The sequence below is a fragment of the Psychromonas aquimarina ATCC BAA-1526 genome, from assembly GCF_000428725.1.
GTDB lineage: Bacteria > Pseudomonadota > Gammaproteobacteria > Enterobacterales > Psychromonadaceae > Psychromonas > Psychromonas aquimarina.
The window spans coordinates 1-57671 of sequence record NZ_AUAM01000007.1; the positions used below are offsets into that span (position 1 = coordinate 1).

Sequence of the window (57671 nt, forward strand, 5' to 3'; positions counted from 1 at the left end):
ACTTTGGCCAAAAAATCATTTTCCATCGTCAATTGCCCAATTTTAGCGTGCAGTTTGTCGACCTCGGCACTGTCATCTTTAGCGACTGAAGACTTCCCATCAAAAATTGAAGAGGCATTATTAAGTAACTCCTGCTTCCAGGTGGTAATTTGATTGGTGTGAAGATTAAATTGCTGTGCTAACTCAGATAAAGTTTTATCTCCCTTAGCAGCCGCTAATGCAACCTTAGCTTTAAATTCTGGTGAGTGGTTTCTACGTTTTCTAGTCATAATCTGCTCCAGCTGTGATGCTAGTTATTAAAACAGATTAATCACTTAAGATCGTGTCCGATTTTTGGGGACCATTTCTGTATTCATTCCCTGTGAATTTAGCTGTACCCGGTTTACTGCTTAGGCATAGCGGCTAAGATAACTTCGAATGCTTTAAGCGATATGGCATCATCTTCAGTACTGACCATCAGCTTTTTACCGCTCACCTTGCTATCCATAATCACCTTACAGTATGCCTGTCCCATCAACTTAGACAGGAACCCGACATTGTAGCCGTCCGAGAGCATGCCCTCAGCACCAAATACTTTACCAAGCGCAGCTCTGCCCGCAAAAGTGTGATAATTAATACGATAGTTTTAAGCTTCATTGATGCTCCCTGTTCAATAGACAGCATATTTAAAGCTGAGTATAGGAAGAGCAAAAACCCTTTACCGAAAAATGCTGGCGCTGTTTGTAATTTTATCAGAGCGGCAGCACCACAGCCGCTTGATCACTACACAACCTCTCCTAAACTCATGGTAGGGATTATATCTTTAATAAAACTGATTACATGAAAACTCATAGATACTTTTATCCTTTCTGAAAGCAGCTTTATGCAGATGGGCATTTAAGGAAGATTATGATGATCTTTAAAGAGCAGCAGGTATATCGAAAAAGCTTTATTAGAAAACTTGCAAAAGTAGCCTTTCTTGCTGCTTTATGGATGCAGCCTGTTAACTTATCTGAAGCTAAAGATATAAAGCTGTATACACATAATTTTTCGGGTCAAGTTAAATGTATTGACTGCATCTGTGAAGGAATTCCCCATAAAGGTAAAAGAGCCTTTTACGTTGAACTAGTCAATGCCATGATGAACCACCTAGATTATGACAAGACACTAAGGGAGGTTCATTTTCAAAGTGGATTGAAGGCGGTTCAATCCAAAGATAATATCGCTTTTTTTGCTGTTCAACGGACCCCGGAAAGAGAAGAAACGGTTCAGTGGGTGGGGCCTATATCGTCTGGTGAAGAATATTTTTATGAGTGGGCAGACCGACCTACCGGCATAAAGAAATTCGATGATGCAAAAAATCTGAAAGTGTGTGTCCTCACCGGGTCAGTTCATGACACACTGCTATCTAAAAAAGGTTTTACCCGGCTTAGCAGAAATCAACATTACTCAAAGTGCTTTAAGATGTTAAAGCGGGGGCGGGTAGACTTAGCTATTACATCTGATGATACAGTTGAAGATAAACTAATAGAGTTGAATATCCCATCAGGGGAAATTCGTCAAACGCCAGTCGCCGTTATTTCTGGGAATTACTATATCGCATTGTCCAATAATATAAAAAGCAGTGAGTTAAAAAAGTGGAACGATGCGCTGTATGAACTCAAGCAGTCTGGTGAATTTAATAAATTAGTAAAGCGCTATGTTCATAAGTAGGTTTACCCGGTAATGCCCCCTGACTTTCAGCTAGCTCCTGCGCGGTGCACTGCTGCAGATAATACCTTACCCTTACGGCGTATTTATGATACTGTTTTGTGAGATTTTCTTATCTTCAAAAAGGTGATCATCATGGGTACAGTTGCAGGTATATTAATCTTGGCATTCATCGCGTATTTGATAAAAAAGAACACCGGACTGCCATTACATCAGTGGCTTTCTAAGAAATATCAAGCGCACTTAGATGCGAAAAACAAGCGCAAAAACTAGAGCCAGCCGCGTTGATAATGCGCCGTTCACCTAGTTCCTACAGATCTTTATGTGCCAGAACTCTTTCGGAAAAAGTAAGTAAATATATGAAATCAGATATGTATTCAAAGCATGCGGAAAAATACGATTTAGCCGTGCAAGATAATATTTACAATGCTCATCTAGAAAGACCTTCATTACAGGCTATGCTGGATGATCTTAGCGGGCTTAATGTGCTGGATTTAGGGTGCGGAACAGGAATTTATGCTGAGTTCTTAATTGAACAGGGCGCAGCTGAAATAACCTGTCTCGATGCATCACAGCAGATGATAGAGATAGTTAACAGTAAGTTTGCTGACAGAGTATCGGCCTACCCGCAGGACTTATCAACCGGCCTTCCACGTGAAAAGTCGAATAGTGCTGATGTTATTATCTGCCCGCTGGTTGTTCATTATATTGAAGATCTGTCCGCGTTGTTCAAAGAAGTAAATCGGGTTCTGAAAGCGGGAGGATACATTGTATTTTCTACTCATCATCCATTCGCTGATTTTGAATGCTCACGTTCAGGTAACTACTTTGAACGTGAACTGGTAAATGAGGTGTGGGATACCGTTGGCGAGCCGGTTGAAGTTGTGTTTTACCGCCGCTCTTTAACTGAAATCATGGATGCGCTTACAACAAATGGTCTCGCGGTAACTCAATTATCTGAAGGCAGGGTTTCAGATAAAGTGCAGGAAATATCAATGGAACGCTACGATTATTTATCTAACAACCCTAATTTTATCTTTATTAAATGTCAGAAACTTTCTTAACAATCAAAACTTCAGGAACATAATAAATTATCACCTCTTTCCGACGCTCTGCGTTGGAAGGCATGTTTTCTACAGCGGCAGCTGCCTTACTTCACACAATCCCCTTCCAGCCAAGTCAAAATATGTATTCTATGATTAAAGCCAAACTTATTACGATCAGGAGTTCGTTATGAAATACTTATTCATTTTGGCTTCCATCTTTTTTTCATTTAACCTCTATGCCGACAACATATCTAAACTTTATGAAGATAAAGAAAAACTGCAGTACGACGATTTAGTGGTTGATATCAAAGGTTATAAAGTACCTACTCGCGCAGCCTTTAAAGGCTGGGTTTTATTAAATCACGCCGAAGATAAAGTTAAAGGAATTGCTGATTATTTTCGTGCGGAAGGTATTGAAGTAAGCATGCCCCTGTATTTAATTTTACTGCAGGGGACAGACTGGGTAATGAATAACACCTCATTATTTACCCTGCCGAACAAGAAACACTTACCCGATATGGTTAATACCATAAAATTTATACAGCAGTATATTGAGCCGGAAATCGGTATTGTTATTCCTGTTTCCGGTGAGCGCAGCTCTGCTTTCAATAAAAGTGCAGGAGGAGCCACACTTAGTAAACACCTCACTTTTTGTGCGTTAGATATGGTGCCGCTGCAGGATGTCAGCCGCCCGGAATTACATAAAAAACTCAAAGCAATACATAAAAAATACGGTGCTGAATATAAGGTCGGGCTGGGGTTATATTCTGGAGTGCGTTTTCATATTGATACCTGCGGGTATCGCGCCTGGTAGCTGCTCCGATTTATTATAACAAACAACCGGACTGCAAAATCAGCCTCCGACTCTGCCGGAGGCCGGTTAACTAATCTTTAAAAATTCGTTTTCTGCGTAAAGAAACAACTGCGAATAAAGCCAGCATGCCGGCAGTACTCATTGCCCCCGCAAAAAGCTTGATGCCTCCTTCGTCCTCATCCTCGTCTTCACCATCGCTTCCGCCTTTATTAATGGTGATAAACTCGTCATCAGAAAGGTGTAAAGTCCCCTCTTCACCTGTACTGGTTATTGAATAGGTGCAAGTATCAAACCCATCAAGCGAACCGTCATCACAAGTGCTTGATTCTAAATTAATCTCGGCATCCCCGCTGGTATAAGCCTCGGCGGTTACGCCATTTAAATGCAGGCTCTGCAGAGTGATCACCGTAGAACTGCTGGTATTAACCAGCGTGGGGTAATGCCAGCCGTCTATCGTTTCCAGTATCCAGCTCTGTGTGTCAGTATGATCAATACGTCCGCTCATAGAGCCGCTCACTGAGCCGCTGTCGCACTCATAGCTATTAGCATTGTTCTCACTATATACAGCTACAATCTGGTTACTGCTGTTTAAGCTGGCAGCTCCCTTATCACCGGAGGTAGTTGTTCCGTCACAGGTATTTTTCAAATCAAGACGCTGCTCGAAACCACTTTCAATATCCAAGGCTTCAAAACCACCGGATACCAGCTCTTCAGAGCCGTATCCCCAGATACTTATCCGGTCTGACAGCTCAACAGTGTCTAGTGAAAAGAGAGAAATTTCATTAATCTGCGGTACACTCTCTAATTCCCAAAGTGCCATATCAAATCCGTCACTATTATGCAGAGGGTGATTAACAAAACGGCTCCTTTTGATCTCCTGCTCATCCCAGGTTTCGATGCTGCCGTTGGAACTGCTGCTGGAAGTGCATTGCTCTGCAGTTAAAACCCAGCGTCCGCCAATAATAGTGCTGGAACAGGTGCCTTGATCTGCCGTTGCTTTTACAAACTGCGGGTAGTCCTGTTCAGATTTAGCTTCTCCGTCTTCAACAGCTAAAACAGGCTGAGCTATTAACAAAGCGCTTAATAATAATTTTTTCTGCATGATACCTCACTTACTTAAAGAAAAGGCCTCCTGCCTAAAACAATTATGATCACTTTATTTTTAATAAAGTGTTTTATTAGAGCATATTCAGGTGAATATGAACAACTGAATTTCACATAAGCCGTCTGCAGACAGACCAGGGCAAAACACACAGAAACATAACCAACATGGTAATAACAGCAGATTAACAAAAACAACACAACAACAACAAACAATAGCGCACCGAAACAGTGCGTTATAACAAAACAAAAGCACCGATTTCCCCTGGTCAAAATTAATTGAGATCAATTACTTAAGAACAAATAAGAACATCAGCCCTTTATCTGCATGCAATTAATCTGCTATAGAAATCCAATAATCCATTGAATCTCGAGCAAAGATAAATTAGTGTGTGGTTTTTAAAAAAGCCGGCTGAAAATAAGCAGTTTGACAGCCTAGTTATATGTAAGGAAAATTTATGTACACAATAATGTATCAGTGGGAAGTTCACTCTCATAAATGCGATGATTTTTTAAATGCATGGGAAGTTGTAACCGAACATTATATGGAAAATCATAATGCTTTGGGCTCTAGGCTGCATAAAGCCGGTGAAAATTATTTTGTTGCCTATTCACAGTGGCAGAATAAAGAAGCGAGAGACTCTGCTTTTTCTAAAGAGGACGCGCCGCAGGAAGCAATAACAGCAATGGAAGAGTCAATAATAAAAACGCATCGCGCCATTGAAATGGATGTTCTATCCGACAAGTTAGTGAACACTTAGTATCAACTTACAGCGCAAAACTGTAATCTCAAACAATAACAGCACTGCTCTGCAATTCGAGCGATTATTATCTCTTATTCAGCTTTCAGCCAATCGCATTTCACAGCAGCCACACCTAAAGGAAAAGGCAGGAATAACATCTTGCCTTTGACTATATAATACCAATCTAAATAAATAGCTATTCAGCCTTTTCATTTTTACTACATTACCAGCACAGTAAAACAGCCTCGAAATTATCAATTCCAATTTTTCAGCACTCAAAATAACAACATGAACTTTTGGTAATGTTTTGTCCATCTTCCGGCTAAGGTGCTTTGCTAAACTTCCCCCATCATTTAAACACAGGGGCACCAGTATGAAATTTATTAAGCGCATTATTTTTTCCAGCAGCTTAACGCTTATCTCTTTTATGACAACAGCAAATAATGACGGACTGTCTGAATTAGCTTTAAAACGGGCCGATTTTTCACTAGAGCAGACGGTGGAAAAAGTAACAAATAGTTTTCCAGGTAAAATAACAGAACTGAAACTGGATGATTACAATCATCAATCTGTCTTTGAAGTTGAAGTCATTAATGAGCAGGAACAGATAAAACATGAACTTAAGTTTAGTACTGCTGACGGACGCTTGTTAAAGGATGAAAGAACCAGTTTAACTACTGCAGGTTTCAGTTCGTTAGATGATAAAGATCATCTTATGCTTAGCCAGTTAGATAACTCTAAATTTAATCTGCAGGCAAGTATTAACAGTGTGCAGAAAAAATACGGCTCCAGCATCATTGAACTGGAATTAGAAAATAAAAAAGGCATAACTTTTTACCAAGTCGAACTTTTGAATGATAAAGAACTGATTATTGATGTTGTTACCGGTGAAACCGTTTTGCTCTCAAACAATTACCGCGATTAACGAAGCCCTTAAACAGCGAGTCTAACTCGGTTAATTCAGCTATTTTGTATGGTCTGCAGCGGGATTTATAAGGACATTTTCAGACCATATAAAAAGTGTATTTTAAACGACAGTTACATGGAAAAAATTATGAAATATAAAAAATCAGCATCAAATGTACTTTGGGGTGTTTTGGCTTTAATGCGTTTAATGGTTTTTAGCTTTATTACTTTTATCTCTTTTATTTTTATCAGCTTAATGTCTTTTGTTTTAATGGGTCTAATGCTTGTTACTGCATGTTTCCAAAAAATTGAAAGCTTTAATAAAACAAAAAAGAGGCACCAGCAAAAAACTGAAACCAAGTTATTAGAGTTAAAAGATGATAAACCATAAGCAGGCAGACCGAAACTATTAGCTGCAGGGTGAATTTTGTTTTTATTCAACAATAAAATTGTTGTCAGAGGTAAAATCATCCATTGTATACTTTGATAGTATTTTATTTATATAACCCTTGTTTTTAATTTCAGATACAGCTTTTATAAACCGGACTGCAGTCTTTTCATCGGTAAACTGCTTTGATAAGCCGATATAATAGTTAATACTCTTGTGTGTGCTGGTGTACTTTATATTGGACAGCCCAAGCTTATAAATCAGAGCTTGACCAACAATTCTATTGGAATAAACCGCATCAAGTTTTCCTGCAGCCAGCTCTAAAAATGAGAACTCATCATGCGGGAACATCACAACGGTAAATCTATTGCTTTTATTAAGCCCCATTAGAGATTTTGCGGTATTCGACGGTCCGTATACACCAATACGAAGTCCGTCGATATCAGACTCGTAGCTGAATGAAGATCGCTTATCTCCCTTTACAAAAAAACCATACTCCGACTTCATAACAGGCGCTGAAAAATGCAGAAGCTTTTCTCTCTGGCTGTTTCTTCCTATAAGAAATAAACCGTCAGTCAAACCAGAGTAAACTCGACTCTGAGCTTTAGGCCAGTCAAGGACATAGATTTCACACTTAATATTCGCCTGATCACAGGCGGCATTCACAACTTCAACTGCCGGCCCTGCGGGTTTGTGGCCGATTTCATAACTGAATGGAGCAAAATGTTGTGTCACAAAGGTTAACTTATCACCGTATACGGCAAAAGAAAAAAACCAAGCGACCAGATAATAGTATGTTGTTTTCAATTTCATTATTACTCATCCTTTAACCTTATTAACATCCCGCGCACTTAACTAGTTGTTGTCCGGTTCGCGATCAAATATCGTGTAGCTGGACAGTATATTGTCAATAATACCTTCATTGAGCATATGTGAAATTGTATCCATGTAATCAGCTGCCGCATCCGGCGTGGTGTTAACCTTAGATAACCCTATATAATATTTGACGTCTAAGTGCTTCCTGTAATAGTTAATATTAGTTAAGCCCAGTTTTGCTATCAGCGCTTTACCAACAAGTCGATTGGAATACACCGCATCTACCCTGCCTGCTGACAATTTTTTAAATGGAAACTCATCATGCGGCGTAATATCCAGTTTAACTCCACTTACGCCTCTTGTTAGTTCCCTTAATGTTCTAGAGGTGTTTGAGGGGCCGTAAACAGCAATAACAAGTCCGGTTAAATCCTGTCTGTCAGCAAAATTGAAACTACTGCTGTCACGGGCAAAGAATCCATACTCGGTATGCATTACCGGTTCGGAGAAATAGAGCTGCGTCTCTCTTTCTTTACTCCAGCCTATAGGGAAAAAGCCGTTAATAACTCCCTGACTTACATATTTCTGTGCCCGGGGCCAGGGTAAAACGGTTACGCTGCACTTAATGCCGGCAAGCTCACATGCGGACTTCACAATTTCAACCGCAGGACCATGAGCCGCACCACCTACTTCATAGGAGAACGGGGAAAATTCCTGCGTTGCAAAGCTTAACTCTTTAATATCAGCAGCTGAAGAAGGAAGCGATAATGCACCGGCTAAGAGGCATACAGCGGCTCTGAACATATTTAACCTCCTCTATTAGTGCTGCATCTATTTTACTTAGCACTGCTTTTAAACGGTTTGTATTAAAGTATAGGAAGAATAAAAGCCCTTTACCCCAAAAAATTTATTTGAACAGGATGCTTCATCTCATTATGCTCCGGCTGCGCAGCTACGTTTATTCACAGTAAGAAGGCTTGCCCCCCAGATTTCATAACTCTTATCAATTTTCCTGCTTGACTAAATGCACAGTGTAACTAAAGAGCCAGCAAGAATGGAAATATACGTTAACAGCACGCAGACAGGATATAAATATGGAATATACACAAGGTGGCCGGTTTGGCAGAATAACAAAACATAAAGCCAAGTGAGTTGGTTGATGGATGACTCCCATGGGGGCATATATACCCGTTACCAATCAAAATGCATTTATCAGGGCAATACTTGCAAGAATACCCTGCTGAATTTTGTTATCGCTTCAATCGAAGAAAAGTGGAAAGAGAAATCCCTCCGCCCTCTTTGTTTTTGAGGTATAATCCAATCAAGGTTTTCCTCCCAGTAGCGAGCCTAATTTAACGATACCTGAATTTATTGTTAAGTAAAAACGAGTCTGACACAGGGGGGCTGAACAATTTATTACTTCTTGCGGTTCTAGCAACTTTTTCAATATGGCTATGCGTTTAATGGTTTCTTTATTATTTTTTAACGCGATTACCAGCTCTTTCTCCATAATTACTTTAACGATTTCAATGTTGGATATGCCCTCATCTTCTGCTAAGTAGAACATTACATCGGGGTCTGTTATTGCAGCATCAGTACGTCCTTTAGCGAGCTTTCTCAATAGTAATAATTCATTCATTGCCATTTCCACATTCTCAGAGTGTTTTATCGACATATCAAAAACCGCCTTAGGATAGGTATAAGTACTCACAAGACCAATCCTATTTTTTTCAAAAAGTTTATCAATACTATCAAACGTTATGTTCCCTTCCGTTCTCTTCATCACGGCGATTTGAGACAAATCAATTGGTGGTGATGCAGTAAAACCATCATATACCTCTTCAGGCCAAGCCGGAAAATAGCCTACATACCCCTTTTCTTGTGCTTTTGCTTGAGCTCTTTTCCAGGGATAGAACTCAACAATAAGTCTAATATCAGCTTTCTTTAGAAGCTCCCTTAGCTTTTGAATGGAGTTGCCTTGATGTACCATTTCAGCTCCTGAATATGGCACCCAGTTTAATGACGTGATTTTCCATGTTTCATTTGCTTCTACCTGTACTAACAGCGTAAACGCAATGATTACCGTTATAATAAAACATTTTATAGTGACCATACATATATCTCACTATTTTAAAAGTGAGATATAAGTATGGTATTACCTATCATTTTTTCAAGGCCACTATTTAATCTTAATCCGGTTTTTAAATGATATGCGGCTTGCCCTACGGGGGCTCACTCGGGGTAAAAATCACCCCACATTGGCAAGGGAGAAACATGAAGATAGACTAGCTTAATAAATTTACTATAGTGGTATTACCATCGTTATTAAACATAGGAGGTAACCATGGCAATTCTATCCTCTAATATTAAATTATTATCTATCTGTTTATGCTCTTTTCTCCTGTTGCCTCTGGCGGCTAATGCTGAACTCACGTTAAGAATGTTAACTTGGGAAGGCTATTCTCCAGAGCCCCAGGTTAAAGTATTTGAACAAGCAATGACCGACAAATACGGTGAAAAAGTCAGTCTAAAAATCACCTATATCTCTTCTGCCGACGAGTACTTTACAAATTTAAGGAAAGGCAAAGTAGATATTATTGTACCCAGCCATAATATTATCCTTGATGAGCGTTATAAGCTGGTTAGCAAGAAACTGTTAATCCCTATTGATTTAAAAAATATCCCCAATTACAGTAAAATTATTCCCAGCTTACAAAAGGCTGATTATGCAGTCAAAGACGGCAAGCTTTATTCTGTACCACTAGTGCACGGGCCTTACGGACTTGCTTATAACTCAGAAAAAGTGTCGCCTCCTGACTCATGGAATGTATTGTGGGATAAGCAATATAAAGGAAAGTACACACTTAGCTCCGACTACACGGAAGTGAATATTTATGTGGCGGCACTTTCTCTAGGCATAGACAAAAATGATATTGCTAATGTCAAACGCCTAAGCCAGCCGGATGTACAACAGAAGCTCAACCAGTTAGTCGCCAATGCCAGCCATATGTGGGAAGGTGTCGATGCGGCTGAGGATTTAGAAAATAACCTGCTCGGTGCTGCCTGGGGGTTTTCCTTTCCCGATCTAGCCCAAAAAGGTCAGCGCTGGGTAATGGCTGAACCAAAAGAAGGGACTACAGGCTGGGTTGACGGACATTCATTAAGCAAAACGCTTAGCAGTAAACCTAAGCTGAAAGAGATTGCAGAAGCCTGGATAAATTACAGTATTAGTGACGATTTTCAACTTGATGTTATTGTTCATGGAATCGGCAGTGCGCCAGTTAATACTGCGGTAAAAAAACTTATGACGAAAGAAGAAATCGCCGCCTTTCATATGGATGATCCTGATTATTTCAAAAATAACCGTATTCTATGGCCGACACTAGAAGTGCGGCAGAGAAACTTATTGAACCAGCTATGGGAAAAAGCGTTAAAAGCAAGCAAATAGAAAAGACTGGGTCAGCCAAGTACAACTTGGCTGACACCGCCTTTCATATCCCATCAACATAAAACAGCTACTTTGCGTCTAACGACTCATTTCTTAACAGACCATTGCCTGCACACAAAACACAACTACAGACAGCAAATAAAAATCACACACAGAGCATTTCCATTCATCTTCTCTCCTCATATTTGCTCAATAAACATACACACAAGGCAGACCATTACTGACCTCCATCTTGTTTTTATGTTTAATTTACAATTCTTATAAAATAGTTGAAGCTCATCACTGAGCTTATTGTGAAAATATTATAAAACACAAAACACATTAGCATTGAGATACAGGGAAAATTAATCATGAAATCACTCGGATTTAAAAAAACAATAATTATCTCCATCATCGCATTAGTGACACTGTGTTTATTAACCTCCAACTGGATTGCATATGTCAATCTCAGGGACAACACTATTGAGAATGTTAGAGAACACTCAAAAACGATTGTTAATTTTGAAGCAGGTAGAATTGAAACATGGTTTCAAAGTAAAGTTACTGTTATAGACTCCCTGGCCGAGCGTTACCAGGGCCGAACATATAATACTGATTATGTAGAAATTGCTCGATTGTCCAAAAGTATTGGTGAAATCAGCGCGGTCTATTTTGGTCTTAAAGACGGCAGTATGCATGGAACAGCAGCGGGAGATATCTGGACAAACGGTGTTGCGGATCCTGATAAATATGATCCGCGCACTCGTCCCTGGTACCAGATGGCAAAAGCAGCAGATACGCCGATTGTTACCGATGCTTATATAGACTCTGTAACTAAACAGCCGGTTGTCTCTGTAGCAAAAAGCTTCGGTGAGGGGGTCGCACTAGCAGATGTGTCATTATCAATTTTATCGCAGACTGTAAAAAATATTGATTTTCCAGGTGCTGCAGCTGTCATTACCGACGGAGCAGGAAAATCATTAGCTTCCAACTCAAGCGCACTGAAGGTAGGCACTAAACTGACAGATATCGGTATGATCGATATACAGAATGCAATGATCTCCCAGGACGAAAGCTCAATAGCCTACGCAATTAACGGCGTTGAAAAACTTGCATTCACTAAAGCAATACCATTGATTAACGGCAAGAAGTGGTACTTGGTTATCGGAATTAATAAATCCATTGCTTATGCGGAAGTTGACCAGGCGTTAACGGATGCAGTTATCGCCTCCCTGGTTATGCTGGTCATTGCGGCAGCTCTTGTTATTGCCGTCTTAAATATTCTGTATCGTCCAATACTTACACTGAAAGCAATGATAGTGGATTTATCCAAAGGCCACGGCGATCTCACTCGTCGGCTGCCTGTGACCAGCAATGATGACTTGGGGCAGATATCAGAAGGTATAAACCGCTTTATCGAGAATCTGCAGTCTTTGATGCAGGAAGTCTCGCAGACCTCAGGGGACATCTCCAGCAGTGTTGATCAGCTTAAGCAGCAGACAGATGCAAATAACCAGGTATTAACAGCTCACTCAATGGAAACAGAACAGGTTGTTTCTGCTATTGAGGAGATGAGTGCTACCGCAAGCGATGTCGCCGGTAATGCCTCTGAAGCATCCCGATATACTCACGATACCAACTCACAGGTGAGCGACTCGCGTAATGTTGTTACGGAAGCAACAACTACAGTATCTCAACTCGCAGATGATGTTGAGAATACAGCTGTCAGTATTGAAGATATCGGCAAAGATTCTCAAGAGATCACCAGTGTACTCAATGTGATTGGTTCAATTGCAGAACAGACCAATCTACTGGCATTAAATGCCGCCATAGAAGCGGCCCGGGCTGGAGAGCAGGGACGAGGGTTTGCAGTCGTTGCCGATGAAGTAAGAGCGCTGGCCGCCAGAACACAGAGCAGCACGGCAGAAATTGAACAAACACTGAATAAACTGCTTAGCGGTTCAAAAACGGCAATTGATGCCATGAATGCCACAAAATCAACCTGTGAGAGAACCACTCAAAACACTTCACTGGTAGCAGCAGATCTGGATAATATTGCGATTTCAGTCACTAATATTAACGATTTAAATACCTTGATTGCCACAGCCGCAGAACAGCAGAGTTCTGTTGCTGAAGATATTACCCGTAATATGAGCGCAATTCGAGATATTGTCGGTGAATTAACCATTAACGGACAGTCTACCGCCACCGAGACTATTAACCTTTCAGCTGCTAACAGCCAGCTAAAATCAGTGGTTAGTAAATTTAAACTGCATTAATCAAAAACATGGAATCAGGTTTTGTCTTTTGCTCTTTTGAGCACAGGACAAGACCGGATAACCAGTATCTCTTTCTTTCCTCCGGCGGCCAAGCATCACAACACTCTTATCATATCTATTAATAAATATTTCTCTTTTAAGCAGCATTGCCTCTCCCGTTATATATAAACAGCCTCATCAGGATGCAAAATTAAACCTTTTTAATCTGATGCATCAGCCACAAGTTGTCAGCTTTTTTTACACTTTGAATTAATGTCATAAGAAAATTGATTTAAAGTTCTTTAAAAACAACAACATAACGTTGTGGAATAAAAAATGCAATAGATAGTCATAAGTATGTGTTTTTTTTAGAGAAAGGAGGCAAAAATGAAAAAAATTATTTTAGCAGCCGTACTTGCAGCGGCATCCCTTAATCTGCAGGCAGTCCCTCTTTTTGTAGGCTCTTATCAAGTTAACGACGGTCCTTGGTGGACTACCAATCCGGATGTCTACTCAGCAACTGAAGCTGCGGCACTTATTTTTGGAGGATCTGATACTGATTACTTTATCTCTATCATTGACTCACTTGATTATACCACTATCACTCATACCGGCTGGTATGACGGCTGGGGTGAACATTCAGGCATGGAGTTTGATGAAAACTACTCTCTCGATGTCGGCAATGACGGCTATCAATTTCCGAGTGCTACAAATAGTGCACGTTCTGCCTATGTTCATGATGGATTAAATGACAGTTTTGTAAACTACGTTTGGACTTCTGATGTGAATGTGCCGGAGCCTGCAGGCATTGCACTACTTGGTCTAGGTTTGCTGGGAGTTGGGTTTTCAATAAGAAAAAGAAAAGCATAAATAACAACTTTTATGCTTAGCAAAAGCCTCTGTTCAATAAATATCCCTAACCCTGTTTAAGGTTAGGGATTTTTTGCTTCATAAAAAGACTACTGGTTTGACTATATATAGCGGCAAGATTATATGCTGTCGATTTGTTTTACAAAGAAATAGGATAAATATACATAGCGCCCCCTCTCGCCTGCACTAGCACAAAAATATTTCAATAAACCTAAAGTTCATAAGAATTTAATCAGCGGCCTCAGTTACATTTGTCGATTCACGATTCTGCTATAAATATTCACAATCTATTGAGTGGATTTAGTATTCTTATTATTGTATTGCTTACATGTAAGCAGGAAATTGTGTCTCTGCAGCGCGTATCAGCGGCTGCGTTTCAGGAGAGAATCATGAGTAAATCAGTAGTTGCGGCAAAGTTTTCATTTCCTCTTGATGCAAACATTGCAAAAGCAAATTTAGAGAGTGCCGGCATTCCTTCATTCATTGCTGATGAGCACACTGTAAACATGCAGTGGTTATATTCAGATGCAATGGGGGGAGTGAGATTATTTGTCCCTGAAGAATATCTGCAGGACGCAAGAAAAATTCTAAGTGAAGACTTTTCTGCTGCTGTTGATTCTCTATGTCACTCTCAACCAGAAAGCTGCCCTCATTGTGGTTCTCAAAACGTAGAGCCCCATACCAAAGGGAAAAGACCGGCATTTTTAATTTTTATCCTTGCCGGGTTTCCATTGTTTTTTTATCAGCATGGACTTAAGTGTTCGCAGTGCGGGTACTTCTGGAAAACATAAAAACGCCAATGAGGCCCTATCTCAGTGCATTACACATAGTCAAATCACCCCATTCTCCCGAAAGAATAAGATACACAAAATCACTCTTATCAATACAAAAGTATTATCAAATGACTCAGCCTAAAGGCTTTACCCCTGCAGACTGCGGATATCCGCTCCGGTTGGTCTTTGATACACTTTTAAGCCGAACGTAGGCAGAACAGCAAAGATATGATCGAAAATATCGGCCTGAATATCTTCATAAAATGCCCAGCGCGTATCATTGGCAAAGATATAAATCTCAATCGGCACGCCTGACTCTGTCGGCGCTAACTGACGCACCATTAATGTCATCTCTTTATGGAGCTTATCGTGCTGACGCAGATACTCCAGCATATAAGCTCTAAACGTGCCGATATTAGTAAGGTTACGGCTGTTAACCAGCATATCAGCGTCGCTCACCTGCGCATTAAACAGATCGATTTCCTGTGACTTTTCAGCAAAATAAGCTTTAAGGTAATTGATCTTGCTTAAGCGCTCTTGATCCTCTGCAGTTAAAAAACCTATTGTTTGAATATCAATCTGTACCGAGCGTTTAATACGGCGCCCGCCTGATTCCGACATGCCCCGCCAGTTTTTAAAGGCATCTGACACTAATGCGTATGCGGGGATCATGGTAATGGTTTTATCCCAGTTCCGCACCTTAACCGTAGTCAACGACACCTCTTCCACGGTGCCGTCTGCACCGTATTTATCCATCTGAATCCAGTCATCCGTGCTCACCATGCGGTTTGCAGCTAGTTGAATACCAGCCACAAAACCAAGGATCGTGTCTCTAAATACCAGCATAACCAAACCGGTCGCGACACCCAAACCACTCAGGAAATACACAGGAGACTGATCGGCAAGTACTGAAATCGAGATAATGATAGCGACAAAGAACATAAACAGCTTAAACAACTGTACGAAGCTCTTAATCGGCAGACGGCGGCTTACCAGGTTGACATCAGCAATTTCATTGGCGGCATCAAGCGCGCTGTATACTGCTCGCACAAACAGAACAATAATACTCACATCCAGCACGCGATCCGCCAGGCTGCTGGTTAACGGGTGCTCTGTTAATGCTAAAGGAACAAGGATGTTGAGAATCAAAGCCGGCACTAACTTAGCAAACTTCTCCAGCACCCGATAGCGCATAAATATGTCGTCCCAGGTCACTTTAGAACGCAGGATAACAATATTCATGGTGCTGACCACACCGCGTTTAACCAGATAATGACCGATAAAAGCAACGATAAAACAAGCCAAAACCATTACACTGGTCGACACACCATCGGCAGGCTGACTGTCAATACCGACACCAGCCAGCCATTGTGAAATAAATGCGCGTAATTCTTGATCCAAAATATTTATCTCCAGATATTCAAAACGGATTTAATGCCGGGCTCGGCTTTAAAAGCTAGTCATTCGCTAACCATATATTGTTATCATAAAACAAATCAAGATAAGAACATGTTATTAGAAGATGTTTATCATCTGTGTCTATTGCAGAACAAGTGAACATGACAAAGGTCCCTGGATAATGGATATCCCGAACTATTTACCTGGATAATTACTGCGGCTGGCTATTTGATTAATTGAGATCGCGAGCTGTCACTGCATGATTTTCCCGCATCCCTATTGCTGTTAATATAGGTGCATAACTAGGAGATAAAATGAATAACAAAGCAAACATATTAGCCAAAGATCTGATCACTTTTATAGACAGCAGCCCAGTGTCATACTTTGCAGCATCCAATATTATCAAAGAGCTGGAAAACAGTGGCTACCGCAGCCTTAATGAAGGTGATAAGTGGAAGCTTGAGGCAGGTCAGAAATATTACCTGCAGAGAAACAACAGCGCTGTTATCGCTTTTCAGCTCGGCAGTGAAAAACCATGGCAGAGCGGATTTAATATCGCCGGTGCGCATACCGACAGCCCGCATTTAAAACTTAAAAACGAGTCTCTGACTAAATCAGCGGGATGCTTAAAGGTCAGTGTTGAAACTTACGGTGGCGGCATTAACAGTACCTGGCTTGACAGGGATCTCTCCTTAGCCGGCCGGATCTCAATTAACACAGAAAACGGGGTACAGAACCGCTTAGTTGACTTTAAAAGAGCGGTCGGTTTTATACCCAATCTGGCTATTCACCTTAACCGAGAAGCAAACGCCGGTTTTGAATACAACAAACAGACCCACCTGCCGGTTATCCTTTTCGGCAGCGATAAAGAGATAGACGAAAAAAACTATTTAAAAGAGCTTGTCGCAGTGGAAGCCGGTGTAAATGCTGACTCTATACTGGAAATGGATCTGTTTTTCTATGATACCCAGAAAGGCGCAGTTATCGGCCTGGATCAGGATATGATCGCCGTCGGCCGTTTGGATAATCTGGCCATGTGCCACTGTATTTATAAAAGTCTGACCGCAGCAGATAATCCGCAGCAGACCAATATCGGCGTATTTTTTGACAATGAAGAGATCGGCAGCCGAACCATGATGGGCGCAGATTCAAACTTCTTAAACTCATTATTAGAGCGCATAATTTTCGCGCTGGGCGGCGACTTAGAAGACAGCCTAAGAGCAAAACATCACAGCTTCTTAATAAGTGCAGACGGTGCACACGCCCTGCATCCTAACTTTACCGACAAACATGATAAATCCTATGCACCGCTGCTGAACCAGGGACCGGTTATTAAAATGAGCGCTAACTTCAGATATGCCACAACAGCAGAAACTGCCGGCCGGTTTATTAACTTATGTAATAAAGCAGATGTGCCCTACCAGAAAATGGCCAACCGCTCAGATCTACCGTCGGGCAGTACTATAGGACCAACATCCTCTGCATCTCTAGGCATAAATACGATTGATGTCGGTAACCCTATGTTTGCCATGCACAGTATTCGTGAAAGTCAGGGCACCTTGGATCACTACTACATGACCAAAGTTATCAGCGAGTTTTATAAGTAATATAAAAGCGCGGACTTAAACAAACAGTTCGCGCTTCCTGTGCATGGTTTAAGTAATAAGAAGTTATTTTCTAATAATGAATTATTTTAGATTTACCGCAGCTAACGAACCATCACTTTGATACCCGTTACTTGTGCTGATATAAAGCACGCCGTTATTTGATAACGCTAATTCACCAGGCTTACTATAAGCCCATACTTCATTATGCGTATTGATATCAACCGCATAGACCTGCTTATTGGTACTGACAAAAACCATATTATCCGTTGCAATAATATTACCATAGAAGCCTGTTTCATCAGAATCCGGCGCTGACCATGTCCACAAAACAGCACCGCTTAATTCATCGCGGGCTTCTAACTGAAGTGTTGCTCGGTTTGCCGTATAGATAACCTCGTTTGCAAGTGTAGGATTTAATTGAAAAATCCCAGGAACCGACCAGTTAATACTCAAACTTTGTGTATTGAAGCTGACAAGGTGATTAGTAGACTCGGATTTACTAACCTGATTAACGGCATAAACTGTATTATTAGCTCCAATAACAGGCGCACCGTAAATGCTCCAGCCAGACCAGTTATGCTGCGGATCGACAATCGTATTAATCACTTCTCCAGTGTTTTTATTTATAATATTCAAACCGGCATCATTACAACCGCCGCAGTTATTCCCCTGATAGACATAGGCATAATCAGCGTCAACAGCCGGTGTCCATTGATCATATCCGCTTAAATCTGTAAAAAACAGCCCAGCCCCATCCGAAACATTAAAGCTGTTCAGGCCGCCATAGTACCCGCCGTTTGTATAAATAACACCGTTATCTACCGTTGGCGCATAATACTCTGGCCATTGGGACTGAAATGCGCTGCTGAACAGCTTAGATCCCGTATCTGCATTAAACCCCCACATAAAAGTATCATCATGGCCGCTGGTCGCCGCAAAAACTTTGCCGTTAGATACAGCCGGCGCATTCAATAGGTAAACGTTTCCGAAATCATGCTGCCACTGCACACTGCTGTCTTCTTCATTGAGAGCATACAATACAGAGCTCTCAGCCCCTTCCGCAGAACTAGAAACATACACGATGCCGTCTGCGACCACTGTCGGGCTCACTTGGTTATTTTCCTGCGGCGGATTCCATCGCCAGCGGGCAGAAAATTTATTTACATCAAGCGTAACCGGCACATAACCTGTGTGTGCCGCATTGCCCTGAAATGTCTCCCAGTTATCGACATTGTCCCAGGAAACAAGAGGAGTTAAATTCGTTGATGAAGTATCTTCTATATCAGAATCAATATCTGATGAAGTATCTTCTATATCAGAATCAATATCTGATGAAGTATCTTCTATATCTGAATCAATATCTGATGAAGTGTCTTCTACATTAGAATCAACAGTTGATGAGGCAACTTCTATATTAAAATCAAGATACGAAGGTGATCCCGCAATTTGTGATTCACATTTAATATCATTACACAGCTTAACTTCAATACGTCCTTTATAGTCACCCACCGTTAATGTCGATGAGACACTCATTGCAGCCGTATAGGATCCGTCAAAGTTATTGATGACTTGAATGTAAGGGTCAATAGTTCCTGTGCTTTCAGTAACATAAATATAACCGCTAAATACTGCACTGGACCTTACATTAACTGAAAAAGATGCTGTTTCTCCTGCATACGCCTTTTCGCTAACTGCTGCAGGTGAAAACGTTAAAACAGAAGCGGACGAAGTACTTCCACCACTATCGCCGCCGCTATCACTACCGCAGGCTGTTAGATTTAACAGCATAAAAAATAACATAAAATATTTCTTCATTACTCTATCCCTAATTGATTCAATTTTTCCAAGTTCAGCCGCCTGTAAGCAAATCCGGGCAGCTGTTATATGTTTTTTTTGACTAAATAAAGGCAGAATTCAAAATGCTGTTGAAGTTGTACTGGCAGGTAAACTATCTTTAAAAACAAATTTATTCATATTTAGATAAGAATATTCAACAGACACTAAAACTATATTTCAGGTATATTTTTTATACTTAAATTTCAAAAAAAACACCATACTTATACGGATAAATGAATTCAATTCGTGAGGGTTTATTTATAGTAAAAATGTGACTGTATAGATACTTTCGAAGCTTCATAACAGCTAATAGTAAAAGAATTAAAACTAGTCATAGGCAGCCGTAGTTTATGCGGACAGATCTAGTTCCCACTCAGCATTAAGAACCTCAATTTTTAGCGGTGTTTGCAGCCTCTGTTTAAGACTAAGATCATGATTAAACAAGGCCAGAAACTACCCGATGCTGTCCTGAGCCAGTTAACACCAGAGGGCATGAATAATCACCGAGAGAGAAAATTTTCTGCAGGTAAAAAGTAATGCTGTCTGCGCACTGCAGAACAAAAAAGCCTTCAATATATATCGAAGGCTTTGTAATTAAAACAAACTTAAGGTTAAGTTTTCCCCGTTACTCTGCTTTAAGCAACCGATGTTGTTAATACAGGTAATACAACCTGCCCGCTGTCCTTAACCGCAGAGCCGACTCCAGAACCGTCGGCATCAAAAGCAGCCATTGCTCCAGAAAGCACCGCCAGACGCTGACTGCTGAGAACTTCTTCAGCAGCTGCCGTCTCAAGCGGTGTATCTGAAGTTGCAAACTTAATCTGCAGACCTTCCATACGTGCGCCCCAGTGACCAGCCCAGTACTCGTTGTCTTTACCGGCATCGGTTACTTCAACATAATGTACCTGACTGCTGTAACCTTCCAGCTTATGGCTGACTTCAGCTGTGCCCTGCACTTTCTGCTCGCCGGTTGTCCAGCTTGAAAGTTCATTTCCTGCACTGTCCAGCAGCTTAACCGACAATTTATAGCTGTCTTCGGTATAACCAACCTGATGAAAGTTTTCACTGATGGTTATCGGGTTAGCACCATAGGTACTGATTAAACCGGAAACATCAAAGCGGCGGGTACGACTGCTCCAGTCATAGGACGAAGTTAAACCGTTATCAGCTTCGGCAAAACCATTACCGCCCTTTGTAACATCCCATCCACTCAGTGTATTTGGTGTTTCAACAAGTTCGATAAAGCTCGGCACAGGGGCGACCTCCGGAGCCTGCAGACCGGCAGTACCACTTGCCTCTACAGCCGTATTAACAAATGCGCCTAAAGCAGCGCCTTCAAGCAGTTGATCTGCAAAACGAATAGCTTTGATACGGCTCATCAGAAGATCACCTAGACTTGCCCCTTCAGGTGTTTCAGCAGGTACTTCTTGACTCAGTAAAACCCTGTCTCCCTGTTTAATACGCACAGTCAGTTTTCCGCCGACCACTTCCTGAGAGACTGTCGTCCCGGTAGAATTCAGATCAGGCAGATTCATCAGTACGCGTCCGTCAGGCATCAGTTCCCAGCTGTGCTGGTAACTACCGCCACCGTTTATCTGCGTATAATAATCGGCAACATCTTTGACTAACACCTGCTTAGATGCGCCGTCAAAAATAATGCTTAACGGCTGCTCTGCCATCTCAATTAAACCACCGTCGGTATGCTGTAAAGAGATACCGTCCGCAGCCAGGCTCCAGTCATTTAACTCGCCCTTTAATACCAGGCTATAGCTTGCATCATCTGCACTGACCAGTTTGACTTTATTACTGCCGCCCGCTTCCAGCGTGGCAAACTGATCCACATAAACAACCGACTGAGCAGTATTACTGTTCTGTGAAATATCAATATAGTCACGGCCTGCTCCGGTATGCACATCGGCACGCCCTGCTGTCAGATGAATAAGATCATCACCGGCACCGGCATGAATTGTTCCGTCACTCATATTGGACTCAATATAGTTAGACAGCTGATTCATCTGCACAGCAGTATCATCGGCAGCACCTGTAAACTGCCAGATAGAACCACCGATTAAATTCATAATAGAGTTCTGCTCTAATACTGAATTACCGATACGAATGGTTGAAAAGCGTGACACAAAGCTTTTTGATAACGCCAGAGTCTGCGCATCATCAGCCTGCCCTTTCCACTGTGCTAACTGCCGTCCTGATTCAACATCTTCAAACAATACTGCACCGTTATCTTTACGTACAAACTGTATGCGTCCGCTTTGCGCATCAACAATCACCTTAATCTGCGCCAATGTGACACCGTCAAATGCTAAGGCATTATCTAAATCAGTATCATCAACAACGCCATGACCGTCAGCTTTGATCTGATAAAAATCTTTACCAGCCCCGCCTTCAAGAGAATCAGTTCCGCCGTCGGCAACCAGTACATCGTTACCGCCTAACCCCTGCAGCGTATCGTTTCCTGCCCCACCGGTCAGCTGATTATTCTGCGAATTACCAGTCAGGGTGTCGTTACCGTCACCGCCGACAAGTCCCTCAATATCAGTCATCTTATCGATAATATGACCTGTTTGTTTATCTCTAGCAAAGGTTGTCATACCGTTATCATTAAGCTGAATATTCAAATGCCGTTTTCTGTCTGAATCACTCAGGCTGTAGTCAACAATATCAAAACCGGCTCCGCCGTGCAGTTCATCAATATCATCGCCGCCGGACAGCCGATCATTACCGCTGCCGCCGAATATTTTATCAAAACCACTGCCGCCCATCAGGGTATCATTACCGTCAACACCGTAGAGATTATCATCTCTTTTACCGCCGAATAATACGTTGTTATTGTTATCACCGGTCAAGCTGTCATCACCGTCACTGCCGACAATATTTTCAAAGTTACTAAAGGTGGTTTTTGTCAGCGGATCAGCAAGACTGTAACCTTCTCCCTGCAACATACTTACTATCACACCGTTAAACTGGGTAAATGCAACGCTGTCCGTACCAGCACCGCCGTTGAGGGTATTAGTGCCTTTTCCGCCGTCAACATAATCGTCACCCGCACCGGCGTTCACCTCATCGTTACCGCCACCCGCAACAATCTGGTTGGCCTGTTCATTACCCGTGATAATATCGCGGTGTTTAGAGCCACTGACATTTTCAATGCTGACTAAAGTATCTGTCTGGCCGCCTTCAAGCGCCGTACCGCTAGTTAAGTTAACAGTAACGCCTGCGGTACTCTTGGCATAGCTGACCGTATCGTCTCCCTCGCCTCCGTCTACGGTTTTAATACCCTGTCCGCTTGCATCAAGTACATCATTACCGCCTTTACCCTGTAAGGTATCATTACCGTCTTTGGCAATCAGTACATTCGCTTTGTCGTCCCCCTTAAGCAGATCATCAAACTGTGAACCGACCACATTCTCAATATCTTTCAGTGAAGCTGAAGCACCGATTTTATCCACCAGATACAGGTAGAAACCGGCCGCTGATTTGAGATTGGCATTTTCACCGCCGGCCATGGATATCAGGGTTTCTTTACTGATATTTGCAAAACCTATTTTCGGATCAAAAATCATCAGTGAATTACCGTCGGTCAATACCGGCATATCACCAAAGTAACCGGCATCCGCATGAAAGGCTAATGTGGTAGAGCCTAACAGGTAAACTTTACGGCCGTTACGCTCTGCTTCAGCCATATACGCATCGTAACCCGCTTTAATCTGATGATCCGCCGGACGATCCATTATATAAGAGGTCCACTCGCCGTTATGGTGCATATAAGCGATATGATTATTTTCTTTATCACTGAAATTTATCCGCCCCAGCAGAGAAATCAGCGGCAGAGGTTCAGAAAATAAGTAATGACTGCTGAAATTACGCTGATCATCGGTATAAGCATTGGCGATTTTAGGGAAAAGGTCATAATTATAAAGGCCGCCTTTAATATCATTAACTGCTGTAATACCTAAACGTGCGGAAGCAGAATTTTCTGCCAGATCAACATTAAAACCGATAGCCGGCTCGGACTCCGGTGCATAGTCTTTCCAGTTACTTTGATTAGCAACTGCAATATAGGTATCACGATCGGAATCGCCCCAGTTTTGTCCCTCGGGCAGTTCCCAGCTCACCGCTAAAGAGCGCGAAGCCAGCGAGTCAAACATCTGCTCAACACTTAGGGTATCGCTGTCTGCGCCGCCGTCGATAGTGTCTTTACCTAACAGACCGCTGATCACATCCTGACCCGGCCCCATATTGATCAGATCATCACCCAGCCCGGCACGCGCGGTATCATTACCTTCACCGCCTTCAATGGTATCGCCGCCTAAACCGCCGTCCAGAGTATCGTCTCCGGTGCCGCCGATCAGCTGATCCCTGCCTACGCCGCCGATAATAATATCATTGCCGCCATGACCATAAATAATGTCATTACCCTTACGGCCGTCAAGGTAGTCATCATTTTCACGTCCGTTTAAGGTATTGCCGCTGGCCGTTCCGTCAATCAGAGCAAGACGGTTATTAGGATCTTCACTGTACTGCTTAGCTTTCTCGGTCAGATCGCGTTTCACGGTTGTAACGTAAGCGGTTAAATCATCAATACCGGCCTGCGATAATCCCGCTTCCTCCGCATCAACAATATACTGGAAGACGTCATAACCTTCTTTCTTGAAGGTTTCAGCCTGACCGTCAATAAATTTAGTGAATTCATCGGAATCAACATATGAATCCAGTGCCTGAGTGATTTTCTGCTCCGGCGTGCGGCTGTCCAGCTGATCAGCAAAGAAGCCAAGCAGAGTATTAATGCCGGTTAATGCAAAATTAATACAGTCCAGTACAAAGGAGATAGCTGTACCAACCACAGGAACAAAGTCACAGATTAAGCTGGCAACATCGAGAATAACTCCCAGACCGTCAATTACCGCCATTGCTGTATACATGGCACCGCGGCTGGAGTTACCGCTGTCAAATGCCTCCTCAGCGGCTAACGCATTCTTAGTAATACTGACCACGCCCATACCGATTGCCAGTGCACTGCCGACTACCGTGGCAAAGCCGACACCTGCTTTGGTTAATCCGGAAGAAGCGCTGAATCCGACTTCGGCAATATCTTTCTGCAGTGCAGCCTTAGAGAAAAACTTAGCCACTTTTTCAGCAGTATCACCACCGGCTTTCTGCGCTATTTTAGTAATAACGATACTGGAAAGAGAATAAACCCCTTTAGTAACGCTCAAAGCACCGCCGGTGATCCGTAAATCACGTTTTATGCCCTCTTTTTCACTGCCGGCGGCAATACTGATACCGCCCTGCACTATGCCGAACATAGAAGTGGCAATACTCGCACCGGTTGCCACATTATCAAAGGTTTTCTTAAATGATGACTGCCCTTCAGTAAGCACATCACCGCTGTCCAGCGCGCCCTGCAGTTTATTTTTCCATTCAGGAATGCCGTCCAGATCACCGCTTTTCAGTACCTTGGCAATTTTGTTATAACGAAATTTTTCAATACCGCCGAGTACCAGCCCGGTACCGTCCTTAATATCTGAAGGCAGGCCGACCATATATCCGCCAAAGCTTGTACCTGCACCGGAAATATAATCACTGTATTCTTCTAAAGTTTTAACCTTGCCGTTTAAACCGGCATCTATAGTCGGCTGATCAGGGAATACCTCATCCACAGAGGGCAATGCACTATCTGCCGGCGCGGTTACTGCCGCACTCTGATCGCCGCTAAGTGTCTGATCAAAATCCTGCAGGGCGGCGAGAATATCAGGATCCTGCATCAAACCCGACAGTTCGCTTACCACAGAGGGATCCACACCGGAATCGGTTAAGGCCTGCGCGAAAAATGCTTCCATTTTTTCAGCACTCATCTCATTGGCATCTTTATTAACAATACTGTCGCGCATCATTTGCGAAAAACCCGCGCCGAACTGCTTCATAAAGTTACCGAGAACATCACTTCTAATCTCATCCCCCGAGGAAGTTGCTTCATTAATCTGCCGGCCGAAATCGGTTACTGCTTCCATTCTTTCATCCTTACTTTTTCATTTTTAATATGCCCGAAGGCTCCGTGTACACCCGCCGCAATAAGTAAACTTATTTATGGTCGGGTAAAATAAAAATTCACTCTTTAAGCAGCAGTAACACTATGACTTGGCAAATCAATCTGTCTCAGCTTCGGTGCCATTTGCAGTTTTCATAGACTGACTTAATGTAATAAGCTGCTGATATATCCATACCCAAACCACCTCTGAATCAGCATATTGAGGTAGATTGGGTATAGATAATCAATAGGAGGGGTGACCCCTCCTATATTCCTAGATTAAAAAGCTAGATATGCGAAGCGGTAAGTACCGGCTGCAGGTTATAACGGCTCTCCGACAATCCGCTGCCGTCAGATGCGCCGTCACTGTCAAAAGTTGCCATCGCACTGCTCAAACGGGCCAGACGTAGACTGTCAGCATCTGCTCCAGTCTCAAACTGCATCGACAGTCCTTCCATACGTGCCCCCCACTGACCAGCCCAGTACTCCTGATCCTTACCGGCATCGGTGACTTCAAGGTAATGAAGACTACTATCGTAATTCTGCAGCGTATGCTCCACCTTGACCGAACCCTGTACTGTCTGCTCACCGGTAGTCCAGCTGTGCAGCTCAGTGCCGGCACTGTCCAGCAGACGTACCGTCAGCTTGTAGCTGTCGGCTGTATATCCCGCCTGGTGGAAACTCTCGCTGATATTGATCGGGTTGGCACCATAGGTGCTGATCAGTTCGGAGACATCAAAACGACGGGTCCTGCTTCCCCACTCATAGGAAGAGGTCAGTCCGTTTTCTGCAGTGTGGAAACCGTCTCCCCCGCTCTGAACATCCCAGCCGCTGAGTGTATTAGGTGCATCGACCAGCTCAATAAACTGCGGCACAGGTTCCGGTTTCGGGGTCACAGGATCTGGAGTTACAGGCTGTTCAATTTCAGACTGCTTGACCATGGTCAGCTGGCTAAGACGGATATTATCCACCTTGAACGTATCGTACTGCCTACTGCCGGCGGCATTAACGATCTCCAGCTTCAGAGGCTGTCCGTCGGCAGCGCGCGCCAGAAACGAGGAACCGTCTACCTCCATGGTCAGACTCTGCCAGCTTTTGTGATTTGGATAGCCAAACTGTCCGGCCGTATCAGATTCGCTCAGAACCTTGCTGCCCACCAGGGTATCGCCCGCCCATAGGCGTACTTCAAGGCCGGTATCCGGGGTATGGTAATCAAGGGAAACGCGGTAGTTTGTGCCCGCTTCGAAGGTACCAACCTGCTGGCTCATCGTCGCTCTGTCCGGCAGATAGCCCATATTGACACCGTCGGACGCGCCGCCGTCGATTCCTCGTCCCTGTTTATCCGAAGATATACCGCCGGAGGGGCTGCCGAAACCGCTGAAGTCCCAGCCCGGGATGTCAATCGGGGCGCCGAAAATCGTGACGCTGTCGTTTTCCCGGTAAATGGTGTAGTCCTTCTCCAGAGTATTTGCTTCAAAAGAACCGTTCTGCAGAGGCAGTTCCTTCCATACCTGCACCAGAGGATCTGTCTCACCGCCGCTGACTGATTCAACCAGTGACAGTCCATCTCCTAAACTGTAACGGGAACTATCCTGCAGGATCCCCTGCAGCCAGTTTGATGCTTCCTGAAAATTCAGCGTCTGATCGGCGAACTCAATGCCGCCGACGACCTGCAGCGCAAGCCCGAATGCAACACCGCCAATTGCCAGCTCGGTATTGCTGAACTCAGGCATCGAGAAGGTATACAGCGTCCTGTCTGCCGCCATCAGTTTGATGTCGACCCCTTCAGCCGCCTTACTGATATCCAGAGTCACCTGCTCCGAACGCAGATCTGCAAAGCGCAGCCCCATATTCTCATTCTGATCCAGGAAGCTGGACAGAGCATAACTCTGGCCCTGCATCCGCGCGTTCAGATAAGCCGGCACATCGCTCACTATCCAGATTCTATCCCCATCGGCAAAACCAATCGTATCGGGTGCTTCATCCAGGGTCGCGACCAGGGCATCATTCATTTTCAGGTGATAACCGCTGCCGCCGTCCGACTCAATCTGCAGCTGGCCGGCCGACCAGTTTTCAATCTTCAGAACTTTGCTTCCGTCATTGCCTTCGAAACGAATATCTACCACCCGTTCACTATTGCCGATCACAACTATGTCATCACCGCTTCCAGTACGAACCAGCGTATGCTTACCGCTGCCGATCTGGTTTCCTGCAGCGGCGATTATAGTATCGTTACCGGCGCCACTGTTGATTTCAGCAACGTTAGCTTTGCCGTCACCATAAACGTCGGAAACGAAGATATCGTCCCCGGCGCCGCCCGTCACAGCCTCATGTTTAGAGGCCACAACATGCATATCCCATGGTGAACTCTGCAGATGCATCCTGCTGCTCAACTGCTCGGTGAGCAGATTGTAGACAGCAGTCTGGTCCAGAACGGTATTCGCTTCGGTCAGCATCAGTTTAGGGAAACGTTTAGCAAAATCAGCCGCCAGGTTCAGCAGGTTGGTCTTGCCGGCATTAAACTGTCTTCCCCAGTTAAGGTCGACAAACACTACTTTGCCGTCAGCGTCCTTGATCACCAGGTTATGATCCTGATCCAGATCTGCATGAATCTGCTCGGCAGCGGTAAAGTGCCCGACTCGAAGCAGGTTACCCTGATCTGTCTCGTCGATGCGCGCCAGCGAACCCTCGCTCTGATATCTAACATACAGGGTTGTTTTATCGTGACGCTGCAGATCGCCAAAGTCGCTTCCCGGCTCGAAAACAAGCTTATTGTCCTCAATGCTGATCCGTCCTTTACCGGTAAGATCTTTACCGTCTGCATCAAGAAGCTTGATATTGCCCAGGATCAGACTGGCTCTATCGTCACCCAGCACATCGAGAATCAGTTTATTGTCCTGCCAGCTGCCGTTGCGGCCGCTTACCTGCAGCTGACCGTCTTTGCCGCGCTTAACGCTGATTGCCGCTGTTTCTGTGACAACCGGCCCGCCGATGCTGTAAGTGTCGCTGCCTTTATCGCCAATTAAAGTATGCTGTCCGCGCCCGGCGACCAGATGATCGTTACCCCAGCGCCCATCAAGTGTATCGCTGCCGCCGTAGGCCATCAGCAGGTTATCGTTATCATTGCCTTTTAACACGTCCCCGCTGAAACGAGTCGCCCTGACATTATCAAAACCTTGCAGCGTTGCCTGCAGGCCGCCGCTGACCGTATTGAAACCGAGATCCACGCTGACTGCACCACTGCCGTCAAAGTCGGAGAAGTCGAGCAGATCCTGCCCGCCGGCATTACTGAAACTACTGCCGGTAGAGGCGTTAACGATACGCAGCGTATCATCCTGTGCAGTGGTCTTCACGGTAACCTTATTTTTGCTGTTGGCGCTGATCATCAGAGCGCTGCTGAGCTCGGACGCATCAAGATAGATAGGACGCGGCGCGGTCTGCTCCAGCTTACTGTCTTCCAACACCACGGACTCTATGCCGCTGACGCTGAGGATATCGTATTCCGCACCTTGCTGATCCGAACGCTGACCGCCCAGCCTATAGGTATCAATGGTCTTCGGCGAATCAGGATCCACCAGCAGATAGGAATAATGATAATCGTCATGTTCGTATTCTTTGATGCGCTCGGACTGCGGATCGTCGCTAGAAAGCACCAGCGTATCACTGCCTTCGCCGCCGCGGACCTCTGTTCTGTGGCTGTAAGAATCAGCGTACAGTCGGGTTCGGTTGGCCGCCCGCTCGATCACTATAGTGTCGTTACCGCCGCGGCCGTCGATCAGCCCGCTGCCGCTGTTACTGTTTACCAGCTGTCCCTGGCGGATCATATTATCGCCGCCGTCACCGAAGATAGTCGCATTGGTATCGGCATTGACCACCATATTTTCAAATTCCTGCACCAGATCGGTACTGGAAAAAGACAGATAAAGCTGCGCTTCCACCCGCTGATTTTCACGGTAAAAACCATTGACCCACTCGTATCCGGCAGGCTTTTCCCAGCTAACTACCGAGTCGGCGATATCCTGCAGACGGAAACGGCTCTTGCCGACGATGGAGCCGTTGAGCTGTCCCTGGAACAGTTCAACAACGTATAGGAACTCGCCGTCGGTCAGATAGGTGTTCTGATAGTCGGGGCTGCTGTTGTCACGCCCTAACAGCCAGAGGTTTCTATTCTGCGTCTGCTCCAGCAGGGTTTCATAGGTGCCGATATCCTGTGAGCCTCCGTTACGCTGAAGCAGACTGTTTAACTCCTGCAGATGCTTTCTTTCATCATCAAGCGCCTTCTGCTTAACTTCCGCAGAAGCATACTTATCATAGTAAGCGTTGAAGTAACCCTTGCTGCCGTCTGCAAGAGTCTGACTAAGCTTGTCTTCGCCGATCAGGAAGCTGTTGCCCAGGCTGAAACCGGCTGAGCGGTTTTCCAGATCGATATAAACACCGCCGGCCCTGATAGTGTTCACCGGCTTCACTACTTCTCCGGGAGCAATCGGACCGTTCGGGCGCAGATTGCCGCGGGTCTCCTGACTGACCAGGGTTGCGCCGTGTTCGTGATAGTCGTAAACCGGCTTCCAGGTAAAGTACTGATCGCGGATATAACCCTGAGAGCCGGGTACAATCAGCGTATCTTTACCCGGCCCGCCGTCGGCCTCCCGGTCGATTCCAGGTTCAAATACCACCTGATCGTCTCCCTCGCCGCCGTACAGTTTGTCTACACCGTCACCGCCGTTCAGGTAGTCGTTACCCTTGCCGCCGTCGACAATGTCATTGCCTTCGCCGCCGAACAGCAGATCGTCACCATCATGGCCGTACAGGGTCTTACTGCCGCCGCCGACAACGCTGATCAGATCGTCTGCAGCTCCCCCTTCACGGGTGGCATCTCCGTAAGTGTTATCAATAATCGCCAGTCTAAGATCGTCAACGTTCTCTCTGGCCTTATCAGTCAGACTGCGGATCTCCTCATGAGCAGCTACTTTGGCACGCGCAGCCTCTTCACCTTCAACGCCGGCTCCTTCGCTGTCGATATAATACTTAAGCACATCGTAACCCTGCTTCTGATAGGTATCTGCGATTCCGTCAACGTAATCCTTAAACTTATTGGAGGCGATAAACTTATTGAAATCAGCACTGATCTTTTCTTCCGGCGAACGGGTATCCACCAGATCGGTAAAGAAGCCGATTACGCTGCTGACAAAACCAATCACTGTGCTGATCAGATCCACAACAAACGAGGCCATAGTGCCGATTCCAGGGATCAGATCCAGCACCATACTCACAGAGTCCAGCACCACAGTGACCGCATCCAGCGCGGCCATCACACCGAACATCGCTGAACGGCCGTGATTGCCTTCGCGGCGGGCTTCATCGGCAGCCATAGCATTCTGAGTAACTGACATCACACCTAGGCCTATACCAATCACATTACCCACCACAGGAACAAAACGGTTTACTTTTTCACCGGTCTCCTTGCTGAGGTTCTTGGCAATTTTTTTCGCGACAAACTCGCCGATACTGGCGACGCCTTTACCCAGCCCTAATGAACCATTGGCAATTTTAAAGCGCGCATCGGTAGCCAGCTTGTTGTACTCGGACTGGGATATCTCCCCCTTCTGCAGCTGATCCCAGGCATCTTTCAGATTCGCATCTCCGGCTGCAATGCTGACTCCGCCGTTGACAATCTTATAACCCGCGGTTGCAGCCTTAACGCCCTTGCCGACTGTTCCTAACACGTCTTTCGCCAGAGATTTAGCTTCGGCCAGCGTATCAGCACGGTTCAGCGACGCGGTGGTCTCCTGCACCTTTAACAGCGCCAGATCTTTCGGCGACAAATTACGAATCACCTCAATGTCCTTGCCGTCAGTACTGTGGATGGTGAAATTGGAACGACTATGGTAAGCGGCCTCCACATCGAAGTTCATCTTGCGGTTCTGCTCAATAATATTGGTCAGGCTGGAAAAGTCTTTTTTCAGCTGCTTCTCCAAACGGACCACATTTTTCATTACATGGATATCGGAGCTGTCTGAAAGAATACTGACAGCATTGCCTGCATAGCCGGTAGCCGGGCCGCCGATATTGGAGAGATAGTCGCTGAACTTAAGCAGATCCCCTTGATCTGCCAATGCTTCCTGTGCGGTCGATTCGGCGGCCGCAGGTGAGCCCACCTGAGTAATATCGCCCTTTCCGGCAAGTGCATCCTGAAACTTCTGCAGCTCGGCCAGAATGGAATCATCTCCTTTCAGCGCCTGAACCGCCTGAATATAGTCGGCATCGGCACCCGCTTCAGTCAATGCGGCCGCCATAGTATCGAACATAGTCATCGGATCGACGCTGGCGGAAGAACTGCTTTCTGTCTGCTGCAGACTGCCGATCAGCTGCGTACTGAACTGTTTGATAAATTCAGCCTGCGCCGAAGTATTAAAAACATCAGTGCTGTTAGTTGTTTCTTCGCTCATTATTAGATATTTCCTTTCTAATTAAATTGATAGCCAGGCTGCTTTTTCAAAACAACCTGAGGTATGTTCACTGCGAAGCAGATGTTCCCTGCTGCGACACAGCCTGCGCCTGCATACCACGGGGTATGAGTCAGCTTGAGCAGCTCTCTTCATGAGTGCTCTGTTAAACGCTCTATCCTTTGGCAAACGCAAATACCCGGCCAGTAAAAAGGCAGGATCTGACCGCGCTTGAGAGCGGTTCAACAAAATTTGTCCGAATAAAAAATTAGTCTCTGATTAACTTCTCTAAAAGAGCTGCATCCGCGGCTACGACGCTACCTGCAGCTTCCACAGGCCGGCATAGGTGCCTTCCTGAACCAGCAGCTGCTCATGGGTTCCCTGTTCGACTATCTCTCCTTTATCGATGACCAGTATTCGATCGGCATAACGCAGGGTATTAAGACGGTGGGCAATACTGATCACGGTGCGTCCCTGAGAAATTGCATCCATATTGCTCATAACGGCCGCTTCTGACTCGTAATCCAGGGCACTGGTCGCTTCATCAAGCAGTAAAATTCCCGGATTAGTAAGCAGTGCTCGAGCCAGCGCAACCCGCTGGCGCTGTCCGCCGGATAAGCGCCCGCCTTTTTCCCCGACCTGCGCGTTATAACCTTCCGGCTGCTCGCGGATAAACTCATCGGCACCGGCCAGAACGGCGGCCTGCATCACTTCAGCATCACTTGCCAGCGGACGGCAAAGACGGATATTTTCGGCAATGGTGCCGGAAAAAAGCAGACTTTCCTGAAGCACCACACTCATATTGCGGCGCAGTGCCACGGGATCGGCAATAGCTAAGTCGATGCCGTCAACCAGCACCTGTCCGTGCTGAGGGACATAGAGGCGCTGCAGCAGGCGGGTCAGCGTTGATTTGCCGGAGCCCGACGGTCCGGTGATGCCGATAAACTCGCCGGGCTTGATATCAACATTAAGATTGCGCAGCACTTCCTGGCCGTCAGAATGGTAACGAAAACGCACCCCGCTGAAGCTCACGCCGCCGGCCAGTTTAGGAACAGATGCCAGGCCGCCGCTGCCCTGCTCTGTATCTTCATCGAGAATATCTCCAATACGGCGCAGTGAAATCAAGGTATGCTGAAAGTCCTGCCAGATCTGCGCAAGACGCAGAATCGGCTGGGTGACATTACCCGAGAGCATATTGAATGCCACCAGCTCTCCGGGAGTTAATGAGCCTTCCATCACTAAAGTTACGCCCCACCAGAGCACTAATGCCGAGGTCAGCTTTTGAATCAGACCGATCCCCTGTCCGGCCAGTATGCCGATCACTTTGGCACGAAAAGAAGCGCGTACAAAGCTGGCCAGCTGACGCTCCCACTGGCGTAAAAATGAGGACTCGGTGGCGGTGGTTTTGATGGTTTCAATGCCGGTCACTGACTCGGTCAAAAAAGCGGTATTATCTGCACCTAACTCATACTCTCTGGTAACTCGGGCACGCAGTGCCGGCCCGACTACCAGCCAGAAAAGGAAATACAGCACCAGAGAGCCGAGCACCAGCCAGGTTAGTTTGGCTGCATAAGTGAACATCACAGCAACAAACAGTCCGATAAAGGCCAGATCCAGCACCATAGTCAGCGCAGATCCGGTTAAAAACTGGCGAATCTGGTTCATTTCCCTTACCCGCGCAATAATTTCGCCAGTCTGACGCTGCTGAAAATAATTCAGCGGCAGGGTAACAAGATGCTGGTAAAGGCGGCTGGATAACTCCGAGTTGGTTTTACTGGCAAGATTGGCAAACAGCCAGGAACGCAGAAAGCCGTAAATCGGATCAAACAGAGCCAGCGCGAGCATAGCAATGCCGAGCACCTGTAAACTGGAAAGACTGCGGCTGACCAGGACTTTATCAATAACATTCTCAAACAGCAGCGGGGTCACCAGCGCAATTAACTGCAGCATTAAAGAAACCAGCAGCACATAACGAAACTGACCGGCATGCTTGCGTATTGACGGCACAAACCAGGCAAAACCAAATTTCGTCTTTTTAGGAATATCCAGCGCTTCAGCAAGCAGTATTAACTCCCCCTGCCAGAGCTCACTGAATTCCTGCAGCGAATACTGCCGACAGTCATCCTGCTCCGGCAGAAACACAGTAAGCCTGCCGTTTTCAACCTGCTCCAAAACCATCCAGCCCTGTGTGGTAAGCATTAATGCCGGTAAAGGTAAAGCTGACAGTCTCTCTATACTGCTGTGGTTACGACGGGCACGCAGTCCAAGCCAGAGTGCACAGCGGCATAAATCCATACTGTCGGCAAGCCCTTCTCCGCGTCCCAGCTGATGAGTCAGCTGCCCGACATCAACAGATAATTTAAATGCGGCGGCGGCTCGAGTCAGGGCAATCAGACCGGGATCCCCGGTGAAGCCGCTGCCGGGCATATTTTGTTCTTGCGTAAATGTTTCGACAGCAGCCATTAGCGTTCCCTCATCGCTTCAGACTGATACTGCTGCAGAGGACTGAGCAGGTAATCAATCACCCGCCGATCACCGGTACGGATCTCGGCATTAACACTCATGCCTGCCTGCAGCGGCACCTCTTTATCTTCAACCAGAATAGTGCGCTGTTCTATCTTTACGCGCGCCGGAAAAACTAAGCCGAGCTTCTCATCCTGCACTGAATCTCTAGACACATAAGCCACCCTGCCCGGAATTGTGCCGTAACGCGTATAAGGAAAAGAATCGATCTTAACTTCAACATCCTGACCGCTATGCACAAAACCGACATCCTTATTAAGGATCATCACTTCAATCTCTAATACGGCATCATCCGGCACAATAATCATCAGCTGTTTAGCGGCCTGCACAACCCCGCCCAGGGTGTGCACATCCAGCTGCTGTACAACGCCGCTTACCGGTGCGCGCAGACTCTGCAGACGGTATTTCTCCATTAATTTAATCAGCTGCTGCCCCATCACAGCAATTGAAGCCTGCGCTTCATTAAGCTTGTCGTAATATTCACGACGAATTTTGGCCAGATAACTGCTGCGCTGTTCCTGTTTGCTTTTATATTCAGCCAGTAACACATCAATTTCGGTATACTGCTGCGACAGTGATCTGTCTATTTCTAACTGCTCTCTTTCCTGCTCCAGCAGCTCCACTCTCGGGATCAGATTACTTGTCGCTAACGTACGCTGCGCATCAAGTCGATTTTTGATATTAGCAGCCAGTTTATTTAAACCGATAATTTCCTTTTTACGCGCCTGCTGATTAGCTGAATTAACGCGCATTTCACCGTTAAGGCTGTCAAGATTAGCCTTAACTTCAGACCACTCACTGCGCAGATGAGCCCGCGAAATCTTTACCTGCTGCGCAGTCGCTCCCGCAGGGACAATAAAGCCGCTTAACGGCTCTTCACTCAGCAGCGCCTGCAGACGGGCCTGTTCCAGACGTTTAAAATTTAACTGCTCCTGCAGCTCCTGGAGCTCCGCTTTAATACCGATCGGATTAAGTTCGATCAGCACATCACCTTTTTTTACCCGCTGACCGTCACGGACATTAATGGCGGCCACTTCACCGGGCTCAATTGACTGAATCACTTTAGAATGACTGGAGACTAATAAACGTCCGGCAGCACCTGCATGAATATCCAGCCTGCCGATCACCGACCACAGCAGAGTGAGCAGCAGAAGCAGCGTCAATGCCAGTGCAGTGCGTCTTGTCCAGGGAGCTGGCGGACGCTCAACAATTTCCAGATAGCCGGGCTGAAACTCATATTCATCACGGGATCGCTTAATATCAGCAGCCGCGCTGCGCTGCTCTTTCCATGCCTGTTGAATGGTTCTTAGGTGCTTCATAAACATCAGTTTGTTTCCTTACGTAATTCCTGCTGCAGCTGCCATAAACGGGCGTAACATCCCTGCAGTGCTAATAGTTTCTGATGAGAGCCGGACTCAGTGATGCGGCCTTTTTCCAGGGTAATTATGCGGTCACAATGACGCACGGTAGATAAGCGGTGAGCAATAATAATAACGGTGCGGCTGCGGGAGATTTCCTGCATATTTGCCTGAATAAGCGCCTGCGACTGATCATCAAGCGCACTGGTCGCTTCATCAAAAATAAGAATTTTAGGCTTAGCCATCAGCGCTCTGGCAATGGCGATCCGCTGCCGCTGCCCGCCTGATAATGAGCTTCCCGCTTCCGCTAAAATCGTGTCGTAACCAAGCGGAAGTTGTAAAATAAAATCATGCGCGCCGGCTAACTTAGCTGCCGCCACCACATCTTCTAAACAGGCAGCGGGATCTTTTACCGCAATATTGTTACGGACGCTGCGGTTGAACAGATAGTTTTCCTGTAAAACCACGCCTATCTGACTGCGCAGGTAATCAGGATCTAAACTATGCAGCGGCATGCCGTCGATTAAAATGCTGCCGCTTTGCGGGGTATAAAGCTTCTGCAGCAGGCGCGTCAGCGTCGACTTGCCGGAGCCGGAGGGACCGACAATACCCAGGCTTTCGCCCGCCTTGATATGCAGATTAATATCGGAAAGTACAGGTTCTAAATTAGGCTGATATTTAAAGGAAATATTCTGCATCCATAATTCGCCGCAAAGCGCAGAGGCAGGGATTTCACTGCCCTGCTCCTGCTCCATCGGCAGATTAAGCATATCTCCCAGTTTATCTACAGCAACACGGGTCTGTATAAACTGCTGCCAGAGCTCAACAAGCTTGGCAATCGGCTGACTGACATGCGAGGTCATCATATTAAAGGCGATCAACTGACCTATGGTCAGCTCCAGTGACATCACCAGATTCGCTCCCACCCAGATAACAGCCACCCCGGTTACTTTCTGCAGCAGGGTTACCCCATGACTGATCACACTGTTTAATGTCTGCGTCTGAAAGCCCGCTTCTACCATCTCCTGAGTCTGCGACTCCCAGCGCCTCTGCATACGGGGCTCTACCGCTAAACTCTTGATAGTTTCAACGCCGCTTACGGATTCATTGAGAAATGAAGTATTCATCGCCGAGGTCTGAAACTGGCGTTCAATACGTTCCTGCAGCGGGCGGGTGCTTAACCAGGCCAGCACAAAATAGAAAGGCAGACTTGCCAGTACCATGCAGGTCAGCAGAGGCGACAACCAGGCCATCACGCCGAAAAAAACAAAAGTAAACATAACATCGACACAAAGTGTCAGCATAGATCCGGTCAGGAAGTCACGGATGCTGTCGAGTTCCTGCACGCGGGTGATAATCGCTCCGACCTGACGATGTTTAAAGTAAAGCAGCGGCAGGCCGAGCAGATGGCGGAAAAGCTTGATTCCAAGCCCGATATCAATGCGGTTGGAGGTATGCGCAAACAGATATTCCCGCAGTCCCTTGAGAATCACTTCAAAAATACCGACAATAACCAGTACCATCACCAGCACATCGAGGGTTGACAAGGCGTTATGAACCAGCACTTTATCCATCACCACCTGGAAAAACAGCGGCGTTGCCAAAGCCAGCAGCTGCAGCATCAGTGAAAACAGCAGAACTTCTGCAAATAATTTACGATGGCGGACAAACTCAGGAATAAACCAGGAAACATCGAAACGCAAGGCGGCCCCCTGCAGGACGATCACCTGTCCGCCCCACTGAGTCTGCAGCTCATCGATACTCAGCAGTTCCGGGCCGGAGGCTTCGGGAGACTGAATTAAAGCCTGGTCTGAAGATATTTTAGCCAGTACCACATACAAACCGGCTCGGTTTCTAAAAGCCAAAGGCAGCATTTCCGGAGAAACTTTAGCCAGTGTTAATCTGGAAACAGCTAAATTAACACTGTTGGCTTTGCCAAACTGCTTAACAGCCTTTTTAAAAGACAAGCTTTCATCGAATTTTTCACAGGGCTTTTCCTCAACACCCGATAACTGTAAAAGCAGTGCAGAACATGCCAATGCTGAAGCTGTACTTTTATATTCCGAAAACTGATTAAGATCGCTGCTGGTGAGAGTGTTCATGAAGTAAATAAGATCCGTGCAATAAAGTAAAAAAAATCACATTATCGCAAGGTATATATATTCTCCACGTCACCCAGTACAAAATGTGATCGATAACATCATCCGAGCAAATACGTGTCTTAACATAGACTTAAGGTTGACATTGTGCTTTTTCATTGTGGTTTAATTGACTTTTTAGAAGATAATTATCGTGATCTACTTAATATAAAAAACATCAGCAACTAGGTAATATTCGCCGCAAAAACCCAATATAACTGCCATATCCGGTCTCTGCATTACAGGAAAGAAGAGCAGAAAAAGCTGTCTTAAGAAGATATTTTTTGTGCATCTGTATTTTTATTAAAAATGAAGGATATTAAAAACTGACGGATAGGCTGACTAAATGAAAGGGATTGAATACTGTTATTCAGGCAAAAAACATAATGCCCATAATTCGTTGATATAAACAAATACAGTAAAATATAAAGCACACTCGTCTTTGAGCTGTTTAAGTGACTGGGTTAAGTTTTCCTGATTCAGGCAGTAATAATGTTCGATTAACTGTTCACGCTGCGCCGCATTAAATTCATTAATACAACTGCAAAATGCCAGATCATAAGCGGCACAGGCAGTTACCGCATATTCCCAGTCAAGGATCATAATCTGCTGCTGATCGCTGATTAAAACATTATTAACTGATAAGTCACCATGACAGAGAATATCCCGGCTGCTGCTTTTATCTAATCTGTCAGCAAGTCTTAACATCTGTGCGAACTTGTTATTGTCGACGGGTTTATTTAACTGTTTTTTAAGCAGATTAAGCTCATAAACAAGCTGCTGAGGCTGGGCAGAGCCAGCAGGGAGTTGATGAATCCGCTGCAGCTGCCGGGCTAATAACTCAAGAATATTCTGCTTTACAAGGGCATGGCTTAACACCTGCCCGGGAATATACTCCTGCAGTTTATAAGCATCGCAGACAGCGATAACTTTTGCAGTCAGCCCCTTTTCTGCAGCTGTTTTCTGTACCGCCAGTTCGCGTTTTCTGTCTTCTACAGAGCGGGCTTTTAGATTTAAGCGTTTAAAAATATACTGCAGATTATTTTCAAAGGTCAGCAGAAATACCTGATTAGTTAAAGCGTGAGTTATCTGCTCGCTTTTAAGCAGCCGCCCTATTTTCAATTCACTAAACCAGGACAGTTCATCCGTGGTGATATTCAGCAAAGCGCCGGCCTGCACATTATTTACTTAACCACGGCGTGATACGTTTAATATTCCAGGCAATAAGCTGCTGTGCATCGACAGAGTTCATATAGTTATTTGTAATCAGCAGATCACCGTTTTCTGCAGTGCTTATCTGTTTATCAAGCTGACTGCTCTGCGCGGCGGTTAACGGCTCTGCTAACTGTAAACGCACTCCGGAAAAGTCCGGCAGGAAGTATTTACCTATCATACCGGCATTCTTATGCAGAACACCTTCAAGCTGTTCACTGATTAATGCCAGGCGCCCGAATGACAAGTTATTTAATTCCGACTCTTTAGCCATCAGAGTTACCTGTAAATCACACTGCGGACTGCTTTGCCCGGCGGCTAAATCCACCTCTATCACAGCGCCGTCCTTGCGGTGTTGATCAGAGAAAAAGGGTAATAAACGCCCCTGTTTGTGAAATTCGACCGCTTCGCGTTTCTGATCTACAACCATTTGTGCATTATTAATTAAACAAAGTTCACGGCTGTTTTTATCAAGCAGATAAAATGCTGTAGTAACATGTTCATATTCCAGTTTGTACAGCGTTTTCATATAACCAAAAAACACGGAATAATCCAGTTTAACCGTAGAAGCAAAAGCACTGCTTGTGGACAAGGTTAAAAACAGTAACAGGGTTAAACGCATCTTATTTTCTCTCACTTAAGCTTCAAACTCATCATTATTATCATTGTGACTATCATCATCGTTGTCATTAATGCTGGCAACAACGCTGACACCGCACATCTGACGATATATGATGCCCATCAGATTAAAGTAGAAAGGAATAAATACAAACAGGCCTAATCCGTACGGCAGTATAGACGCAATACCTAACAAACCTAAAATCATAAACAGTAAAGTAAACTGACGTAAATTTTTATTGACCAGTTTTAATGATAATTTAAGCGCCAGTACCGGTTCAACCTGCTTCTCTGCAATCAGCGGGTAAACCAGACAAAATGCCATATTCAGATAAAGCAGAATAATAAGCGAAGGCAGCATCGCAGAGTCGCCTAAAGCCTTAGTCAGACCGACATTAATTCCGTAAACCAAAAGATTAATAATTAAGCTTGCCAGGGCTAACGGCAGGGTTTTATTAAAATAGTTAAAAACATCAATAGACTTACTTCTTACACCAATTGAATGATGTACGCCCATCATCTGCAGTCCGGTAACCAGAGGCGTCATTACCACTGAAGTAAAGATAAAGTTAATCACCATCTGCGATGTTTCATTTAAGGAGCTGGTATCATCAAAAATCAGTCCGTAACTGACAGCGACAATGATCACGGTGAAAAGGCAGGCCACAATCAGAGGCAGGTAGTGCTTTTTGGTCGTAACAAAAGCATCGCGAAAAAGGGTTTTAAAATCCAGCTGATAACCTTCGGTCAGTGATTTTTTAATATCACCGCCTAATACAAAGTGTTTTTTGTTCATAACAAGAAAGTGGTCCTAAATGAATAAAGTAAGCGCCAGACATTGTAGGCAGATCCATTAGCTTTTCAAGCTTATTAACAGCTTATCTAAACACCGTTTAACAAAGAACTTACCAGTTCAGGTACCAGCTCCGTCGCTTTGCCCTGTATTACCTGATCAAAATGACTGTGTGTTTCGCTGGGGTCCAAATTAAGTTCTATCGAATAAGCACCGACACTTTTAGCCTCCTCAACAAAACCGGCCGCCGGATAAACAGTTCCGGATGTACCGATGGCAATAAAAAGGTCCGCCTGGGAAAGGTGATGATAGATAATATCTAAACCCAGCGGCATTTCACCAAACCAGACAATATGCGGACGCAGTGCTGAAGGATACTGGCAGCAGGTACACAGATCATCACGACTCTGGTTTTCTGTGCATTGAACAACCTGATTGCTTTCCGGACAGCGGGCTTTTAACAGCTCTCCATGCATATGAATAACATTTTTAGATCCCGCCTGTTCATGCAGATTATCTATATTCTGCGTTACTAATAAAAACTCACCGCTGAACTGCTGTTCTAGCTCTGCCAATGCGTAATGAGCAGCATTCGGTTTTATCTCCTTACTGCAGAAGTCCTGACGGCGTTTATTATAAAAATCTAGTACTAAATCCGGATTCTTTTTATAACCTTCCACAGAAGCAACATCTTCTAATTTGTACTTTTCCCATAAACCGTCTTTATCCCGGAAGGTACAAATTCCCGATTCAGCAGAAACACCCGCGCCGGTTAATACCACAATCTTTTTATAGTGATTCAATGACAAATGCGCCTCCGATAAAGATGTTAAATTTTCGTTACTTGAGCAATTATTGTACTTATATAGTAAAACAATAACTGGGCTATACTTCATAAATTTCAGGCAAAAAAAAAGCCGCTGACGCGGCTTTTACTATTATGAGAAAACTAAAGTTTATCCGGTGTATCCGGTAGATTCTCTTCTACCAACTCTTTAAGTTTCTGCCCTGCTCGGAAGGTTACAACCCGGCGTGCGGCAATCGGAATATCTTCCCCGGTTTTAGGGTTGCGACCTGGACGTTCACCTTTATCTTTAAGTTCAAAGCCGCCGAAACCGGAAATTTTAACTGGTTCTCCGCTTTCTAATGTAGCTTTAATTTCTTCAAAAAATGATTCCACAAACTCTTTTGCTTCACGTTTGCTTAAGCCTATTTTTTCCGATAAATGTGTAGCTATTTCAGCTTTAGTCAGTGCCATAAATTAATCTCTCAACGATGCGTGAAACTCCATAGAAACTGCCTCAACAATATTATTAACACTCTCAGCAATTTCTTGTTCTTCTAAGGTACGTGTCTTATCTTGTAATATTAAGCCTATTGCTAGACTCTTCTTACCTTCTTCAACACCCTTTCCTTGGTATACGTCAAATAAGTTTATGCCAACTAACTCAGTTCCGCCAATTTTTTCTATAAATTTTAAGACGTTACCAGCATTTAATTTTTCATCAACTACAAATGCCAAGTCGCGGTGGTTAGCCGGGAACTTAGATATGTCTCCTGCCTGCGGCAGTTTACGCGTGATAATCTGATCTAATTCTAATTCAAATATCACAGCAGTACCGTTTAAGGCAAAAGGTTTAGCCAAACTCGGGTGCACAGTACCGATGTAACCTATGTTCTTACCGTTACGGTAAATACCTGCTGACTGCCCAGGATGCAGTGCGCTGTTGGCTTCAGCTTTAAATTCAAAGCTTGACGCATCAACACATAAATCCAGCACTGCTTCGAGATCTGCTTTAAGGTCAAAAAAGTCAACATTGCGGGTTTCAATATTCCAGTGTTCATCGTTTGCGCTGCCGATGATAACGCCGGATAACATCTCCTGCTGGTTAATACCGTTTTCTGCATTTTCGTCTTTAATAAAACGTAAACCCGTTTCAAATAAACGTACACGGTTCTGCTGACGCTTCTGGTTTTTAGACACGCTGTCTAATAACCCAGTCCATAAACTAACACGCATTGCCGACATATCTTTAGAGATAGGATGCGGCAGAATCAGTGCATCAGCTTCAGGGTGCAGCTTAAGCTGCTTGTCTGGGTCAACAAAGCTGTAGGTGATCGCTTCCTGGAATTCACGGTTTACTAATACATCACGCACTTTAGATAACTTAAGTGTCGCTTCATTATGTAAAGGCATGGTTAATGCTGCTTCAGGGGCAATATTAGGGATATTGTTATAACCGTAAACACGCGCAACTTCTTCGATAAGATCTTCTTCAATCTCCATATCAAAACGGTAAGTCGGTGCGGCTGCAGTCCAGCCTTCAGCCGTTACAGATACTTTACAGCCCAGTTGAGTCAGAATAGTTTCAACACGCTCAGAATCAATGGAAATACCGATTAAACGGTCTAATTTACTACGGCGTAAAGTGATTGTTGCCTGAGCTGGTAAATGCTCTGCGCTTACGGCTTCAGTAATCGGACCAACACTGCCGCCGCATATATCAACAAGCAGCTGCGTTGCACGCTCCATCGCTTTTGCCTGTAAAACTGGATCAACACCACGTTCATAGCGGTGCGATGCATCAGTATGCAGACCGTATGCACGTGCGCGGCCTGCAATCGCAAGCGGTGCAAAGAATGCACTTTCTAAAAAGATATCCGTTGTACCTTCAGCAACACCAGAGTCCTGACCGCCAAAGATACCCGCCATCGCCAGCGCTTTGCTCTGATCAGCAATCACTAGAGTATCGCTGTTTAATTTAACTTCTTTGCCGTCTAATAAAGTCAGCTTTTCATCCTGCTCAGCAAGACGAACTTCGATACCGCCCTGTAGTTTATCCAGATCAAAAGCATGCATCGGATGACCAAATTCAAGCAGTACAAACTGAGTAATATCAACAACAGCATCCACACTGCGCACACCACAGCGGCGTAGTTTTTCAACCATCCATAACGGTGTTACTGCATTCTGGTTAATACCGCGGATAACACGACCTAAATAACGAGGACACGCAGACGGCGCCTGCAGGTTAATCGCCACTTCGTCAGTTAATGTAACCGCTGCGTTTTCCCAGCTCGGCTCAGTAACAGCAATACTGTTTAATACACCAACTTCACGAGCAAGACCGGCAATACCTAGACAGTCGGCGCGGTTAGCCGTTAAATCAACATCAATAATTACATCATCAAGCTGCAGGTATTCACGTACACAGGTACCGACCGGCGCGTCTGCAGGCAGTTCAATAATACCTTCGGCACTTTCAGCCATACCCAGCTCTGATTCACTACACAGCATGCCGAATGACGGCTGACCGCGCAGTTTTGCTTTTTTAATTTCAAAATCACCAGGCAGTACAGCACCAACAACGGCTACGGCAACTTTAAGTCCTAAACGACAGTTTTTGGCACCACAAACAATATCGATTAATTCATCTTCACCGATATTAATTTTGGTTACCTGCAGTTTGTCTGCATCTGGATGCTGGCCGCACTCAACCACTTCACCCACTAATACTTTTGTAAATTCACCGGCAACAGGGTCGACATCATCAACCTCAAGACCTGCCATTGTTACCTGATGCGTTAATTCATCACGTGTAATTTCCGGGTTAACCCACTCTCGTAACCAAGCTTCACTAAATTTCATTTTATTAACCCTTACTTAAATTGCTTGAGGAAACGAAGATCGTTTTCAAAGAAAGAACGTAAATCATTTACGCCGTAACGCAGCATAGTTAAACGCTCAACACCCATACCGAATGCAAAACCTGAATATTTGTCCGGATCCACACCCATAGAGCGTAAAACCGTCGGATGCACCATGCCGCAGCCTAACACTTCTAACCAGCCGTTTTTACCTAATACATCTACTTCAGCAGAAGGCTCAGTAAACGGGAAGTAAGAGGGACGGAAACGCACTTCTAAATCTTCTTCAAAGAAGTTATGCAGGAAGTCATGCAGAATGCCTTTAAGCTGTGTAAAACTAACGTTTTCAGCAATCATCAGACCTTCAACCTGGTGAAACATTGGTGTATGAGTCTGGTCGTAATCATTACGGTAAACACGGCCTGGAGAGATAATACGTACCGGCGGCTCCTGCTTTTCCATAGTACGAATCTGCACACCGGATGTCTGCGTACGTAATACCAGTTCAGGATTAAAGTAGAAAGTATCGTGATCTGCACGGGCAGGATGATGCGGCGGAATGTTTAACGCATCAAAGTTATGGTAGCCGTCTTCAACTTCAGGACCATTTTTAACTTCAAAGCCTAACTCGCCGAAAAATTCAGTAATACGATCGACAGTACGGGTCACCGGGTGAACGCCGCCTAGTTTTGCGCCGCGGCCGGGCAGGGTTACATCAATTGTTTCAGAAGCCAGTTTTGCATTCAGCACTTCCGCTTCCATTGCCTGTTTACGTGCAACAAGAACAGCCTGGATTGCCTGTTTGGCTTTGTTGATCATCTGGCCGGCAGCTGGTTTTTCAGCAGGAGGTAATTTTCCTAAGCCTTTCATCTGCTCAGTCATCAAACCTTTTTTACCTAAGTAATGTAAACGAATCTGTTCTAATTCATTGCCATCTTTAGCGTTTTCTATCTGTTGTTGCGCATTAGCAACGATTTCATCAAGGTGCTGCATTAGTTTCATCTCTACTGTAAAGCAAGCAATAACAATCGTATTGATTGGACAATTTTAAAATATAAGGGGCGTGATTTTACGCAGCTAAGAGAGTGTTGGCTAGTACCGAGGTGCAATCAGGCAGTGGAAAAGAGCGGAAATAGAAGAATTATCAGAAATAAATTAACTCTTCTTGATTAGAACTCATAAATAAGCTGTTTTTTTGATATCGTAAAAGGCTCTGCAGACTTAGATAACTGTCCAGTGTTTCTCAATAATCAACTGCTTACCATCGTAAATTCGTCCTTCGAAACGATCCCCGGGAAAAACCTGCCCGACACCTTTAGGCGTTCCTGTCATCAAAATATCGTCATCAGAAAAACTCATAAAGGTACTCACTTCTTTGATAATATCGACTGGTTTATGAATCATTAAAAAATAGTCGGCCTGCTGAGTCAGCAGCCCGTTAATAAACAGCTCTAAGCGCAGCTGTTCAACGTTTCCGCTGAAACTGACAAATTCACTAAATACAGCGGATTTATCAAAAGCTTTTGCCCGCTCCCAGGGTAAACCTTGGTCTTTTAACCTGGACTGCACCGCACGTTTAGTTAAATCTAAACCGAAGCCCACGGCACTTATTTTTCCAGATCGAATAACAAATGAAATCTCAGCTTCATAATGAACCGCTTCATGCTGCTCTGTATAAATATCATTACAGACCGCCGAATTGGGTTTTACAAAAATAACCGCCTGGGTCGGCACCTCATTATTTAATTCGACAATATGTTCAACGTAATTCCGCCCGATACAGACAACTTTAGAGGGTAAGGTTTTTATGCCGTCAACTACTATATTATTCATCTTTACCCCTTTATTCTCAGTCAGTTAAAACAAAAAATTTATTACGCCCGCTCTCTTTGGCCTGGTATAAAGCCCGATCCGCCCGGTTAACAAGATCTACCATTCTGCATTGACCTGTCGGGCACAATGAGGCCGCGCCAAGGCTGACCGAAACATAATTGGAAACTTTAGAGCTTTTATGTTCGATACGTAATGATTCAATATTTTTCCGGCAGCGCTCCGCAACCTCGGCAGCATTTTCTGTCTGCGGTAAAATGGCCACAAATTCTTCACCGCCGTAACGAGCGACAAAATCACTAGAACGGCTAAAGGACTTCTGAAGCATAGCAGCCACTTCAATTAAGCAGAAATCCCCTTCAGGATGCCCGTAACGGTCGTTAAAAAGCTTAAAATAATCAATATCAATCATAATAACTGATAATGTTGATTTTTCTCGAACTGCTCTTTTCCATTCTAAGTCAAGGCGCTGATCAAAATAGCGGCGGTTGGCAATTTTAGTTAAGGCATCGGTTCTGGTTAATACTTCCAGCTCTTTTTTAGCCGCATTCAGTGCATCGGTACGCTCTGAAACAGTCTGCTCAACCAGCTTGTTGCGCGCGATAAGCGCCAGCGTATAAATTGTACTGGATAAAACTAAAATAATACCCAGCAGACTGCTGGTAACAGGTACCATACTGCGCCGCTCACTTATATAATCACTGCTCGGCTGTGCATAAACAGCCCATTGACGGCCGGAAAAAGTCTCTATACTTTTCTGATATGAAAATGGAGCCTGATAAGATTCTTTAAATTCCTGCTCATAGGAACGCAGTAATAACACTTCCTGTTTATCACTAATATCCAGCAGCTTAAAATTAATATCAGCGGCATTGGTACGCTGCATTGCCCGCTCAAAGAGTTTTTCAATAATAAAAACCCCGGATATAAACCCTTGAAGCTGCTGCTGTCTTTTTTCTATGGTGACAGGAGTCCCTTGATAAATAGGGATAAAAGTTAAAAAGACCGCCTGCGGTGTGTGCACCAGATTAATCAGGCCGGTTGAAAGTACTTGATCAAAATCTTTAGATTTCTGCAGTGTCTGCATAAGAGCGCGCTGGGATCCCAGATCAAAACCTAATGCTCTCTCATTTCTGCTTAATGGTTCAATAAAATCTATCGGATAATAAAGCGGCCGCTCACCGGCTGTTGACATCTGGCCCTGCTCTATACGCTCAGTTATTTCATAACCGGGAGCTTCAAAGGTTTTGTGTTTTTCATAAACACGGCGGTTTTTATGCTTAACTTTAGGAGTCCATAACAGCGCCTGAATATCAGGGTGACGCAGTAAAATCTGCTTAGAGATGTTAGAAAACTCAGAAGCACTTACATCCTCAGAGCTTTCGAATAAACCTTTTAGCGCATATAAAACTTCCATATTAATGCGCATTTCACTTTCCAGCACAGCAACTTTATCTTCAACATCATTTTGAAAATCCATTTCAATAGCCCGCGTTTCTTTTTCATAAAAAAAACAGCCGACAAAGATCGATAAAGCGATGCCCAGTAGCGAGCATAACAGCAGTAGATTTTTAGAAGAGATATTCATGTTTAAATTAATAATAGCCGCCACCATAACACACTGTTATATATCAGTTTTGAAGCATAACCCTGTTATATATACCCGTTATCATTCAAGATGCAAAAATCAGCAAGTCGTGAGGTGAACAAATTCTAGGCGTGAAGGTGAAGATCTAACGGGTTAAATCGAAACTTCACAACAACGAAGATGTTTGCCTCGCGGCTTGCCCTGCGGGTCGCCAGCTCGAAAACCAATACTGCGTTACAACATTCGATAAGGGCTAGCCATTGTCATCATGTTGCGTCTTGTATTGGTGTCCGAGCTGGCGACTGATAAATGCATTTTGATTGGTAACGGGTATATATTAACCCAGACAGAGTTCGTCTAAAAGACAGATTTAGATGTATCGTAAGCCAGTTCATAATAATGGTTATTGTTAAATTCAAATTCCTGAATCACATCAAGCTTTAGTTTTTTACTGTGGGCGGCAAAAGATCTAGGGTTAATTTTATTAACAAAGGTGATCAGAACCGGGTAACGTTTTGCCATTTCAATACGGGAAAAATCGAAGATTTTTTCTAACAAACCTGAACCGCGGAAGGCTTTATCAATACACACAGGGCCGTACTGATAGGAATTTTTTACGCTTAAGCGGCGCCCCAGATAGTTGAGATTAGGCAGGTCTTCGGCCATAAAAACGAACATCGGCCAGATTGACCAGAACTGCCAGGAAGCAGCCATTACATAAGCAGTAACCTGCTCTCCCTGTTTAGCGATAAATAATCCCTGCTCTTGAGTGATCAGCTCAGTTAACTGCTCTTTAGTGAAGGCCGTAGTAACAAAACCATCTTTTTTATCCTGCTCATCTATCGAATCAACCTGATACTTAGCATGTAAAGCTAAAGTTGCTTCGATATCACTAAGCTGTGCTATTTTAAATTCCATTATTCACCTTTCAAAAAACATAAAAAATCCCAGCCTTATCGACCGGGATTAATGCTGGAACCTGTTATGACAATATAGGTAAAACGCGGTTTCTGCCTAAGCGTTTTGCTTCATATAAATAGTCATCCGCCCGAGCGATAAAACTAGTTAATGATTCATCTTTCTGGAACTCTACCACACCAAAAGAGGCGGTAATACTGTTGATGGTTTTTGCTGTACGCTTATCTTTCAGGCTTAATTTTTCAAATGATTTACGTATCGTTTCTGCAAAATGGCGGGCGACTCTTAAATTACTTTTCGGTAATAAAATAACAAACTCCTCCCCGCCAAAACGGTAGGCACTGGCACCGTCGCGCATACTGTCATTTAATTTTCGTCCAACCGCTTTCAATACCTGATCACCAAGCAGATGGCCCCAGTTATCATTAAACAGTTTAAAATGATCTATATCTGTCAGGATCATACACAATCCATGACTTTCTTCCTGTAAAAATGCTGACAGCTCCGTATCAAAAGCATGGCGGTTTAACAAACCGGTTAAAGAATCATATAATGCCTGTTTCTGACTTTTCTGCAGCTCCGCTTTTAATGAAGCAATTTCCCCTTTAGCACTGCTTAAACTTTTACTGAAGAACTGTGTGGAACGATGCATATCTTTAGAGTCTGCTTCGAGTTTTTTAAGCAGCACCACTACCTCGTCAATCGACCAGCCTTCATCTTCAACCCGGTTAATATCCGTAAATGTTTTATCAAACGCCTGCTGAAATTTACTGGTATCACTATGAGTATCAGTTAATGACTTATCTAACTGCAGCAGCATATTCTCGACACTCTGACGCAGTTCCCAGGTGCTCGACTCTGTTTTATCTGAAACAAACTCACGATACAGAGATTCAGCCTGAACCGGCGGGCAGACATCATGACCTTCCATTAAATTTTCTAATTTAACATTCAATTCAGGAATATCATTAGACACGTAGGTATACCAGAGTGCGTAATTCAAAGGTGTTGTCGGAACCTGGTACTTCATCATTAATGGTACAGCTTTTTTGAGAATAGCCGCTGATTTGACCATCAAATCGTTACTCATAATTATTATCCTGCTCACTAATATACTTTAATGTATTTTCTTATTGCTGAAGCATGCTATAAGCAGACCTGCAACTCAATTTTTTTTCTTTATAATCTGATACAAATCATTATATACCCAAACGGTCCGCAAATTACCGTCCCCTCTGACAGTCTGACTAGAGATGTAAAAAAAGTGAATAATTAAACGCCCTACGCATTTACATAAGACAGCAAAGCAAGTACCCTTGCGCCTTTCGTTTAAAGGCTGCTTTAATACGCTTTTTATTAACGATCCCATTTTAAAAAATACGTTTTCAAGGTGAAACAAAGTGACGGCAGAAGTGACAGAAAAAGTAACGACAAAAAAATCACATAATCTAGCAACAATACTGACTTTTATTATTCCTTCATTAATTGGTCTTTTATTATTTATGACACCTATCAGTTATCAGGGTGCCATTACCATTCCTATCGCAATCGTATCAAAAGGCCTGCAGAGTTTTCTTGGCGGCTCAATAACAGCAGTTGTCACCATTATTGTAGTATTCACCGCACTGATGACGGTAATGCATAAGCTGTTTAAAATAAAACTGATTCAACAGAGTGAATTTTTCAGTACATTATTTGATATCTCACCAATGTGGTTTGTGATCCGTCTTTTAGGTGCTGTCTTTATTCTGCTGACTTTTTTCGGCTTGGGACCTGAAGCGATTCAATCAGCAAATACCGGCGCATTAGTATTAAACGATCTGCTGCCGGTACTGCTTTGTGTGTTTATTTTTGCCGGTATGTTACTGCCGCTGCTGTTAAACTTCGGTCTGCTTGAGCTGTTCGGCACCCTGCTGACTAAAATAATGCGCCCTGTTTTTAACCTGCCCGGCCGCAGCGCAATTGACTGTATGGCTTCCTGGTTAGGTGACGGCAGTGTTGGTATTTTAATGACCAGCAAACAGTATGAAGCACATTATTATACACAGCGTGAAGCAGCGGTTATCGGTACGACTTTCTCAGCAGTTTCAATCACCTTCTCGTTAGTAGTTATTTCTCAGGTACAGTTAGAGCATCTGTTTCTACCTTTTTACCTGGCAGTTTGTTTAGCAGGTATAGCGGCGGCGGTTATTGTGCCTAAACTACCGCCTCTATGCTGGAAAAAGGACTGCTACATGGACGGGTCTGAAAAACATCCGGATCATGAATTAACACCGGAAGGACACAATGTATTTTCATGGGGTCTTGAGCAGGCGTTACTTACTGCTGAAAAATCATCTGGATTTAAACATACCGTTAAAGACGGCCTGAAAAATGTCATTGATATGGTCTTTGGTGTTATTCCCGTGGTGATGGCAATCGGTACTCTTGCATTAATTGTTGCCGAATACACGCCGGTTTTTGAATACTTAGGTTTACCTTTTATTCCGCTGCTGGAGTGGCTGCAGATACCGGAAGCAGCTGAAGCCTCAAAAACCATTGTTGTTGGTTTTGCCGATATGTTTATCCCTTCTATTCTGGCTGCTTCAATTGAGTCTGATATGACACGCTTTATTATTGCAGCTATGTCAGTAACACAGCTGATTTATATGAGTGAAGTCGGTGCACTGTTATTAGGCAGTAAAATCCCGGTAAATATCCTCGAACTGTTCGTTGTATTTATTTTACGTACCTTAGTGACTCTGCCGGTAATTACCGGTGTTGCACATCTGATTTTTTAACTGAATTAAGGAACTACAATGGATATCGCGGTTTACTTACATGCTTTAACGGCACTGTTTGTTATTATCGACCCGATCGGCGCGGCACTGATTTTTAATTCGTTAACCGGCGGCAGCGACAGCAAACACCGTAATATTATGGCGGTAAAAGCCGTTTTAATCAGCGGTGTATCATTGATTTTATTTGGTAATTACGGCGAAGCTCTGTTTTCTCATTTGGGCATTAATATTAACTCGCTGCGTATATCCGGCGGCTTGTTACTCTTTTATACCGCCTTTAATATGATCACTAAAGAAGCAGAGTTTACCTCAAAGGGAGAACAGCAGGATATTTCAGTTTTTCCGATGTCAATTCCCCTGCTCTCCGGCCCGGGGACGCTGACACTGGCGATTCTTCTGTTTTCGCACACCTCGGAAACAAGCGGTACGATTGCTGTTTCTATGGCAATAATATCAACACTGGGATTAACTCTGCTGCTGATGCTTGCTTCTAAATACCTGAAGAAAGTTATCGGCCGAACTGGTGATGAAATATTAAGACGTTTCTTAGGGGTGATCCTGGCTGCGCTGGCAATTCAATTTATTTACGACGGTATTAAGAATTTCGCCCTGTAATAGTTTGAATACTCATCCGCTAATAAAAGGGCTTTTATGCCCTTTTATTTTATCTGCAGTTTAGCCTTATTTCTGAATCAGATATGCGATTTTTCGGGCAAAAATTCTCGGAGCAAACTGCGCGGCTAATGCCCCGATTTTATTAATTAAACCGGGAATAACCACCGCTTTATTTAAGTTAGCAAGTGCATAACTTACTACCGGCTGCTTGTCCATTACGCGCATTTTATAAACCTGTGAATCAGACATATCTGCGGCCTGCGCAAATTCTGTTTTAACGGCGCCCGGGCATAATGTACTAACCCGGATCCCCTGCCCTTTCAGCTCTTCATGCAGTGCTTCACTAAAGGATAAAACAAAAGCTTTACTGGCATAATAAACCGCCAGATTAGGCCCGGCCTGAAAAGCAGCCGTTGATGCGACATTAATAATAAAACTGTTTTTCTGTCTTCTAAGCAGCGGAATACAGAGGTGGGTTAACGAAACTAATGCACTGATATTCACCTGCAGTATATGCATCTGCCTGCTTAACTCACTATCTGCAAATGAACCTCTCTGCCCCAACCCGGCATTATTAACCAGGCCGACTATACTGAGTGATTCTTTATCAATATAATCACTCACTGCTTGAGCACCGCCCGCTTCACTTAAATCCGCACTGAAACAGCGCACTGCTAAATCAGGGTATAAATCTTTAATTTTTTTCTGAACCCGCTCTAATCTATCTTGACGCCTTGCGACTAATAACAGTGGAAAACCCTGTTGCGCAAGCTGATATGCAAACTCTTCACCAAGTCCGGCACTGGCACCGGTAATTAATACATACTCTTTCATATTCACCTTAACTGAAAATATTAATCTAAAAGACTAAGCTGAACCGCCGATTGATTATCACTGACACGCTTCTCTAATCCGACTGAAATACCCAGCAGGCGGATCGTTTTATCCGGGGTCTGCTCTAACAGATGATGCAGTAATATTTTAAATAAAGATAAGGATAATTCAGCCGATTTCCGCTCTGCACTTTTTACCGTAAAGTCGCCGAATTTAACCTTCACGCCGACTTTAGTTATCACTTTTTCTTTTAATACTTTTTGTAAACGGCGGTTAAGTTCATCATAAAAAGCATCTAAATGCAGCAGACAGGCAGACTCATCTAACAGATCTTTTTCAAAAGTACGTTCAACCGCTAATGATTTCCGCTCACGATTAGGTTCAACCATCCGGTTATCAATACCGCGGCTGAAATTAAGCAGCGCACCGCCTAATTTACCAAACTCTAACAGCAGCTTTTCACTGTCATAAAGCTGCACATCACCGCAGCTGAACAGCCCTTTTAACGCCAGTTTCTGCTGCGCAACTTTCCCCACCCCGGGAATCTTTTTAAGCGCCAGCGTTTTTACAAATTCAGCCACTTTATCAGGCGGGATAACACATTGACCATTGGGTTTATTTTCATCGGATGCAATTTTTGCCAGAAACTTGCAGGGCGCAATCCCCGCTGAAGCAGTTAAATTGAGCTCTTCAAAAATAGCGCGGCGGATATCCTGAGCAATATAAGTAGCAGAGCCTTTAAACAGAGTACATTCTGTCACATCTAAAAATGCTTCATCTAAAGACAGAGGCTCAACCAGATCTGTATAGCGGAAAAATATCTCTTTTATTTTTTTCGACACTTCCACATAAACCTGCATCCGCCCGGGAATAATCAGCAGATCCGGGCATAAAGCTTTAGCTTTAAAGCTGGGCATCGCCGAGCGTATGCCGAACTCCCGCGCTTTATAATTACAGGTTGAAAGCACTCCGCGGCGCTCACTATGACCGCCTATTGCAAGCGCTATATCCCGGTATTGCGGATTATCACGCATCTCTACAGCCGCATAAAAACAATCCATATCAATATGAATGATTTTTCGTTGTGTGGAAGAAACTGCATTTGTCACAATGAACACCTGTTTTTTTAGACAGTCCTTATTTTGTGCTGTTTTAAATAAATAGCAAGCATAAATTTATTTTCAATTTATTTTCTAATCGCCTTTGACCCTGCCCTAAGGGTAAAGGTTATGCTAATGTTATCTGAGCTTAGTTATAGTTAAGAAATTAACATGTCCGTTGTTATCTGAGCTTAGTTAAGAAATTAACACGTCTAATGTTATCTGAGCTGAGCTTAGTTATAGTTAAGGAATTAACATGTCTACCACATCGAAATTAAAACTGCCCGTTTATGGTATGAACTGTGCCGGCTGTGCCAGCCGCCTACAAAGTGCATTAAACGAAATACCCGCTGTAGCTGCCGAAGTTAGTTTTGCATTAGAAAGTGCTCTGCTAAGCTTTGCACCACAAGCTGATCATAGCGAAACACTTAAGCTGGTATTAGCTGTGCTGGATAAAAAGGGTTATCAGACCGACAGTGAAACCATTGTTATTTCCGTAAGAGGCTGGAGCTGTGTCAGCTGTGTTAATAAAACCACCAGCATGCTTAATGCATCCCCCCGGATTATTGATGCACAGGCTAATTTTGCTGCTGAAAAGGTGCTGCTGAGAACGATTCAAGGGGCATTAACTCAAGAAGATATTAAGCAGCTGGCGGCGAAAATGCCTTATCAGCTGACTATTGAATCTAAACAGGATCTAAAAACTCAAAATGCCTTAAAAGCAGCCGAGGATAAAAAACGCGATAACAAGGCATTACTCACCTTAACAGCGGCTGTCATACTAAGCCTGCCGTTTTTATTAACCATGCTTAATATGCTTATTAACAACGAGCATTCTTTATTACCCGGCTGGCTGGAGTTTACTTTAGCAACGCCCCTGCAGTTTATAATCGGCGCACGCTTTTATAAAGGCGCCTGGCACAGTCTTAAAAGCGGATCTGCCAATATGGATCTGTTAGTGGCTCTGGGCACCAGTGCGGCTTACTTTTACAGCCTGTATATTCTCCTGTCCGGCTTAGACCAGCCGCTGTACTTTGAATCAAGCGCCTTAGTTATCACCCTGGTTACTCTGGGTAAATATTTAGAACACCGTGCTAAACAAAATACCAGCAGTGCGATTAATGCCCTGATGGCACTGCGCCCGGATACTGCCAAGGTTAAGAAAGGTAAGCTTTATGTTGATATTAAAATTGAAAATGTGCAGATCGGAGATCTGGTGCAGGTTGCTATCGGTGAAAAAGTCCCCGTTGACGGCCTGGTCGCGCAAGGTAAAAGTTATTTAGATGAGTCACTGTTAACCGGCGAAAGTAAACCCGTTTTAAAAAACAGCAGCGATCCTGTGATTGCCGGCAGTATTAACGGCGACGGCGTTTTATTAGTTAAAACCACAGCAGTTGGTGAGTCCACCAGCTTAAGTAAAATCATCTCCTTAGTTGAAAATGCGCAGATGAGTAAAGCTCCTATTATGCAGCTGGTTGATAAAATCAGCGCCGTTTTTGTGCCCGTTGTTTTACTTATTGCCGCGGCGACATTTTTAAGCTGGTATTATTTAAGCGGTGATTTTCAGCATGCATTAATCAGTGCGGTTGCTGTTTTAGTCATTGCCTGCCCCTGTGCTTTAGGGTTAGCTACACCAACAGCCGTGGTAGTCGGTACGGGGGTGGCTGCCCGGCAGGGAATCTTAATTAAGGATATTAAAACCCTGCAGCAGGCTTATAAACTGCAGACCATTATCTTTGATAAAACCGGCACATTAACTCAGGGTAAAGGTCAGATAAATGAAATATTCAGCATTGACGGTGATAACAAAAGTCTGCTTGCTAAACTCTACGCATTACAGGGCGGCAGCCGCCACCCGATTGCTCACGCAGTAAAAAACTACTGCTCAGCAAACAACATAGCGGCGGACAATGCTGATGATGTACAGGCTATAAATGGGGAAGGTATTAAAGGTTTAGTTGACGGTCATCAGCTGGTCGCCGGTAACTTGACCATGATGAAACGCTTTAACATTACAGTAGCGGCGCAGCTGCTGGAAAAAATGTTAAATCAGAGTGACAGTTACGTTTATATTGCAGCGGACAAAACACTTTTGGGTTATATCAGTATCAATGACCAGCTTCGCAGTGAAAGCTGTGAAGCGATAAAGGAGCTGCACAAACGCGGCCTGCAGACGGTCATGTTAAGCGGTGATAAAGACAGTGTTGTTAACCATATTAGTCAGCAGCTGCAGATCAGCAGCAGTTTCAGTGAACTGAAACCGGAGCAGAAACTTAATAAATTAGTCGAACTGCAGAAAAACAGACGGGTCGCTATGGTTGGAGACGGGGTTAATGACGCTCCGGCGCTTGCGCAGGCCGATGTCAGTATTGCCATGGGCACCGGCAGTGATGCGGCTAAAGAGAGTGCATCAATCACCTTAATGCGTAATGATCCGCGCCTAGTGGCGCTGGCCGTTGATATTTCCAAAGCGACCTGGCATAAAATACAGCAGAACCTGTTCTGGGCATTTATTTTCAATACAGCAGCTATTCCGGCCGCCGCCATGGGCTATTTAAGCCCGGCAATTGCCGGCGGCGCAATGGCGTTATCAAGTATTATGGTATTAACTAACTCTTTATTATTAAAAGGTTTTAAAACAAATAACTAAGGTATCTATTATGTTATCAATCAGCCAGGCAGCCAGAACAACCGGATTATCGGTCAAATCAATCCGCCATTATGAACAGATCGGCCTGATTCCGTCACCTCCCCGCGGGGAAAATGATTACCGCTATTACCCGGAAGCAATGATCCGGCAGCTGCATTTTATTAAGAGCAGCAAAGATGCAGGCTTTAACTTGAAAGAGTGTAAAGAGCTGCTGCAGCTGTGTGAAAATAAAGAACGCAGCAGTGCCGATGTAAAAATGATTGCACTGCAGAAAATTGAGGAGTTACAGGCAAGAATCGATCAGCAGCAGGCCTTGCTTAACAGTTTAAAAGCGCTCACCAGACAGTGTCATGGTGATTCAAAAGCTGACTGCCCGATAATTGATGCTTTTATAAAATAATAAAAGGCCCTGCGCAGCTCAAGCGCAGGGCCTTTTTAATAAATAAAACAACAACTCAGTTAAACTGAGCTGTCCGCTTTATCAGGCTGTGAGTACTCTCCGCCTAATGTATGAAGATGCAGCTCTTCTTCTTTATCTCCGGCTTTAGGATCGTTAAATACATCAACATCCATTTCACCTTCTGATTTAGCAACAATACAAGTTACCACACTGTCACCGGTAATATTAACCGCAGTACGGATCATATCCAGCAGTCTGTCGACCCCCATAATCATCGCGATACCTTCAACGGGTAAACCAACCTGATTAAGCACCATCGCCAGCATAATCAAACCAACCCCCGGTACACCGGCAGTTCCCACTGATGCTAGGGTTGCAGTTAAAATAACAGCGGCATAATCACCCAGTGTTAAATCAATATTAAACGCCTGCGCAATAAATACCGTGGCAACCCCCTGCATAATCGCAGTACCGTCCATATTCACCGTAGCCCCTAAAGGAACCGTGAATG

Annotated in this window: 43 protein-coding genes and 1 pseudogene (1 of these 44 running past the window's edge); 17 read left to right on the forward strand and 27 right to left on the reverse strand. The window is 44.2% G+C overall.

Annotated features, from left to right (window positions below):
• Together G337_RS0100005 and G337_RS28070 are read right to left on the reverse strand one after the other, a co-directional pair.
• Positions 1-269, reverse strand: a 269-nt coding sequence (locus tag G337_RS0100005) for an IS3 family transposase (RefSeq protein WP_028862043.1), incomplete at its 3' end; no start/stop codon positions are given.
• A 113-nt stretch (positions 270-382) separates the two neighbouring features.
• Complete coding sequence (locus G337_RS28070) at positions 383-556, reverse strand: hypothetical protein (RefSeq protein WP_211235767.1); 174 nt, start codon at positions 554-556, stop codon at positions 383-385.
• Between the two features lie 332 nt (positions 557-888).
• Between G337_RS28070 and G337_RS0100015 the strand changes: the two genes are divergently transcribed.
• From G337_RS0100015 to G337_RS0100030, 4 genes are all read left to right on the forward strand, one after another.
• Positions 889-1692 carry a substrate-binding periplasmic protein gene (locus G337_RS0100015; RefSeq protein ID WP_084605248.1) on the forward strand — a complete coding sequence of 268 codons (804 nt, stop codon included), beginning with the start codon at positions 889-891 and terminating at the stop codon, positions 1690-1692.
• A 132-nt stretch (positions 1693-1824) separates the two neighbouring features.
• Complete coding sequence (locus G337_RS28840) at positions 1825-1962, forward strand: hypothetical protein (protein ID WP_169719592.1); 138 nt, start codon at positions 1825-1827, stop codon at positions 1960-1962.
• 86 nt (positions 1963-2048) lie between these two features.
• On the forward strand, positions 2049-2753 hold the full coding sequence (locus tag G337_RS0100025; RefSeq protein WP_028862045.1) for a class I SAM-dependent methyltransferase: 705 nt from the start codon (positions 2049-2051) through the stop codon (positions 2751-2753).
• A gap of 169 nt (positions 2754-2922) precedes the next feature.
• Positions 2923-3549 carry a D-Ala-D-Ala carboxypeptidase family metallohydrolase gene (locus tag G337_RS0100030; RefSeq protein ID WP_028862046.1) on the forward strand — a complete coding sequence of 209 codons (627 nt, stop codon included), beginning with the start codon at positions 2923-2925 and terminating at the stop codon, positions 3547-3549.
• A gap of 70 nt (positions 3550-3619) precedes the next feature.
• Here the strand turns inward: G337_RS0100030 and G337_RS0100035 are convergent, their stop codons facing one another.
• The gene (locus G337_RS0100035) at positions 3620-4651 is read right to left on the reverse strand and encodes a trypsin-like serine protease (protein ID WP_028862047.1); all 1032 of its coding nucleotides are present in this window, start codon (positions 4649-4651) and stop codon (positions 3620-3622) included.
• Between the two features lie 457 nt (positions 4652-5108).
• Here G337_RS0100035 and G337_RS0100040 point away from each other — a divergent pair, with 457 nt between their 5' ends.
• From G337_RS0100040 to G337_RS0100055, 3 genes are all read left to right on the forward strand, one after another.
• On the forward strand, positions 5109-5411 hold the full coding sequence (locus G337_RS0100040; RefSeq protein WP_028862048.1) for a hypothetical protein: 303 nt from the start codon (positions 5109-5111) through the stop codon (positions 5409-5411).
• 355 nt (positions 5412-5766) lie between these two features.
• The gene (locus tag G337_RS0100050) at positions 5767-6318 is read left to right on the forward strand and encodes a PepSY domain-containing protein (RefSeq protein WP_028862050.1); all 552 of its coding nucleotides are present in this window, start codon (positions 5767-5769) and stop codon (positions 6316-6318) included.
• Between the two features lie 129 nt (positions 6319-6447).
• A complete protein-coding gene (locus G337_RS0100055) occupies positions 6448-6690 on the forward strand; it encodes a hypothetical protein (RefSeq protein WP_157619144.1) in 243 nt (80 codons plus the stop codon).
• A 42-nt stretch (positions 6691-6732) separates the two neighbouring features.
• On the opposite strand, the gene G337_RS0100060 is transcribed toward G337_RS0100055, so the two are convergent.
• Together G337_RS0100060 and G337_RS27455 are read right to left on the reverse strand one after the other, a co-directional pair.
• Positions 6733-7500 carry a substrate-binding periplasmic protein gene (locus tag G337_RS0100060; RefSeq protein WP_028862052.1) on the reverse strand — a complete coding sequence of 256 codons (768 nt, stop codon included), beginning with the start codon at positions 7498-7500 and terminating at the stop codon, positions 6733-6735.
• Positions 7501-7542: 42 nt separating this feature from the next.
• Positions 7543-8304: a substrate-binding periplasmic protein gene (locus G337_RS27455; RefSeq protein ID WP_051302861.1), complete on the reverse strand. Its 762-nt coding sequence runs from the start codon at positions 8302-8304 to the stop codon at positions 7543-7545.
• 333 nt (positions 8305-8637) lie between these two features.
• On the opposite strand from G337_RS27455, the pseudogene G337_RS28510 reads away from it, so the two are divergent.
• Positions 8638-8856, forward strand: a pseudogene (locus tag G337_RS28510) (IS1595 family transposase); the annotation flags it as partial.
• Here the strand turns inward: G337_RS28510 and G337_RS27460 are convergent.
• Complete coding sequence (locus G337_RS27460) at positions 8822-9613, reverse strand: substrate-binding periplasmic protein (protein ID WP_157619146.1); 792 nt, start codon at positions 9611-9613, stop codon at positions 8822-8824. The pseudogene G337_RS28510 and the gene G337_RS27460 overlap by 35 nt on opposite strands.
• A 231-nt stretch (positions 9614-9844) precedes the next feature.
• Between G337_RS27460 and G337_RS0100075 the strand changes: the two genes are divergently transcribed.
• From G337_RS0100075 to G337_RS0100095, 4 genes are all read left to right on the forward strand, one after another.
• Complete coding sequence (locus G337_RS0100075; RefSeq protein WP_028862054.1) at positions 9845-10948, forward strand: ABC transporter substrate-binding protein; 1104 nt, start codon at positions 9845-9847, stop codon at positions 10946-10948.
• 350 nt (positions 10949-11298) lie between these two features.
• On the forward strand, positions 11299-13206 hold the full coding sequence (locus G337_RS0100080) for a methyl-accepting chemotaxis protein (RefSeq protein WP_211235768.1): 1908 nt from the start codon (positions 11299-11301) through the stop codon (positions 13204-13206).
• 366 nt (positions 13207-13572) lie between these two features.
• Positions 13573-14055 (forward strand): PEP-CTERM sorting domain-containing protein, encoded by a 483-nt coding sequence (locus G337_RS0100090; protein WP_028862056.1) that lies wholly within the window; start codon positions 13573-13575, stop codon positions 14053-14055.
• Positions 14056-14444: 389 nt separating this feature from the next.
• Positions 14445-14846 (forward strand): putative signal transducing protein, encoded by a 402-nt coding sequence (locus G337_RS0100095; RefSeq protein ID WP_028862057.1) that lies wholly within the window; start codon positions 14445-14447, stop codon positions 14844-14846.
• Between the two features lie 129 nt (positions 14847-14975).
• Here G337_RS0100095 and G337_RS0100100 read toward each other — a convergent pair whose 3' ends face one another.
• On the reverse strand, positions 14976-16229 hold the full coding sequence (locus G337_RS0100100; RefSeq protein ID WP_028862058.1) for a mechanosensitive ion channel family protein: 1254 nt from the start codon (positions 16227-16229) through the stop codon (positions 14976-14978).
• A gap of 311 nt (positions 16230-16540) precedes the next feature.
• Between G337_RS0100100 and G337_RS0100105 the strand changes: the two genes are divergently transcribed.
• Positions 16541-17833, forward strand: a complete 1293-nt coding sequence (locus G337_RS0100105) for a M18 family aminopeptidase (RefSeq protein ID WP_028862059.1) — start codon at positions 16541-16543, stop codon at positions 17831-17833.
• 81 nt (positions 17834-17914) lie between these two features.
• Here the strand turns inward: G337_RS0100105 and G337_RS0100110 are convergent, their stop codons facing one another.
• The 17 genes from G337_RS0100110 to G337_RS0100190 all read right to left on the reverse strand — a co-directional run bounded on the left by G337_RS0100110 (position 17915) and on the right by G337_RS0100190 (position 49871).
• The gene (locus G337_RS0100110) at positions 17915-19648 is read right to left on the reverse strand and encodes an outer membrane protein assembly factor BamB family protein (RefSeq protein ID WP_028862060.1); all 1734 of its coding nucleotides are present in this window, start codon (positions 19646-19648) and stop codon (positions 17915-17917) included.
• Positions 19649-20304: 656 nt separating this feature from the next.
• Positions 20305-25695, reverse strand: a complete 5391-nt coding sequence (locus G337_RS0100115; protein ID WP_028862061.1) for a hypothetical protein — start codon at positions 25693-25695, stop codon at positions 20305-20307.
• A gap of 304 nt (positions 25696-25999) precedes the next feature.
• A complete protein-coding gene (locus G337_RS0100120; protein WP_028862062.1) occupies positions 26000-32158 on the reverse strand; it encodes a hypothetical protein in 6159 nt (2052 codons plus the stop codon).
• 306 nt (positions 32159-32464) lie between these two features.
• A complete protein-coding gene (locus tag G337_RS0100125) occupies positions 32465-34618 on the reverse strand; it encodes a type I secretion system permease/ATPase (protein ID WP_084605249.1) in 2154 nt (717 codons plus the stop codon).
• Positions 34618-36003: an HlyD family type I secretion periplasmic adaptor subunit gene (locus G337_RS0100130; RefSeq protein WP_157619148.1), complete on the reverse strand. Its 1386-nt coding sequence runs from the start codon at positions 36001-36003 to the stop codon at positions 34618-34620. Before G337_RS0100130 ends, G337_RS0100125 begins: the two co-directional genes overlap by 1 nt.
• Positions 36003-38138 (reverse strand): type I secretion system permease/ATPase, encoded by a 2136-nt coding sequence (locus G337_RS0100135; RefSeq protein ID WP_084605250.1) that lies wholly within the window; start codon positions 38136-38138, stop codon positions 36003-36005. Before G337_RS0100135 ends, G337_RS0100130 begins: the two co-directional genes overlap by 1 nt.
• Positions 38139-38540: 402 nt before the next feature.
• Positions 38541-39338 (reverse strand): phosphotransferase, encoded by a 798-nt coding sequence (locus G337_RS0100140; protein ID WP_169719593.1) that lies wholly within the window; start codon positions 39336-39338, stop codon positions 38541-38543.
• Between the two features lie 16 nt (positions 39339-39354).
• Positions 39355-40023, reverse strand: a complete 669-nt coding sequence (locus tag G337_RS0100145) for a DUF2987 domain-containing protein (protein WP_028862067.1) — start codon at positions 40021-40023, stop codon at positions 39355-39357.
• On the reverse strand, positions 40024-40800 hold the full coding sequence (locus G337_RS0100150) for a hypothetical protein (protein ID WP_028862068.1): 777 nt from the start codon (positions 40798-40800) through the stop codon (positions 40024-40026).
• Between the two features lie 86 nt (positions 40801-40886).
• Positions 40887-41606 carry a Sir2 family NAD+-dependent deacetylase gene (gene cobB / locus G337_RS0100155; protein WP_028862069.1) on the reverse strand — a complete coding sequence of 240 codons (720 nt, stop codon included), beginning with the start codon at positions 41604-41606 and terminating at the stop codon, positions 40887-40889.
• A 140-nt stretch (positions 41607-41746) separates the two neighbouring features.
• Positions 41747-42055, reverse strand: coding sequence for an integration host factor subunit alpha (locus G337_RS0100160; RefSeq protein WP_019612902.1), 309 nt, complete (start codon positions 42053-42055; stop codon positions 41747-41749).
• 3 nt (positions 42056-42058) lie between these two features.
• Positions 42059-44446, reverse strand: a complete 2388-nt coding sequence (gene pheT / locus G337_RS0100165; protein ID WP_028862070.1) for a phenylalanine--tRNA ligase subunit beta — start codon at positions 44444-44446, stop codon at positions 42059-42061.
• A gap of 11 nt (positions 44447-44457) precedes the next feature.
• A complete protein-coding gene (pheS, locus tag G337_RS0100170; protein WP_028862071.1) occupies positions 44458-45438 on the reverse strand; it encodes a phenylalanine--tRNA ligase subunit alpha in 981 nt (326 codons plus the stop codon).
• A 228-nt stretch (positions 45439-45666) separates the two neighbouring features.
• Entirely contained in the window at positions 45667-46278 is a 612-nt protein-coding gene (locus tag G337_RS0100175) for a fumarylacetoacetate hydrolase family protein (protein WP_028862072.1), read from the reverse strand.
• Between the two features lie 16 nt (positions 46279-46294).
• Positions 46295-47890, reverse strand: a complete 1596-nt coding sequence (locus G337_RS25270; RefSeq protein ID WP_051302862.1) for a diguanylate cyclase — start codon at positions 47888-47890, stop codon at positions 46295-46297.
• 330 nt (positions 47891-48220) lie between these two features.
• Positions 48221-48781 carry a GNAT family acetyltransferase gene (locus G337_RS0100185; RefSeq protein ID WP_028862073.1) on the reverse strand — a complete coding sequence of 187 codons (561 nt, stop codon included), beginning with the start codon at positions 48779-48781 and terminating at the stop codon, positions 48221-48223.
• Positions 48782-48845: 64 nt separating this feature from the next.
• Complete coding sequence (locus tag G337_RS0100190; RefSeq protein ID WP_028862074.1) at positions 48846-49871, reverse strand: GGDEF domain-containing protein; 1026 nt, start codon at positions 49869-49871, stop codon at positions 48846-48848.
• A 310-nt stretch (positions 49872-50181) separates the two neighbouring features.
• Here G337_RS0100190 and G337_RS0100195 point away from each other — a divergent pair, with 310 nt between their 5' ends.
• Both G337_RS0100195 and G337_RS0100200 read left to right on the forward strand, forming a co-directional pair.
• Positions 50182-51561 (forward strand): YjiH family protein, encoded by a 1380-nt coding sequence (locus tag G337_RS0100195; protein WP_245597567.1) that lies wholly within the window; start codon positions 50182-50184, stop codon positions 51559-51561.
• Positions 51562-51579: 18 nt separating this feature from the next.
• The gene (locus G337_RS0100200) at positions 51580-52176 is read left to right on the forward strand and encodes a MarC family protein (protein WP_028862076.1); all 597 of its coding nucleotides are present in this window, start codon (positions 51580-51582) and stop codon (positions 52174-52176) included.
• A 66-nt stretch (positions 52177-52242) separates the two neighbouring features.
• Here the strand turns inward: G337_RS0100200 and G337_RS0100205 are convergent, their stop codons facing one another.
• Complete coding sequence (locus G337_RS0100205; protein WP_028862077.1) at positions 52243-53010, reverse strand: SDR family NAD(P)-dependent oxidoreductase; 768 nt, start codon at positions 53008-53010, stop codon at positions 52243-52245.
• Between the two features lie 20 nt (positions 53011-53030).
• Entirely contained in the window at positions 53031-54119 is a 1089-nt protein-coding gene (dinB, locus tag G337_RS0100210; protein ID WP_028862078.1) for a DNA polymerase IV, read from the reverse strand.
• A gap of 247 nt (positions 54120-54366) precedes the next feature.
• Here dinB and G337_RS0100215 point away from each other — a divergent pair, with 247 nt between their 5' ends.
• A complete protein-coding gene (locus tag G337_RS0100215) occupies positions 54367-56760 on the forward strand; it encodes a heavy metal translocating P-type ATPase (protein ID WP_028862079.1) in 2394 nt (797 codons plus the stop codon).
• Between the two features lie 10 nt (positions 56761-56770).
• Positions 56771-57160 (forward strand): Cu(I)-responsive transcriptional regulator, encoded by a 390-nt coding sequence (gene cueR / locus G337_RS0100220; protein WP_028862080.1) that lies wholly within the window; start codon positions 56771-56773, stop codon positions 57158-57160.
• A 59-nt stretch (positions 57161-57219) separates the two neighbouring features.
• Here cueR and G337_RS0100225 read toward each other — a convergent pair whose 3' ends face one another.
• A protein-coding gene (locus tag G337_RS0100225; RefSeq protein ID WP_028862081.1) for a dicarboxylate/amino acid:cation symporter crosses the window boundary here: on the reverse strand, positions 57220-57671 show its 3' end. It continues 892 nt past the right edge of the window; only the last 452 of its 1344 coding nucleotides appear in the window; its start codon lies off the right edge, out of view; its stop codon occupies positions 57220-57222.

What these genes read in the sequence shown, in the direction of transcription:
- G337_RS0100160 (WP_019612902.1), bottom strand. Translation starts at nt 42,055, where the DNA reads ATGGCACTGACTAAAGCTGAAATAGCTACACATTTATCGGAAAAAATA.
- G337_RS0100150 (WP_028862068.1), bottom strand. Translation starts at nt 40,800, where the DNA reads ATGAACAAAAAACACTTTGTATTAGGCGGTGATATTAAAAAATCACTG.
- G337_RS0100190 (WP_028862074.1), bottom strand. Translation starts at nt 49,871, where the DNA reads ATGAGTAACGATTTGATGGTCAAATCAGCGGCTATTCTCAAAAAAGCT.
- G337_RS0100060 (WP_028862052.1), bottom strand. Translation starts at nt 7,500, where the DNA reads ATGAAATTGAAAACAACATACTATTATCTGGTCGCTTGGTTTTTTTCT.
- G337_RS0100055 (WP_157619144.1), top strand. Translation starts at nt 6,448, where the DNA reads ATGAAATATAAAAAATCAGCATCAAATGTACTTTGGGGTGTTTTGGCT.
- G337_RS0100135 (WP_084605250.1), bottom strand. Translation starts at nt 38,138, where the DNA reads ATGAACACTCTCACCAGCAGCGATCTTAATCAGTTTTCGGAATATAAA.
- G337_RS0100030 (WP_028862046.1), top strand. Translation starts at nt 2,923, where the DNA reads ATGAAATACTTATTCATTTTGGCTTCCATCTTTTTTTCATTTAACCTC.
- G337_RS0100175 (WP_028862072.1), bottom strand. Translation starts at nt 46,278, where the DNA reads ATGAATAATATAGTAGTTGACGGCATAAAAACCTTACCCTCTAAAGTT.
- G337_RS0100040 (WP_028862048.1), top strand. Translation starts at nt 5,109, where the DNA reads ATGTACACAATAATGTATCAGTGGGAAGTTCACTCTCATAAATGCGAT.
- G337_RS25270 (WP_051302862.1), bottom strand. Translation starts at nt 47,890, where the DNA reads ATGGTGGCGGCTATTATTAATTTAAACATGAATATCTCTTCTAAAAAT.
- G337_RS28070 (WP_211235767.1), bottom strand. Translation starts at nt 556, where the DNA reads ATGCTCTCGGACGGCTACAATGTCGGGTTCCTGTCTAAGTTGATGGGA.
- G337_RS27455 (WP_051302861.1), bottom strand. Translation starts at nt 8,304, where the DNA reads ATGTTCAGAGCCGCTGTATGCCTCTTAGCCGGTGCATTATCGCTTCCT.
- G337_RS0100090 (WP_028862056.1), top strand. Translation starts at nt 13,573, where the DNA reads ATGAAAAAAATTATTTTAGCAGCCGTACTTGCAGCGGCATCCCTTAAT.
- G337_RS27460 (WP_157619146.1), bottom strand. Translation starts at nt 9,613, where the DNA reads ATGGTCACTATAAAATGTTTTATTATAACGGTAATCATTGCGTTTACG.
- G337_RS0100200 (WP_028862076.1), top strand. Translation starts at nt 51,580, where the DNA reads ATGGATATCGCGGTTTACTTACATGCTTTAACGGCACTGTTTGTTATT.
- G337_RS0100025 (WP_028862045.1), top strand. Translation starts at nt 2,049, where the DNA reads ATGAAATCAGATATGTATTCAAAGCATGCGGAAAAATACGATTTAGCC.
- G337_RS0100075 (WP_028862054.1), top strand. Translation starts at nt 9,845, where the DNA reads ATGGCAATTCTATCCTCTAATATTAAATTATTATCTATCTGTTTATGC.
- G337_RS0100130 (WP_157619148.1), bottom strand. Translation starts at nt 36,003, where the DNA reads ATGTTTATGAAGCACCTAAGAACCATTCAACAGGCATGGAAAGAGCAG.
- G337_RS0100110 (WP_028862060.1), bottom strand. Translation starts at nt 19,648, where the DNA reads ATGAAGAAATATTTTATGTTATTTTTTATGCTGTTAAATCTAACAGCC.
- G337_RS0100205 (WP_028862077.1), bottom strand. Translation starts at nt 53,010, where the DNA reads ATGAAAGAGTATGTATTAATTACCGGTGCCAGTGCCGGACTTGGTGAA.
- G337_RS0100105 (WP_028862059.1), top strand. Translation starts at nt 16,541, where the DNA reads ATGAATAACAAAGCAAACATATTAGCCAAAGATCTGATCACTTTTATA.
- G337_RS0100125 (WP_084605249.1), bottom strand. Translation starts at nt 34,618, where the DNA reads ATGGCTGCTGTCGAAACATTTACGCAAGAACAAAATATGCCCGGCAGC.
- pheT (WP_028862070.1), bottom strand. Translation starts at nt 44,446, where the DNA reads ATGAAATTTAGTGAAGCTTGGTTACGAGAGTGGGTTAACCCGGAAATT.
- G337_RS0100120 (WP_028862062.1), bottom strand. Translation starts at nt 32,158, where the DNA reads ATGAGCGAAGAAACAACTAACAGCACTGATGTTTTTAATACTTCGGCG.
- G337_RS0100035 (WP_028862047.1), bottom strand. Translation starts at nt 4,651, where the DNA reads ATGCAGAAAAAATTATTATTAAGCGCTTTGTTAATAGCTCAGCCTGTT.
- pheS (WP_028862071.1), bottom strand. Translation starts at nt 45,438, where the DNA reads ATGCAGCACCTTGATGAAATCGTTGCTAATGCGCAACAACAGATAGAA.
- G337_RS0100215 (WP_028862079.1), top strand. Translation starts at nt 54,367, where the DNA reads ATGTCTACCACATCGAAATTAAAACTGCCCGTTTATGGTATGAACTGT.
- G337_RS0100050 (WP_028862050.1), top strand. Translation starts at nt 5,767, where the DNA reads ATGAAATTTATTAAGCGCATTATTTTTTCCAGCAGCTTAACGCTTATC.
- G337_RS0100015 (WP_084605248.1), top strand. Translation starts at nt 889, where the DNA reads ATGATGATCTTTAAAGAGCAGCAGGTATATCGAAAAAGCTTTATTAGA.
- cueR (WP_028862080.1), top strand. Translation starts at nt 56,771, where the DNA reads ATGTTATCAATCAGCCAGGCAGCCAGAACAACCGGATTATCGGTCAAA.
- G337_RS0100095 (WP_028862057.1), top strand. Translation starts at nt 14,445, where the DNA reads ATGAGTAAATCAGTAGTTGCGGCAAAGTTTTCATTTCCTCTTGATGCA.
- G337_RS0100080 (WP_211235768.1), top strand. Translation starts at nt 11,299, where the DNA reads ATGAAATCACTCGGATTTAAAAAAACAATAATTATCTCCATCATCGCA.
- G337_RS0100115 (WP_028862061.1), bottom strand. Translation starts at nt 25,695, where the DNA reads ATGGAAGCAGTAACCGATTTCGGCCGGCAGATTAATGAAGCAACTTCC.
- G337_RS0100185 (WP_028862073.1), bottom strand. Translation starts at nt 48,781, where the DNA reads ATGGAATTTAAAATAGCACAGCTTAGTGATATCGAAGCAACTTTAGCT.
- G337_RS28840 (WP_169719592.1), top strand. Translation starts at nt 1,825, where the DNA reads ATGGGTACAGTTGCAGGTATATTAATCTTGGCATTCATCGCGTATTTG.